Origin of the sequence: Geobacillus sp. Sah69 (assembly GCF_001414205.1) — a bacterium.
Classification (GTDB): domain Bacteria; phylum Bacillota; class Bacilli; order Bacillales; family Anoxybacillaceae; genus Geobacillus; species Geobacillus stearothermophilus.
In genome coordinates, this window is sequence record NZ_LLKS01000032.1 from 398,634 (window position 1) to 439,486 (window position 40,853).

At 48.1% G+C, this 40,853-nt stretch carries 33 protein-coding genes and 5 pseudogenes (1 of these 38 only partly in view); 28 read left to right on the forward strand and 10 right to left on the reverse strand.

Annotated elements, in window-relative coordinates; genetic code table 11:
* The 6 genes and pseudogenes from AP057_RS08510 to AP057_RS08535 form a co-directional block, all read left to right on the forward strand.
* Positions 1-140, forward strand: partial view of a F0F1 ATP synthase subunit delta gene (locus tag AP057_RS08510; protein ID WP_033017479.1) — the 3' end only. It extends 397 nt beyond the left edge of the window; only the last 140 of its 537 coding nucleotides appear in the window; its start codon lies off the left edge, out of view; it ends in the stop codon at positions 138-140.
* Positions 141-164: 24 nt separating this feature from the next.
* Positions 165-1,673 (forward strand): F0F1 ATP synthase subunit alpha, encoded by a 1,509-nt coding sequence (gene atpA, locus AP057_RS08515; RefSeq protein WP_033017480.1) that lies wholly within the window; start codon positions 165-167, stop codon positions 1,671-1,673.
* A 67-nt stretch (positions 1,674-1,740) separates the two neighbouring features.
* Entirely contained in the window at positions 1,741-2,598 is an 858-nt protein-coding gene (locus tag AP057_RS08520; protein ID WP_033017481.1) for a F0F1 ATP synthase subunit gamma, read from the forward strand.
* A gap of 27 nt (positions 2,599-2,625) precedes the next feature.
* The gene (atpD, locus tag AP057_RS08525) at positions 2,626-4,047 is read left to right on the forward strand and encodes a F0F1 ATP synthase subunit beta (protein ID WP_055358520.1); all 1,422 of its coding nucleotides are present in this window, start codon (positions 2,626-2,628) and stop codon (positions 4,045-4,047) included.
* Between the two features lie 22 nt (positions 4,048-4,069).
* Complete coding sequence (locus AP057_RS08530) at positions 4,070-4,471, forward strand: F0F1 ATP synthase subunit epsilon (protein ID WP_033017484.1); 402 nt, start codon at positions 4,070-4,072, stop codon at positions 4,469-4,471.
* A 172-nt stretch (positions 4,472-4,643) separates the two neighbouring features.
* Positions 4,644-5,393, forward strand: a pseudogene (locus AP057_RS08535) (RNA-guided endonuclease InsQ/TnpB family protein); the annotation flags it as partial.
* Positions 5,394-5,465: 72 nt separating this feature from the next.
* On the opposite strand, the gene AP057_RS08540 reads toward AP057_RS08535, so the two are convergent.
* The gene (locus AP057_RS08540; RefSeq protein WP_055358521.1) at positions 5,466-6,914 is read right to left on the reverse strand and encodes an IS66-like element ISBst12 family transposase; all 1,449 of its coding nucleotides are present in this window, start codon (positions 6,912-6,914) and stop codon (positions 5,466-5,468) included.
* Between the two features lie 206 nt (positions 6,915-7,120).
* On the opposite strand from AP057_RS08540, the gene AP057_RS08545 reads away from it, so the two are divergent.
* The 14 genes and pseudogenes from AP057_RS08545 to AP057_RS08610 all read left to right on the forward strand — a co-directional run bounded on the left by AP057_RS08545 (position 7,121) and on the right by AP057_RS08610 (position 19,092).
* A complete protein-coding gene (locus AP057_RS08545; protein ID WP_055358522.1) occupies positions 7,121-7,630 on the forward strand; it encodes a RadC family protein in 510 nt (169 codons plus the stop codon).
* A gap of 14 nt (positions 7,631-7,644) precedes the next feature.
* Positions 7,645-7,944, forward strand: coding sequence for a hypothetical protein (locus AP057_RS08550; protein ID WP_049625129.1), 300 nt, complete (start codon positions 7,645-7,647; stop codon positions 7,942-7,944).
* A 132-nt stretch (positions 7,945-8,076) separates the two neighbouring features.
* Positions 8,077-8,639: pseudogene (locus tag AP057_RS16275) on the forward strand (transposase).
* Positions 8,626-8,796 carry a transposase gene (locus AP057_RS08560; protein WP_183084373.1) on the forward strand — a complete coding sequence of 57 codons (171 nt, stop codon included), beginning with the start codon at positions 8,626-8,628 and terminating at the stop codon, positions 8,794-8,796. Before AP057_RS16275 ends, AP057_RS08560 begins: the two are co-directional and overlap by 14 nt.
* Positions 8,797-9,220: 424 nt before the next feature.
* Entirely contained in the window at positions 9,221-9,613 is a 393-nt protein-coding gene (locus AP057_RS08565; protein WP_055358525.1) for a hypothetical protein, read from the forward strand.
* A 4-nt stretch (positions 9,614-9,617) separates the two neighbouring features.
* Positions 9,618-10,412, forward strand: a complete 795-nt coding sequence (locus tag AP057_RS08570) for an ImmA/IrrE family metallo-endopeptidase (protein WP_055358526.1) — start codon at positions 9,618-9,620, stop codon at positions 10,410-10,412.
* Entirely contained in the window at positions 10,409-11,305 is an 897-nt protein-coding gene (locus AP057_RS08575) for a hypothetical protein (protein ID WP_055358527.1), read from the forward strand. The genes AP057_RS08570 and AP057_RS08575 overlap by 4 nt, the downstream gene beginning before the upstream one ends.
* 266 nt (positions 11,306-11,571) lie before the next feature.
* Positions 11,572-13,899, forward strand: coding sequence for a bifunctional 2',3'-cyclic-nucleotide 2'-phosphodiesterase/3'-nucleotidase (locus tag AP057_RS08580; protein WP_055358528.1), 2,328 nt, complete (start codon positions 11,572-11,574; stop codon positions 13,897-13,899).
* Positions 13,900-14,267: 368 nt separating this feature from the next.
* Positions 14,268-14,510, forward strand: a complete 243-nt coding sequence (locus AP057_RS08585; RefSeq protein WP_025949136.1) for a hypothetical protein — start codon at positions 14,268-14,270, stop codon at positions 14,508-14,510.
* Positions 14,497-14,865, forward strand: a complete 369-nt coding sequence (locus tag AP057_RS08590) for a PIN domain-containing protein (protein ID WP_025949135.1) — start codon at positions 14,497-14,499, stop codon at positions 14,863-14,865. The genes AP057_RS08585 and AP057_RS08590 overlap by 14 nt, the downstream gene beginning before the upstream one ends.
* A 138-nt stretch (positions 14,866-15,003) precedes the next feature.
* The gene (locus tag AP057_RS08595) at positions 15,004-16,059 is read left to right on the forward strand and encodes an RNA-guided endonuclease TnpB family protein (RefSeq protein ID WP_049626219.1); all 1,056 of its coding nucleotides are present in this window, start codon (positions 15,004-15,006) and stop codon (positions 16,057-16,059) included.
* Between the two features lie 160 nt (positions 16,060-16,219).
* Positions 16,220-17,359: pseudogene (locus tag AP057_RS17000) on the forward strand (amylopullulanase); the annotation flags it as partial.
* 213 nt (positions 17,360-17,572) lie between these two features.
* The gene (locus tag AP057_RS08605) at positions 17,573-18,181 is read left to right on the forward strand and encodes a type IV toxin-antitoxin system AbiEi family antitoxin domain-containing protein (RefSeq protein ID WP_025951212.1); all 609 of its coding nucleotides are present in this window, start codon (positions 17,573-17,575) and stop codon (positions 18,179-18,181) included.
* Positions 18,181-19,092 carry a nucleotidyl transferase AbiEii/AbiGii toxin family protein gene (locus AP057_RS08610; protein WP_049626221.1) on the forward strand — a complete coding sequence of 304 codons (912 nt, stop codon included), beginning with the start codon at positions 18,181-18,183 and terminating at the stop codon, positions 19,090-19,092. Before AP057_RS08605 ends, AP057_RS08610 begins: the two co-directional genes overlap by 1 nt.
* A gap of 352 nt (positions 19,093-19,444) precedes the next feature.
* Here AP057_RS08610 and AP057_RS08615 read toward each other — a convergent pair whose 3' ends face one another.
* A complete protein-coding gene (locus AP057_RS08615) occupies positions 19,445-20,188 on the reverse strand; it encodes a hypothetical protein (protein ID WP_053915075.1) in 744 nt (247 codons plus the stop codon).
* 222 nt (positions 20,189-20,410) lie between these two features.
* Between AP057_RS08615 and AP057_RS08620 the strand changes: the two genes are divergently transcribed.
* From AP057_RS08620 to AP057_RS08640, 5 genes are all read left to right on the forward strand, one after another.
* Complete coding sequence (locus AP057_RS08620) at positions 20,411-21,643, forward strand: CAP-associated domain-containing protein (protein ID WP_055358529.1); 1,233 nt, start codon at positions 20,411-20,413, stop codon at positions 21,641-21,643.
* 155 nt (positions 21,644-21,798) lie between these two features.
* Positions 21,799-23,757 (forward strand): phosphodiester glycosidase family protein, encoded by a 1,959-nt coding sequence (locus tag AP057_RS08625; RefSeq protein ID WP_055358530.1) that lies wholly within the window; start codon positions 21,799-21,801, stop codon positions 23,755-23,757.
* Positions 23,758-23,930: 173 nt separating this feature from the next.
* Complete coding sequence (locus AP057_RS08630) at positions 23,931-24,332, forward strand: hypothetical protein (RefSeq protein WP_049624559.1); 402 nt, start codon at positions 23,931-23,933, stop codon at positions 24,330-24,332.
* 163 nt (positions 24,333-24,495) lie between these two features.
* On the forward strand, positions 24,496-25,236 hold the full coding sequence (locus AP057_RS08635; RefSeq protein WP_055358531.1) for a hypothetical protein: 741 nt from the start codon (positions 24,496-24,498) through the stop codon (positions 25,234-25,236).
* Positions 25,237-25,267: 31 nt separating this feature from the next.
* Positions 25,268-26,680 (forward strand): S41 family peptidase, encoded by a 1,413-nt coding sequence (locus tag AP057_RS08640; protein ID WP_033014874.1) that lies wholly within the window; start codon positions 25,268-25,270, stop codon positions 26,678-26,680.
* Positions 26,681-26,852: 172 nt separating this feature from the next.
* On the opposite strand, the gene AP057_RS08645 is transcribed toward AP057_RS08640, so the two are convergent.
* The 3 genes from AP057_RS08645 to AP057_RS08655 all read right to left on the reverse strand — a co-directional run bounded on the left by AP057_RS08645 (position 26,853) and on the right by AP057_RS08655 (position 30,768).
* Positions 26,853-27,746 carry an accessory Sec system S-layer assembly protein gene (locus AP057_RS08645; protein ID WP_049626153.1) on the reverse strand — a complete coding sequence of 298 codons (894 nt, stop codon included), beginning with the start codon at positions 27,744-27,746 and terminating at the stop codon, positions 26,853-26,855.
* 393 nt (positions 27,747-28,139) lie between these two features.
* On the reverse strand, positions 28,140-29,420 hold the full coding sequence (locus AP057_RS08650; RefSeq protein WP_055358532.1) for an IS110 family transposase: 1,281 nt from the start codon (positions 29,418-29,420) through the stop codon (positions 28,140-28,142).
* A gap of 109 nt (positions 29,421-29,529) precedes the next feature.
* Positions 29,530-30,768: an allantoate amidohydrolase gene (locus AP057_RS08655; protein WP_055358533.1), complete on the reverse strand. Its 1,239-nt coding sequence runs from the start codon at positions 30,766-30,768 to the stop codon at positions 29,530-29,532.
* Between the two features lie 162 nt (positions 30,769-30,930).
* On the opposite strand from AP057_RS08655, the gene AP057_RS08660 reads away from it, so the two are divergent.
* Complete coding sequence (locus tag AP057_RS08660) at positions 30,931-32,550, forward strand: PucR family transcriptional regulator (protein ID WP_055358534.1); 1,620 nt, start codon at positions 30,931-30,933, stop codon at positions 32,548-32,550.
* A gap of 138 nt (positions 32,551-32,688) precedes the next feature.
* Here AP057_RS08660 and AP057_RS08665 read toward each other — a convergent pair.
* Positions 32,689-33,559 (reverse strand): annotated as a pseudogene (locus AP057_RS08665) (IS982 family transposase).
* Between the two features lie 318 nt (positions 33,560-33,877).
* Here AP057_RS08665 and AP057_RS08670 point away from each other — a divergent pair.
* Together AP057_RS08670 and AP057_RS08675 are read left to right on the forward strand one after the other, a co-directional pair.
* Complete coding sequence (locus tag AP057_RS08670; RefSeq protein ID WP_055358535.1) at positions 33,878-34,768, forward strand: C39 family peptidase; 891 nt, start codon at positions 33,878-33,880, stop codon at positions 34,766-34,768.
* A 129-nt stretch (positions 34,769-34,897) separates the two neighbouring features.
* The gene (locus AP057_RS08675) at positions 34,898-36,475 is read left to right on the forward strand and encodes a multicopper oxidase family protein (protein ID WP_055358536.1); all 1,578 of its coding nucleotides are present in this window, start codon (positions 34,898-34,900) and stop codon (positions 36,473-36,475) included.
* A gap of 195 nt (positions 36,476-36,670) precedes the next feature.
* Here AP057_RS08675 and copZ read toward each other — a convergent pair whose 3' ends face one another.
* The 4 genes and pseudogenes from copZ to AP057_RS08695 all read right to left on the reverse strand — a co-directional run.
* The gene (copZ, locus tag AP057_RS08680) at positions 36,671-36,874 is read right to left on the reverse strand and encodes a copper chaperone CopZ (protein ID WP_011230404.1); all 204 of its coding nucleotides are present in this window, start codon (positions 36,872-36,874) and stop codon (positions 36,671-36,673) included.
* 21 nt (positions 36,875-36,895) lie between these two features.
* Positions 36,896-39,292: a heavy metal translocating P-type ATPase gene (locus AP057_RS08685; protein WP_055358537.1), complete on the reverse strand. Its 2,397-nt coding sequence runs from the start codon at positions 39,290-39,292 to the stop codon at positions 36,896-36,898.
* A 15-nt stretch (positions 39,293-39,307) separates the two neighbouring features.
* Positions 39,308-39,619 carry a metal-sensing transcriptional repressor gene (locus tag AP057_RS08690; RefSeq protein WP_013523213.1) on the reverse strand — a complete coding sequence of 104 codons (312 nt, stop codon included), beginning with the start codon at positions 39,617-39,619 and terminating at the stop codon, positions 39,308-39,310.
* Positions 39,620-40,175: 556 nt separating this feature from the next.
* Positions 40,176-40,802: pseudogene (locus tag AP057_RS08695) on the reverse strand (RNA-guided endonuclease TnpB family protein); the annotation flags it as partial.
* Positions 40,803-40,853 lie beyond the last annotated feature (51 nt).

Below are 40,853 nucleotides of genomic sequence, written 5' to 3' on the forward strand. Positions count from 1 at the left end.
TTGGCAAAGCAACGCTCCACATTGAAAATATCGTCGAGCCGGAACTGATTGGCGGCGTGAAGCTGCGCATCGGCAACCGCATTTATGACGGCAGCGTCAGCGGGCAGCTTGAACGGATTCAGCGGCAGCTCATTGGTTAACATTTGGAGACAGGGGTGAAAGGCATGAGCATTAGAGCGGAAGAAATCAGCGCGCTCATTAAGCAGCAGATTGAAAACTACGAATCGCAAATCCAAGTGAGCGATGTCGGCACCGTCATCCAAATCGGCGACGGGATCGCGCGCGCTCATGGGCTTGATAACGTCATGTCCGGCGAGCTTGTTGAATTTGCCAACGGCGTGATGGGCATGGCGCTCAACTTGGAAGAAAACAACGTCGGGATTGTTATTTTAGGGCCGTATACCGGCATCAAAGAAGGAGACGAAGTGCGCCGCACAGGCCGGATCATGGAAGTGCCGGTCGGGGAGGCGCTCATCGGCCGCGTTGTCAACCCGCTCGGCCAGCCTGTCGATGGCTTAGGCCCGGTGGAAACGACCGAAACGCGCCCGATCGAGAGCCCGGCGCCGGGCGTTATGGACCGGAGATCGGTGCATGAGCCGCTGCAAACCGGGATTAAAGCGATCGACGCGCTCGTGCCGATCGGCCGCGGCCAGCGCGAGCTCATCATCGGCGACCGGCAAACGGGGAAAACGTCCGTCGCCATTGACACGATCATCAACCAAAAAGACCAAAACATGATTTGTATTTATGTCGCCATCGGGCAAAAAGAATCGACGGTCCGCACCGTTGTCGAAACGCTCCGCAAACACGGCGCGCTCGACTATACGATCGTCGTCACCGCTTCGGCGTCGCAGCCGGCTCCGCTTTTGTTCTTGGCGCCGTATGCCGGTGTGGCGATGGGCGAGTATTTCATGTATAAAGGCCAACACGTGTTAGTGGTCTATGACGATTTATCGAAACAAGCCGCGGCATACCGTGAATTGTCGCTCTTGCTTCGCCGTCCGCCGGGTCGTGAAGCGTATCCGGGGGATATTTTCTACTTGCACTCCCGCCTGCTTGAGCGCGCAGCGAAATTGAGCGATGCCAAAGGCGGCGGTTCGTTGACTGCGCTTCCGTTCGTCGAAACGCAAGCGGGCGACATTTCCGCCTACATTCCGACGAACGTCATCTCGATTACGGACGGGCAAATTTTCTTGCAATCGGACTTGTTCTTCTCCGGCGTCCGCCCAGCGATCAACGCAGGGTTGTCCGTTTCGCGCGTCGGTGGGGCAGCACAAATCAAAGCGATGAAAAAAGTAGCCGGGACGCTTCGTTTGGACTTGGCCGCTTACCGTGAGCTCGAAGCGTTCGCCCAATTCGGCTCCGACCTCGATAAAGCGACGCAGGCGAAGCTCGCCCGCGGGGCGCGCACGGTCGAAGTGCTGAAGCAAGATTTGCATCAGCCGATTCCGGTCGAAAAACAAGTGTTGATCATCTATGCATTGACGCGCGGCTTTTTGGACGACATTCCGGTTAAAGATGTGCGCCGTTTCGAGAAAGAGTTTTACTTGTGGCTCGACCAAAACGGCCAACACTTGCTTGAGCACATCCGCACGACGAAAGATCTTCCGAACGAAGACGATCTCAATCAAGCGATCGAAGCGTTCAAGAAAACGTTTGTCGTTTCACAATAAGGCCGGCGGGGGCATATCGCCCCCTCATGCCTGTTAGAACCCGTGCAGCAAAAAGGTGGTGAAACCTTTGGCATCGTTACGCGATATTAAAACGCGCATCAATGCGACGAAGAAGACAAGCCAAATTACAAAAGCGATGGAAATGGTCTCGACGTCGAAGCTGAACCGCGCGGAGCAAAACGCGAAATCGTTCGTTCCATATATGGAGAAAATTCAAGAAGTCGTGGCCAATGTGGCGCTTGGCGCCGGAGGGGCTTCGCATCCGATGCTCGTTTCGCGCCCGGTGAAAAAAACCGGTTATCTCGTGATCACGTCGGATCGCGGTCTGGCTGGCGCGTACAATAGCAACGTGTTGCGCCTCGTGTACCAAACGATCCAAAAACGCCATGCTTCTCCGGACGAATATGCGATCATTGTCATCGGCCGCGTCGGGTTGAGCTTTTTCCGCAAGCGGAACATGCCGGTCATTCTCGACATCACCCGCTTGCCGGACCAGCCGTCGTTTGACGATATTAAAGAAATCGCCCGCAAAACGGTTGGGTTATTCGCCGACGGTACGTTTGACGAGCTGTATATGTATTACAACCATTACGTGAGCGCGATCCAGCAAGAGGTGACGGAACGGAAGCTTCTTCCGCTCACTGACTTGGCGGAGAATAAGCAGCGCACGGTGTACGAATTTGAACCGTCGCAAGAAGAAATTTTGGACGTCTTATTGCCGCAGTATGCGGAAAGCCTCATTTACGGCGCATTGCTCGATGCAAAAGCAAGCGAACACGCCGCCCGCATGACGGCGATGAAGAACGCAACGGACAATGCGAACGAGCTCATTCGCACATTGACGCTTTCCTACAACCGCGCTCGCCAAGCGGCGATTACGCAAGAAATTACGGAAATTGTCGCCGGAGCAAACGCCTTGCAATAGCGGACTAGCAAGTTAGGAGGGAAAACGATGACAAGAGGACGCGTTATCCAAGTCATGGGTCCGGTTGTAGACGTCAAGTTTGAGAACGGCCACTTGCCGGCGATCTACAACGCCCTGAAAATTCAACATCAAGCGCGCAACGAAAACGAAGTCGACATCGACTTGACATTGGAAGTCGCCTTGCACCTTGGCGATGATACAGTACGGACGATCGCGATGGCGTCCACAGACGGCCTCATCCGCGGCATGGAAGTCATCGATACCGGTGCACCGATTTCGGTGCCGGTCGGCGAAGTCACGCTTGGCCGCGTGTTCAACGTCTTGGGAGAGCCGATCGACCTCGAAGGCGACATTCCGGCTGACGCCCGCCGCGACCCGATTCACCGTCCGGCGCCAAAATTCGAGGAATTGGCGACCGAAGTCGAAATTTTGGAAACGGGGATTAAAGTCATTGACTTGCTTGCCCCGTATATTAAAGGCGGAAAAATCGGTTTGTTCGGCGGCGCTGGCGTAGGAAAAACGGTCTTGATTCAAGAGCTGATCCACAACATCGCCCAAGAGCACGGCGGGATTTCCGTCTTTGCTGGCGTCGGCGAACGGACGCGCGAAGGGAACGACTTGTACCATGAAATGAAAGACTCCGGCGTTATCAGCAAAACCGCCATGGTGTTCGGGCAAATGAACGAGCCGCCGGGGGCGCGGATGCGCGTCGCCTTGACCGGTTTGACGATGGCGGAGTACTTCCGCGATGAGCAAGGGCAAGACGTGCTGCTGTTTATCGACAACATTTTCCGCTTCACGCAGGCTGGTTCGGAAGTATCGGCATTGTTAGGACGCATGCCGTCGGCTGTTGGTTACCAACCGACATTGGCGACGGAGATGGGCCAATTGCAAGAGCGGATCACGTCGACGGCGAAAGGCTCGATCACCTCGATTCAAGCGATTTACGTCCCGGCCGACGACTATACGGACCCGGCTCCGGCCACGACGTTCTCGCACTTGGATGCGACGACGAACCTGGAGCGGAAGCTCGCGGAGATGGGGATTTATCCGGCCGTTGACCCGCTCGCCTCGACGTCGCGCGCGCTGGCGCCGGAAATCGTCGGCGAGGAGCACTATCAAGTCGCCCGCAAAGTGCAGCAAACACTGCAACGTTATAAAGAATTGCAAGACATCATCGCCATCTTAGGGATGGACGAACTGTCGGACGAAGACAAACTCGTCGTTCACCGCGCCCGCCGCATCCAGTTCTTCTTGTCGCAAAACTTCCACGTGGCGGAGCAGTTCACGGGCCAACCGGGCTCCTACGTGCCGGTCAAAGAAACGGTGCGCGGCTTTAAAGAAATTTTGGAAGGCAAATACGACCATCTTCCGGAAGATGCGTTCCGCTTAGTCGGCCGCATTGAAGAAGTCGTTGAAAAAGCGAAAGCGATGGGTGTCGAAGTGTGACCCGGGATAGGGGGATTGGACAATGAAAACGATCCACGTGAGCGTCGTTACTCCTGATGGCCCGGTGTACGAAGACGATGTTGAAATGGTCAGCATCAAAGCGAAAAGCGGCGAGCTCGGCATTTTGCCGGGGCACATCCCGCTTGTCGCCCCGCTCGAGATCAGCGCGGCCCGGCTGAAAAAAGGCGGCAAAACGCAATACATTGCTGTCAGCGGCGGCTTTTTGGAAGTCCGCCCGGACAACGTGACGATTTTGGCTCAAGCTGCTGAACGGGCGGAGGACATTGACGTCCTCCGCGCCAAAGCGGCGAAAGAGCGGGCGGAGCGCCGCCTGCAAAGCCAGCAGGATGACATCGACTTCAACCGGGCCGAACTGGCGTTGAAACGCGCCTTGAACCGCTTGAATGTAGCGGAAATGAAGTAAGCAGAGGAGCGGATGTTCCTCTGCTTTTTTTATCTTAATTAGGCGAGAAGACTCCCACTTCAACGAAGCGAAGCGGAGTAAGTGGGAGATGAATCGCCTTAACTATATTTTGCTGAAAATAGGATAGATTCAGTAAAATATAGTATAATATAGTTAGATGGGAGGTGAAAACATGTATTTTTGTATCAAACAACAGCTAAATGGTTTGACCAAAGAAGAATACTTGACTCTTCGAGAACTGTGCCATATTGCCAAGAACATGTACAACGTCGGATTGTACAATGTCAGACAATACTATTTTGAACACAAGGAATTTCTTAATTATGAGAAAAATTATCATCTTGCMAAAACTAACGAAAACTATAAGCTGTTAAACAGCAACATGGCACAGCAAATTTTAAAAAAGGTCAATGAAGCCTTTAAATCTTTCTTTGGTTTGATCAGTCTTGCCAAACAAGGAAAATATGACYACAAGGCTATCAGTATTCCAAAATATCTTAAAAAAGATGGCTTTCATTCACTGATCATTGGCCAGATTCGTATAGACGGCAACAAATTCACGATACCGTATTCTCGCCTATTTAAAAAGACTCACAAGCCTATCACGATAACGATTCCGCCTGTGTTACTGGACAAAAAGATTAAGCAGATTGAAATCATTCCTAAGCATCATGCCAGGTTCTTTGAGATTCAGTACAAATATGAAATGCCTGAAGATCAAAGAGAATTAAATGACCAAAAAGCACTGGCCATTGATTTAGGATTAAACAATTTTGCCACTTGTGTCACATCAGACGGCAGATCATTCATCATTGATGGGCGGAGATTAAAAAGTATCAATCAATGGTTTAACAAAGAAAATGCCAGACTTCAAAGCATAAAAGATAAGCAAAAAATCAAAGGCACCACTCGTAAACAGGCGTAACTATTCACCCCAGTGCTAGTGTATAAAAAAGCCCAGCACAAATAGGGCATTTCGGTCATAGAAAATGCCCTAGGTAGCGGAAAGAACTCGATCGATCGTTTCGCCTGCCAACAGAAGACATAACGAATCCCACACGTTTTTTTCGTGTTTCGTCAGTGTGGAAACGATGCTTCTTGCGATGCAAAACGACTGCGCGAATGTTTCTTCGCGAAACGTACCCGAAATGTTCTCTTTGACTTTGACCATGCGAAGATCGCGTTCGGCTTGGTTGTTATCAAAGGGAACATGTACTTCACGTAAGAAACGCAGCGCTTCTTCCTTTCGTTTTTGAAGGCGTCGAACAAAAGCGAGTGCTTTTTTCGGAAGAGGCGTCATCGTTTCTAATCGGTGTTGTGCTCTTTCTAGGATGCGATCATACACTCGTTCCCACCGTCTCGCTTCTTCTTCGGAAAGTGCACCGTGATGGGCTTCGACGGCTTGCTTGGCGGCTAACAGAAACGTGGTCATGCGCATCGCCCACGTATGCCCCTGTTCGATGAATCCTTTTAACTCACGCAAATGGTGGGCATGACAAAGGGCATGGGTGGCATGTGTGTATTTCGGATAYGTACCGAACGCATCGTGCATCATCGTCCCTTCATATCGGGGAAGAATCCCGATATCATCGGTCGCTTTTTTTCCACGAGAAGCGTGAGGAGCCAAGTATGTATATCTCGATGTACACGCGACATGCACCCATGCGAGTTTCCCATTGATGCGCAAACTCGTTTCATCGACATGCAGGATGTTGGATTCAAGTAAGGCGTCTTCGATGATGTCCATATTTGATTCCAGCGCTTCGCGTCCTCGTTTCACCATATTGGCAAGRGTTCCYGTACTAATCGAGTGTTGATATAACGCTTCGATTGTATCACTTAAACGCTTGTACGGGATCAATTGGATATGATGTAAATAAACAACGAGCGCCGTGAGCCGTGGACCGTATTGCACATGATTCGTGACATGGGATGGGAATTCGGCTTGTTGCACGCATCGACAATGTGGACACGATTTCACTTCACGTTCATGTTGTGTCACCTCGATCGCCACAGGAGGGACATCAAACACTTGACGGATATCGACTTTGAACGGTTTGACKTCACGCAAAGAAGCTCCACATCCTTGACACGTATGCACACGGTGGACGACACGATGATGTGGATGTTCCACTTGACGGAGCGTCTTCCCCTCATGTCCCTCTTGCCCACCAGGCTTTTTGCCAGACGGCTCGCGGGAGGAACGCTTTTTCTCAAAACGGTCAGAAGATGGGGGCAAATGGCTATTGGAGCTGTTTTTTTTCGTGCGTGCTTCCAGCTCTTGAACACGGTACTTCAGTTGTTCATTTTCTTTGCGTAGTTGTTTGTTTTCGTGACGCAAATGTTCATTTTCTTGAATGAGTTGATGAATGAGCTGTTTTTGTTGTTGAACTTTGCCGATTAAGCCCTCAACTGTAAATACAGCTTGTTGTACCGTCAACATGCGATTCACCTCCTTGTCTATCAATATTCACATCATAGACAAGGAAAGAAGAAAATATTCAGCTCACTTTATGATGTGGCTGAATAGTTACCCCAAATCTGTATCAAGCTTGATTTCAAATATATATTATGATTTTGAACCTACAGTCATAGTGCCTCAATTCCTTTCGGGGAATTGGGGCTATTTCTATTTTAGGAGGGAAAAGGATGAGCAAGTATCAAACCATCAACCACCAACAGCTAGAGTTGCTAGAAAGAGAGGTGCCTGCCAAGCAGCCGGCGAAGCGCGTCAACATTGTCAGCCTGAAGCTCGTTCGAGAGTCTAGCGTGCTGTACAAGGAGCGTCAAATCAAGTCTCCTGAGGATGCGTACAAGCTGCTGAAGCCATTCCTTGCTGAAGCTGACCGTGAGAAGTTTGTCGTTGTCTGCCTTGACACGAAAAACCAGCCGACTGCCATCAACGTTTGCCATGTCGGAAGCCTGAACGCTAGCATCGTGCATCCGAGGGAGGTGATGAAGGATGCCATTCTCTCCAATTCGGCTTCTATCATCGTTGCCCATAATCATCCGAGCGGTCATTGCGAGCCGTCGAGGGAAGACATCGAGGTAACGAAACGGTTAGTAGAGGCTGGGAGAATCGTTGGCATTGATGTGCTGGACCATTTGATTGTTTGTCCTGAAAGATATTTGTCACTGAAAGAAAAAGGATATATTTGAGAGGAGACGAGAAGATGTTACACATGGATTGGTTTGTAAGGACAATGAAGAGAACGTTCAACGTAGCAGCGAACATTGACGAGGTGGGTTATGAAGCGTACGAATTCTATCACGAAGAGCTGGACAACTATCTTGTGCCTGAAGAACATCTGGAAAAACTACCGAATCCGCTGCTTTTTGAGACTCTAAGGTATGTTGATGAGAAACGAAATGATTGGATAGCGGGATTTGTAAGAGATGAGGAAACGGGGGAGAAATTGTACGAGGTGTGGATAAAGAACGGTGAGCCAATCGCTTACGAAATATATGTCTGAGATTGACGGATTTTCGTACGAGAATATCACGACTATATACATGCTCATTGAAAAGTTAACCTTCGCATAAGCGGTGCCCACTCTGGTTATACTGCTCCTAAGGAAAAGCATGGGAAAGGAGCGGAATTCTGCATGAAACGTCTCAACATCACCGACAACCATGGATGGACGCCCCGGAAACTCCGCAAGCAGGAACGGAAGATCAAAAACGCTCATCTCCGCCAACGTGTGATGCCGTCCGCCTGGTCATAGAAGGCTATTTGGGCAAAGACGTGGCCTCCATGGTCAACGTGTGCCGCCAAACCGTTTCCCATTATGTGTCGCTGTTTAACGAAGGGGGCCTGGAACTCCTGCTTCATCGGGATTTTGCCCCTGGGCGAGAGCCGTTTCTCACCGAAGAACAGCAGGAAGAGATCAAACACCTTGTGTTGACCACGACACCCGCGGAGCTGGGCTGGGACATCGCTTCGGCGTGGAATACGAAGATCCTTCAATCCTATGTACACCACCATTATGGCATCTCCATGTCCCGCGAAGCCTTGCGAAAACTCTTGCATCGAAAAGGGCTTTCGTGGACCCGGCCGACTTACACGTTGGCGAAAGGAGATCCGGATCGGCAAAAACACTTCGAAAAACAAATGGATCTAATAAAAAAACTTAATCGATCCAGATTCCGTCCTGTTGTACATCGATGAAACGCATATCCGATCGTATCATGTGTTGCGTACGACATGGTCAGAGGTTGGCCGTCAAAAGCAAGTGCCGACGTTCGGCCATCATGCTCACGTATCGCTGTTTGACGCCGTTATCTTGCTCGGCATGAAAGTATACAAACAACCGCTATTTATGTAGACACATCACGAGAAGACCATATGCAGGCGTTAAGGAGAATGTAATTCGATGAGTAAAAAACGTGTTGTACTTGATTATTTTTATGAAAAAGTTGCTGATGAAGTTTGTGATACAAAAATTTGAAAAAACGAATATAAAGAAGAAGTTATTTTAGTTTTAGAATACTCGAAAAGCTAATGAAGATAACGATTTTTTATTTTTGTGCAATTAGGAAGAATCCCCTGACCTCTTAGCTAAAAAGTTATAAGGGAAGGAGGCAACATATAGCAATACATTCCTCTTTTTAAGGAAAAAATGAGTTTTATCGAGAACTTTTTAATAATTTTTTGCATAAAATAATCATATATTCCGTTTTTTGAGGAAAATATATAGAAAATCAATACATTCTTATTTATAATTTATTGTAGATACGGAGGTGAAATGTATGGTAAATACAAACAAAATTGTAGGTCAGAATGTCAAAAAATATATAGAAAGTAAAGGTATTAAACATTCATGGGTGATGGAACGCACTGGTATTAAGAAGACAGCTTATTATAATTTCTTAAAAGGCGAAGGAAATGTGGAGGAGTATGTTGCAAAGATCAATAAGCTATTCCGCATTAAAGATCCGTTCTTTTTTTACAAGGCAGATATGGAATTCAAAGAAAAAACGTTTGACCGTAGCCGATCTGATTCATTTATGAATTATGTGGCCCTTTCGTTTCACGGTGCAGAGGACGAAGAATTCAAAAAGGGCATGCATCTTTTCAGCGAATTTGTTGAACTGATCGATGTGTTAAAATCAGTGACAAATTCCGAACATCCAAGGGGGTAGTCCATTGATTGCAAAAGACAATCTTGAAATGATTCTAGAGCATAACAAAACACATTTGCCGAAAATTAAAAAGGCGATGGATCGTATTTACTTCCTCGGAGATCCTCTTGCTCATGTAAAGCCGCTTGATTTTATAAAAACTTATCTTTACGAGCATGCAAATGTATTGCAGTTTCCGATTCAACATGCTGACTATGGTGGGCTTGTGTATTACTATAACGGTGATTATTATGTCCATATTAATACCGCACAGCCGAGAATATATGAAAATTTCATGTGGGCGCACGAGTTTTATCATTTCTTTTTTGACAAGGAGAAAATTAAGAACCCTGACCAAAATTTTATCATGATTGATCATATTTATGATGAAAAAGAGCGGCTTCCTAATCTCTTTGCTTCCGAATTTTTAATTAATGACTTTGTGTTAGAAAGAAGCTTTCAATTTTTAGAAACTGCTCATACGAAACAATCTCTCCCGGAAAAAATTATGCGATTAATCAGTATCTTCCAGATCCCGTATAAAGCGTTAGTTGTGAAACTTGCTCAAAACGAATTGATCACGATTAACGAAGCAAAAGATGCATTGGACTATGATTATAGAAATCGTATTCCCCATGATATAGACAAATCATTGTTCGAGCCTAGTTATACGATAAACATCAGCGGGTTTGATGAATTATATGAAAAGGCAAAAGGATTGATGTATGAGGAGGATCTTCAATCGATTAAAAAATTTTATGATAAGCTATATGAACAAGTGTTGGCGTCAGTGCATGATCAAAGGGGGACGAAAGGATGAAGGTCCTCGATTCCCCTGTTTTAGAATCCGTTCGCCCGTTTATTTCAGATAATACGGTCCAACTGTACCAGTCACTAAATGAACATCAAGCATTTTATATGTTAGATAATATGATCTTAACGAAATTCAGAAAACAAATATCAAATTTGCCGCTTTTGCTGCAGGCGTTTCATCAGTCCCCGGTTTTTCTTATTCCTGATGCAGTGTTAGAAGAGTCTTGTAGGAATATACCCACAAAGGAACGGTATAATGATTATTACTTTGAGCTTTTCAAACAATTATCGGAGAAGAAACAGCTGTATATTCTATCGATGCAAACCATTTATCACTTATTAGAGAAAGGAATGACGAAAAAGCAACGCATATTGGATGTGATGAAACAACTAGCTTTGCAAGCTTTCAGAGTCAATAGAGATATTATTCATAACCTGGAACGATGTGAATTATCCTCTTTTTCGGATCTTCCGAAATTGAGACAAATCATTTTACATAACGGAAATAATGCAGGAGAGCGCTTTATTTGTTTTTTCTCATTATTGCTTGTTCATCAGTACTACGGTCCTGCCTATATATGTAGTGATGACGGCAAAGGTGTATATACGATGTATAATACTTTTGTAAATAACGAAAGTTTATTTGGAATATTAGGTATCGATGATTTTTTAGGATTTAAACAGCAATACATCCTGCTGTCTTATGACCGTATTCTACAATTATCCATTCAAAATACGAAATTAAGCTCCGAAGAAATCTATGCTTTTGTGCACAGCAGCGGTCGAAACGAGTCGAGGAAGGTCATTTATTCGTTAGATGGACAGTCATTCCATACAGAAATTAAAAATGCCAATTTGGCAAAATGGATTGAAGAAGGAAAAATAGAGATTTCCTTTTAACGGAGGGGCATCCGTTGCTTCTCAAAAGTTGCGAAAGCTCGATAGAGGCAGAGAGCCGCAAGGAAGATCCGTTATGAATGTAAAAAAGAAGATTGAAAAGATCAACCATCCCCAAGAATAGGACATTGTGCTTTCCTCTATCTCTTTCGATATTGTCTGTTTATTTCCTTTATTTTTTTGTTTGTTTTTTCTATCAAAATTTTGTTGCTTTTATGGTAATATGTATAGAGATGACAATGATTTGATCTGAGTGAGGGGGATGGACATTGAAAAAACGGAAGAAATACGCGGCGGCGAGCGTGGTGTTGGCGTTGGGGCTGCTTGCTCCGGCTGTGTTGCCGACCGCAGCGGGCGCGGAAGATCGAGATGTCGTCAAGCTGCGCATTTTAGAGACGACGGACGTACATATGAATCTCGTCAACTACGATTATTTCAAAGATAGTCCGACGAATGAGTTTGGGTTGTCGAAGACGGCGCGTTTGATCGAGCAGGCGCGCGCTGAGCAGCCGAATACGCTTCTGTTTGACAACGGAGATTTGATTCAAGGAACGCCGCTTGGCGACTATGTGGCGAAAGTGAAGCCGCTGCAAGATGGCGAAGTGCATCCAGCAGTGAAACTGTTGCATTTGTTGAAGTATGATGCGGCGACAGTGGGAAACCATGAGTTCAACTATGGCTTGGATTTCCTCAATGAAGTGTATGACGATGCCAAGCTGCCGATCGTGAATGCGAACGTGTACCGTGACGATCATGACCAAAATCCGGATAACGATGTCAACTATTTCACGCCGTATCAAATTTTAGCGAAAGAAGTCGTTGATGAAGACGGGGAGAAGCATACGCTGAAGATCGGCGTCATCGGCTTTGTGCCGCCGCAAATTATGGATTGGGACAAAGCGAATTTGCAAGGGAAAGTGATTGCGAAAGACATTGTGCAGTCGGCGCAAAAGTATATTCCAAAAATGAAAGCGGAAGGGGCCGATTTGATCGTTGTGCTGTCGCACTCGGGCATTGAGACCGGCGGAAACAGCCCGAATATGGAAAACGCATCGTATTATTTGACGCAAATTCCGGGGGTCGACGCCGTGTTGACCGGCCACCAGCATAAAAAATTCCCGGCGCTTCCGGGAACGACGCCCGATTTTCCGGATGGGAACGGTATCAACAATGAAACAGGCACGATCAACGGTGTTCCGGTGACGATGCCGGGGGCGTGGGGCGATACGCTTGGGGTTATTGATTTGACGGTTGAGCAAATCGATGGAAAATGGAAAGTGACGCAAGCGAAAGCCCAGCTTCGCCCGGTGTACGACAAGGCGACGAAAACGCCGTTGGTTGACAGCGACCCGGCCGTGGAGCAGGCGATCCAAGCGGAACATGAAGCGACGATTCAGTACGTCCGCAGCCCGGTTGGAAAAACAACGAGCCCGATCAACAGCTATTTTGCGCTTATCAAAGACGATCCGTCCGTGCAAATCGTCACGAATGCGCAAAAATGGTATGTCGAAAAGATGTTGAAAGGGACGAAATATGAAGGCCTTCCGGTGCTGTCGGCCGGCGCTCCGTTCAAAGCCGGCGGACGCGGCGGGGCGAGCTATTATACCGACATCCCGGCAGGGGAAATCGCCATTAAAAACGTCGCCGATTTGTACTTGTATCCGAACACGGTGTATGCGTTGAAAATTACGGGAGCCGAGTTGAAAGAATGGCTTGAGTGGTCGGCGGGGCAATTCAACCAAATCGACCCGAACAAGACAGACGTTCAGCCGCTTGTGAACAACGACTTCCCGACGTACAACTTCGACATTATTGATGGAGTGACGTACGAGATCGATGTGACCGAGCCGGCGAAATACGACAAAAACCAAAATGTGATCAATCCGAATGCGAACCGGATTAAAAACTTGAAATTCGAAGGCAAGCCAGTGACGCCGAACATGGAATTTATCGTCGCAACGAACAACTATCGGGCGACGACAAACCGGATCATCAATCCGGGCGGGAAAAACACGATTTTGGCTGCGCCGGATGAAAACCGGCAAGTGATCATCGATTACATTCGGGAAAACGGAACGATCAACCCGTCAGCGGATGGCAACTGGCGGTTTGCGCCAGTGAAAGGGAAAGCGCCGGTGACCGTCACGTTTGAATCGTCGCCGGAAGCGCAAAAATACTTGCCGCACGACGGCAGCATCCGCTATGTCACCGCCTTGCCGAGCGGATTTGCCCAATATGAATTTGCCTTGCCGCTTTGGAAGGAAGAAAAGCCCAACCCGCCAAAGCAGCCTCAGAAGCCAACCACTCCTCCAGGCCAAGTGAAAAAAGTGTACTGGGATGGCGTGGAGCTGAAAAAAGGGCAAATCGGCCGCTTGACGGTGCAAAAGCCGATCAATCTATGGAAACGGACGAAGGATGGGCGCCTTGTGTTCGTCCGCATCTTACAGCCTGGGGAAGTGTACCGCGTCTACGGGTATGATGCGCGCTTCGGCGGGCAGTACGCGGTCGGCGGCGGGTATTACGTAACAGACATTGACACGCACATCCGCTACGAAACGCCGTCAAAGGAGAAGTTGAAGTTGGTGAATGGGCAATAAAGTGAAATAGCTGTCTTAGCCGTCAGGGATGTATGCCTGTTTCGGCTAAAGGCAGCTTTTTTCCTTCAAGTGGAGTGGATGACGTTTTCATGAGTGAAAGCGTTCGATATGAAGTGTGAACATAACGGTAGGAATTTCACTTATTATCAGAATATAGTAATAAATGCATGCATTCAGATAAACAGAGGAATATTCTGTGGATTTTCCCGATAAATTCTTGACTGACTCATCAATTGAATTTTTGTGTGATAATGTACAATGAAAATGGTATAATATGTTTAAAGAGTTCCGCTTTATCATCTCCCGCCTCGAACGCCTCGAAGCGTAAGCGTAGGTGGGAGAGCGTTCAATGAAAGGAGCGAAGAAGCATGGATTTTGTGAGAGTAATAAAAAACAGCAATGATCTAGAAAAGTTCATAGATATACCTGAATCATTAAAAAATAGGAAAGTGGAAGTCATTATCCTTCCCTATGTAGACGAAGAAAATTCAGAACAATCAGAAAGAAAGAGCTTAAGAGGGGCTCTGTCAAAATACAAAAATGAGGATTTGCAGGCTCAAGAAAGCGATGCCTGGTCTCAAGCTGTGGTGGATCAATATGAAAATCATTGATGCAAACATTATTCTAAGATACCTGCTTAATGATCATGATGATTTGTCGGCTAAAGCGGCAACGATTATTGAAAATAACAAGGTGTTATTGCTAAAGGAAGTAGTCGTTGAAGTTATCTATGTTCTTGAAAAAGTGTACAATGTCGCAAATGCTGAGATCAGCGATACTCTTTTAGAACTGTTCAAATACGATAATATCGACGTGGATGATATCGAGATAGTAGAGGAAGCGCTCATTCTGTTTGGCAGAAGACGACTGGACTTTGTGGATGCCCTTTTGTACGCCTATCATAAAGTAAAGGGATACGAGGTATATACTTTTGATAAGAAGCTGAACAAGGTACTTGAGGAATAGACATCATGATATACTTGTTACAGACCCGCGAGTGGGAAAGCTTACTCCTTTAGGGGTGGGATGAAAGTGAGTCGTTTTACTAATATTGAATAATTATAAAAACATGGTATCATGTCATCGCTAGAAGGAGGTGAATCCATGCCGACGATCACGCTAAGGCTGGAACTGCACAAGCCGACGAAAGCCAAACAAGACATGTACGAACGGATGACAGAAGTGAATACCGCGTTTGCGAATTGGCTGTTGAATCATCCCAAGCTGAATCAAGCGACGAGCAAATTATTTAAAGCGTTTTCGTCGCAGCGGTTTCCTTGCGCCGTCGTGAATCAGACGATTCGAGAAGTGAAGTCCCAAAAGAAAAACCAGAAAACAAAGAAGTTCCGGACATTCTGGTGTTGCTTTAACAATCAAAACGTGAAGGTGGAAAAGAAAGGAGCGTTCTACACGGTTTCTTTCCCCACGCTGGAGAAGCGAATCGGCGTGCCGGTCGTCACGCGCCCCTATCAAGAAGCGTGGATGAATCGGCTGCTCGATGGAACCGCCAAACAAGGGGCCGCCAAGCTCTACAAAAAGAGAAAAAAATGGTGCTTGGCGATCGCGATCACCTTTGACGTGAAGCCGCGGCACGAAACAAAGGTGATGGGGGTTGACCTAGGGCTTCGCTATATCGCCGTGGCCAGCGTAGGAACGAAATCATGGTTTTTCAAAGGGAACCAATGCGCCTTTGTACGTCGACGATATGCGGCTTTGCGGCGAAGGCTGGGCCAAGCCAAGAAGCTTCATATGATTCGCAAAATCGGCCGCAAAGAGTCCCGCTGGATGAAGGATCAAAATCACAAAATCAGCCGTCAAATCGTGAATGCTGCGCTCGCCAACGGTGTTGGCGTGATTCGGATGGAAGCGTTGACGGGAATTCGGAAACGGGCAAAATCGGCCAAAGAAGCGGGGCGAAGCCTTCATGCTTGGGCGTTCCATCAATTGCAAACGATGATCGCCTATAAAGCGGAAATGGCAGGCATTCGCGTGGAGTGGGTGAATCCAACCTACACGAGCCAAACGTGTCAATGTGGTCATCAAGAGAAAGCGAACCGAAATGGCATCCGCTTCCGATGCCAAAGGTGCGGATACACTCTCCACGCCGACTTGAATGGCGCCATCAACATCGCCAAAGCGATTTCGGGCTTTGCCGTCTAACCTAGCGCACTGGTCACAGGTGCGCCGCCCATCGGGGTACATCCTAACCCGATGGGACGGGGTGATGGCACACCCTTGAAGCTTTTGCGTTGTCCGAACCAGAAATGGATGAGGACGCAAACGACCCAAGAATCCCACGCCTTTAGGCGTGTGGAGTGTCAAGATTCCGAACAGCTTGAACGGCTGGAACACAGGGGCCTGGGAGATGTCGCGCAACGGTGCGGTGACGCCCGATTGGCAATTTACCGTCGAGGTGCAGGAAGGGGAAACGATCACCTATAAGTATGTGAAAGGCGGATCGTGGGATCAAGAGGGGTTGGCCGACCATACGCGTGAGGACGACAACGATGATGACGTGAGCTACTACGGCTATGGGGCGATTGGCACCGACTTGAAAGTGACGGTCCACAATGAAGGAAACAATACGATGATTGTGCAAGATCGAATTTTGCGCTGGATCGATATGCCGGTCGTCATCGAAGAGGTGCAAAAACAAGGGAGTCAAGTGACGATCAAGGGCAATGCCATTAAAAACGGTGTTTTGACGATCAATGGCGAGCGGGTGCCGATTGATGGCCGGATGGCATTCTCGTACACGTTTACGCCGGCCAGCCATCAAAAAGAAGTGTCGATTCATATTGAACCATCGGCTGAAAGCAAAACAGCCATTTTCAACAACGACGGCGGAGCGATTGCGAAAAACACGAAAGATTATGTGCTGAATTTAGAAACGAAGCAATTGCGCGAAGGGAAGTTGACAACGCCGCCAAGCAACGGCGATTCTCCGGAAAGCGATTGGCCGGGCAGCGAAACGCCGTCCCATGACGGAGGGGCAACGCCAGGCAACGGCACCTCTCCGGGCAGCGGTGGTCCATCGGATGGCACATCCCCTGGGGGGAGCGTTCCGCCGGGCGGCACAGCTCCTCCGGGAAACGGAGCGCCTCCATCAGCACCGCCGCAAAAACCGTCTCCATCGAAACCAAAAGAGAAACCGAGAAAGCCAACCACTCCTCCAAGCCAAGTGAAAAAAGTCTACTGGGATGGCGTGGAGTTGAAAAAAGGGCAAATCGGCCGCTTGACAGTGCAAAAGCCGATCAATCTATGGAAACGGGCGAAGGATGGGCGCCTTGTGTTCGTCCGCATCTTACAGCCTGGGGAAGTGTACCGCGTCTATGGGTATGACGCGCGCTTCGGCGGGCAGTACGCGGTCGGCGGCGGGTATTACGTGACCGACATCGACACGCACATCCGCTACGAAACGCCGTCGAAGGAGAAGTTGAAGTTGGTGAATGGGGAGTAAGCAAGAAAGCGAGACTGTCCGAATCAATAGGGCAGACTCGCTTTTATATGTGAAAATAACGGCAGGAATTTTACTTATGGTCGGCATATAATAATAAGTGAATGCATTAAGGTGAAAAAAGAGGGATATGGTGAGTAATCGAGAATAAGTATATTAAACGTTTGCAATGAGTGATAAATGCCGACGTTTAGATGAAAAGAGTGGTGATCATGAATGAATAAAGAAGTAAGCAAAATCATAAAAGATATTTTTATGCGTCAAAAAGGATTTGCGAAGACAGAAGACTTAACCAGAGAAGGAGTGAGCAAATATTATATTCGAAAGTTCGAGCAAAATGGAGAAATCATTAGGATCAAACGTGGGCTGTACCGTTATGCTGCATTTGAAAGTGATCAAAATGAAGAAGTGATTGAAGTATCAAAAGTGATCCCGAATGGCGTTCTTTGTCTTTTGTCGGCATTGTCTTTTTATGAGTTAACCACTTATAACCCGTGGGAGTACCAAATTGCTATTGAAAGAAAATCAAGGAAACCCCGTTTGCCCGATTATCCGCCAATTAAAATTTTCTATTTTTCAAAAAAACAGTTTGAATATGGAATTGAAGAAGTGGAAATAGGCGGCCATAAAATAAGCATTTATAATCGTGAAAAAACGATTTGCGACATTATTCGATACAGAGAAAAAATAGGAATCGATTTAATGAAAGAAGGTTTGCGAAATTATTTACAAAGTTCTGAAAAAAATATAAGCAAACTGGTGGAATGTGCTGAGAAAATGCGCATCAAGACGGTTTTATTAAAATACTTAGAGGTGCTTTTATAATGGGAAATGTTAAAAATATACCTGCTTCAGTTGGAGAAAGACTAAAGAATATTGCCAAACAAAGTGGAAAAACCTTTGATTTCATTTTACTGTTGTATTTTCAAGAAAGGTTGCTATACCGACTTTCCATTTCTAATTATCGGGATAAATTTGTTCTAAAAGGCGGTCTCTTTTTATTTTCCTTAACACAATTTCAATCTAGGCCAACCAAAGATATTGACTTTTTAGCTAGACAAATTTCAAATGATATTCAATATATCAAAACTGCGTTTGAGTCCATTTGTACGTTAACTGCTGAAGAAGATGGAGTCGAATTTGATGTAAAGGGCATTACGGCTGAACGAATTAAGGAGGGTGCTGATTATGAAGGAATTCGTATTAAAATTCCGGCAGCACTTGGCAAAATAAAAAAGCAATTGCAACTGGATATTGGATTTGGTGATGTCGTGATCCCAAAACCACAAGAGATGCAGTATCCTACTTTATTAAATATGAAGCCCCCGGAAATTCGAGTCTACTCCACTTATTCAGTAATAGCTGAAAAGTTTGAGGCGATGATCTCACTATCTGTTGTCAACAGTAGGATGAAGGATTTTTATGATGTTTTCATGCTTTTATCAACCGAGAATTTTGATGGACGCGTCTTATGGGAAGCCATATTTGAAACCTTTCAAAGACGTCGAACGAATTTAGAAAAAGAACATCCTGTGTTTTCACCTTCTTTCGCAGAAGATGAGAGCCGAAACAAACAGTGGAAGGCATTTTTGCAAAGAACGGGTATAAAAGAAGATCTACAGTTTCCCTTCGTCATGGAGAAAATTCGAGATTTTCTTTTTCCTGTATATGAATCAATTTTAAAAGAAAATGAATATTGGAAAATGTGGAATAGCCGGGCTCTTAAATGGGAGTAACGAAGAAGACAACAGCTCAAAAATTAGAAAAGCATAGGGTAGACTACATGAATTGAGCAGTAATATTTGAGAGCCTGACAAAAACGAGACAAGAAAAACTGGCTGACGGTGATCAACGTGTACCGCTTTTTCAGCGGTACGACGAATTCATTCGCGACGAGGTCATGGGGATTGGCTGGCCGCTGATTGGCAATTTGGACGGCATAAGCAAAGATGAACGGACAACGTGTAAGACATCGACACGCACATCCGCTACGAAACGCCGTCGAAGGAGAAGTTGAAGTTGGTGAATGGGGAGTAAGCAAGAAAGCGAGGCTGTCCGAATCAATAGGGCAGCCTCGCTTTTTGCACGTTATTGTGCACTCGTGATCGTAACCGCCAACCCGTCTGCATCATAGGAAAGGGCAATCACAAGGCCGTCTTTGTGGAAGGCGAGTGCAGGCGGGTAGCCTTGGGTAGAATCGGACTGTTCATACTTGTTTCCAAATAGCGTGATGAGCTGTTGTTTCAGATTGTTGTAAATCGCTGTGAGCTGATCGTTTGTATACTCCTTTCCGGCATCGAACGAGTAGCCGTAGAAGGCCAGCTTTCCGTTCTCAAATCCATAGACGAGCAGCGTATCGTATCCAAAAAGAGAAGTCGAATAGACCCAGGCTTGGCCGCCGTCTATATTTTCTTGTAGGATCAATTTTGCGGTTTCCAACTTCTTGACTTGAGAAGCGGACATGCCGAGCTTGACTCCGCGGAACAGTTGCTCCATTTTGACTTGATTGAGTTTGGCTTTGGACGGCGTTTCGTATTTTACCCGAGCATCGCGATCGACATAATATCCACCGCCCAGCCCTAACATGCCCGGTTTAAACGTGTAAATGCGGTACGTTCCGCCGGCTTTTAACGTTTTTATGTAAACTTTCTTCTCTCCTTGCAACTTATAAAGCTCGGTATCTTTTAAAACGGTCAACTTGCCGATCTGTCCCTGCACCAATTCCATGCCGTTCCACCAAACTTTTGCTTGCGCATCGTGGGCGTGAAACGGCGACAGAAGGATTCCGGCGCTTAGTGCTGAGACGGCTAGAAATTTTTTCATGATCTTCATCAAGTATGCTCCTCTCTTAACAAAGATAGAAGAATAATATGATCCATTTTATCCTATCTTTCACTCTTTAGCCAAGTCTGTTGGAAATCTTGTTTGACGAAATATTGACCTTTGCACCGCCAAAGCACCCTCTTTTTCTTCGAAATCATTCTTTTTTCTCTTTTCTTTTGACGGAAAGACATCTATGATGAAAGAAAAAGAGAAAGGAAGGAGCGGGCGGAAGTGAGGAAATGGGTGCAGGCCGTGGCAATTGGAATGCTGTTGGCGGCGGCCGGATGGCTTTGGATGCCGAGTTCATCCATGGTCAAGGCGGGGGGATGCGGAGAACGTGTCGGCACGGAAAAAGTGTGGTGGGACGGCGTTGAACTGAAGCCCGGGCAAATCGGCCGGTTGACGGTCACAGCGCCGACAGAGCTATGGTTGTCGAACAAAGCTGTCAAGACGCTGCCAAGCGGCGCGGTGTACCGCGTGTACGCGCTGGGCGGCGGTTATTTTGATGTCGGCCGAGGATATGCGATCAAGAACGATGCCCGCGTCCGCTATGAAACGCCGTCAAAAGAGAAATTGGCCGCTGTTTTATGCGTGCAGCGAGTGAAGGCGAACATGGTCGATGTCACGATGAACGGGGTGGCGATCGGCGATCCGCGCGCGAAGGTCGAAGCGATGTACGGCAAGGCGAAGCGGAAGACGAAAAACGCCTACGGCCTATATTGGGAGGCGTATGATCAGGGCGGCTACCAAAACTTTTTGCTGGTGAGCTATGACCGTGATCGGGTGGCGGCGATGTACACGAATCAGCCGATTGTCCAAACGAAAAAAGGAACGGGCATCGGAACGGCGAAAACGGCGGTGGAAGCGCGCTACGGCCGGCCGCTCGCCTTCATCCAAAAAAAGGATGCCGTCTACAACATTCAAAATGACGAATACGGGATCTATCTTGTCAACGGCCGCTACGTCACCTTCTTTTATGACCGGTACAACAACAACCGGGTGGATGGCGTGCTTGTCGTCAATCGGGCGCTCGAGGATGAAAAGCCCGGGTTTTACGGAACGCCGACGGAGGAGCTGCGCACGGCCTATGAATATCAAATTTTTGATTTAGCAAACGCGGCGCGCCGCTTGCACGGGCTTCCGGCGCTCGCGTGGGATGCGAAGGCGGCGGCGGCCGCCCGTGAACATAGCGAAGATATGGCGGTCCATCACTACTTCTCTCATACGAACTTGCAAGGCCTGTCGCCGTTTGACCGCCTGAAGCGCCGTGGCATCGCGTATCGCGTGGCGGGAGAGAACATCGCCTACGGACAATACGATGCGATTTTTGTCCATGAAGCGTGGATGCACTCGCTCGGTCATCGGCAAAACCTTTTATATCCGGACTTTACCCGCCTCGGCGTTGGGGTGGCGTTCAATTCATTTCATCAACCCTACTACTCTCAAGAGTTTTATGCTCCGTGACCGCGGATGATCCTTTCGCTTCTCAAGAGCGTCCCAGCAGTGCTGGGACATTTTTTTGACCAGATAAATGGAAAAAGATCCCCCTTTTTGTAGAAGTTTGTCGTATAATAGAATCAGTGGCAACAAAATGATAGAAAGAGAGGAAAATAGGACTAGTGGGAAAAGCGAAGAACATCATCCGCATTGGGGTCGGGGCGGTGTTGGCCGCATGGACGGCGCTGCAGGCGGCAGAAGCGGATGCCGGAGCGAATGTCGTCTACTGGGAAGGCATGCGCCTTGTGCAGGGGCAGATTGGAAAATTGGAGATCGTGAAACCGATTAACCTATGGAAACGGGAAAACGGGGCGCTGACGTTTGTCCGCGTGTTGCAGCCTGGAGAACAGTACCGGGTGTATTCGTATGACGAGGCGTTTGGCGGCCAATACGGGGTTGGCGGTGGATATTACGTCACCAATATCAAAGGGCATGTTGTGTATAAAACGCCGTCAAAGGAGAAGCTGAAGCTTGTCAATCCTGGGCGGTACGGAGCGAAACAACTGGCGGTCGGCACGGTGGTAAAGGAGGTGTCGACGCGCATCGCCTCCGGGGTGGAAAAAGAGGAAATGGAAATCGTCGGAACGCGCGGCAAGCAGCATGTGTACAAGCTTGACATCGATACGTCGAATGAGAGGCTGGCCATTGAGACGGCGCTGTCCAATGATCAAGTGCTTGGCATTGAACCGGTGCTTGAGCAGGCAAAACGGTACGATGGCCGCGACGGAATCGTACTGGCGGCGGTGAACGGCGATTATTTCAAAGAGGATGGTTCGCCGACCGATTTGATGGTGCACCGGGGAGAGATCGTGATGACGAATACAACGCCGGCGGCGGAACGGACGATTTTTGGCATCAGCGCTGATGGGAAGCCGATGATTGGAAACCCAGATGTTCAAATTGGCGTTCGAATTGGAGAAGGAGGCTCATATCCCGTCGATGGCATCAACAAGCCGCGGCGCGCTCATCAGTTGATTTTGTACACCCCGTATTTCGCTGCTTCCACGAAAACGAACGCTCTTGGGACGGAAGTCGTGCTGACGAATGTACAAGGGGTGTTGAACGGGAATGGAACGGTCACCGGAACGGTGAAGAAAGTGGTAGTCGGTCAAGGCGATGAACCGCTCCAGCCTGGAGAGCTCGTGCTATCGGGCCATGGCCGGGCGAGCGACTATTTGCGGCAGGCGAAAGAAGGGGATGCGGTGGAAATTTCCCTTCAGTATGACCAGCCCGAATGGAGTGGGGTGAAAGAAGCGCTCGGCGGCCGATACCGGTTGGTGGCGGATGGAAAAGTGCAGCCGTTTTCGATTGAAGGAGTCCATCCGCGTACAGCCGTCGGCATTGACAAGAACGGAAATGTCATGCTCGTCGTTGTCGATGGCCGCCAGCCTGCCCATAGCCAAGGAATGACATTGAATGAGCTGGCCAAGCTGATGTATGAGCTTGGCGCCGTCGATGCGATGACGCTCGATGGCGGCGGTTCTTCGACCTTTGTCGTCCGCCAGCCAAACGGGCAGCTCAAAGTCGAAAACAAACCGTCTGATGGATTTGCGCGTCCGGTGGCGAATGCGCTTCTTGTTGTGTACAAAGAGACGCAAGAGAACGGGGAAAGCGAAGAAGTGCTTGATGACTTTGAAACGGAGTCGAAGTGGAATGCATCGGGCGTCAACTATGTGGGGGCTGCGGTCGAGCGGACGACAGAAAAGGTGAGAGAAGGAAAGCAGGCGCTGAAAATTTCATATGATTTTCGCGGGATGCCAGGGACATCCGGCGTCTATGCTAGTCGGGAGGAAGCGATTTGGATTTCGAAACGGCCGCAAGCGATTGGCATGTGGGTGTATGGAGACGGAAGCGGCCATTGGCTGCGCGCCCAGCTGCGGGATGGAAGCGGGCGCCGCATCTGGATCGATTTTGCCCGCCATGTCAATTGGACCGGTTGGAAATATGTGCAAGCCGCTGTGCCTAGCGATGTCGCGCTTCCGCTCATGCTGGAGATGCCGGTGCGTTATATGGAAACGGATATCGGACGGAAAAACGCCGGAGCGATTTACATCGACGGCCTTCGCGCCATCTTCCGCTGATGGGCGCGCCTCCCCTGCTTGCCTAGAAGGATGGTGAATGAACAAGGGATGTTGCTCATCGATAGGGGTTCCGAAATCGAGAAAGTCCTTGCATGCTGTTCTTCTGGGCATTTGCATTTCTCTGAAAAGTATTGTATATATGTGGATAGGCAAACCGCAAGGGAGGCAAAAGCTTGACGATGGACGAACAAACGTTGTTGGAGCAGTTGCGGAAAAACCCGCCGAAGCTGGTCGGAGGATATAAAAAACAAGGATGGGCGATCAAAGTGTTGGAGCGAATCGCCAATCCGGATGTGGAAGAGGAAGGAGGCGGCCGGGTGACGGCCAAAGCAGTGCTGTGGGCGCAAGACGGCACGTATTATCCGGCTTTTTTAACGATTGACCTCCATCAACAAGGGAGAGTTGTTGGCGTCTATTTCATCGCCGAAAACAAGGAACAGTTCGATTTGATTCCGTTCGAATGGGCGAAAGAGTTTCTTGGAAAGCCAGAACAGGCCATCATTCCGTTTCGCTACCGGACGCTAAGCAAAATCGACGGGGATCAGCAGCAAACGAACTGGCCGCACTTTCGTTGATCAAGGCTGGCTCTGACAGTCAAAAAGGTGGCTGAAGAGTCAGCCTTATTTATGCTTGGAAGGGCTTACGTTGGATTTTTTTTCAGGGCATATTGTCATTTTGCCTCTTTTCCAGTAAAATTGAAATACATGTTTACTATTTTTGTAGATAGCAGGTGAAAGCGTGAGGAGAAAACGGAGAAAAGCATTTTCCATCATCGGATGGCTGGCGGTGTTTTGGCTATCTTTTTCACTGTTGGCCGTTCAGACGGAAGCGGCCTCGTTCCCGAATGTGGAGCGGCTTGAACAGCATGCCGCCCAGCTTGAGCGGGCGATGAAAGCCAATCAATGGTCCAAGCCGTACCGTCTCTTCAACCAAGTCAAACGCGATTATGAGGCGGCAAAAAAAGAAGTGGCGCGCGTGCGTCCACAAACGGCAAGGGCGCAGTTGGAAAAACGGATCGCGGCCGGAGAACAGACGATGAAAAAGGCTTCCGCCTATATCAGCGCCGTCGAAAGCGGGGAGCGATTGCGCGCCTTGACGGCCAACGTCGACCGGGCGCTGCGGACGGGGGATGTGGATGTTGTGTACGATTCCTACGGTCCGCTGGAATATCAAATTCGCAAAACAGCGATTCTCATCGGCCGCGTTCCGGGAGCGTCGCTGCGCGAAAAGATGGAAGGATGGTTTCAACGCCCGGCTTTGGCTGTCAAGCAGCGCGCGTATGATCCCATCAATATTATGAAAGCCATGGACAAGTTGCTTGATGCGTATGATGAAGGGGATATCGCGCGGGCGGAGCGGTTGCTGTCGCTTTGCGACCGGTGGCTGCCAAACGTGGTGGATGCGGCGACGCGCAAGCAGCTGGCGGTGTATATCGATGATTTTAAAGCGCCGGTTGTCTTAGATGTCGATATCGAATAAACTGGCGCATGTCGGGAGAGGAGAGACGGATATGAAGGTGATTCAGCGATGGGCGGCGGCTCTTCTATTGCTTGCGGCCTCATTTTCGGTTTGGAGTCCGCCGGCGGAGGCGGCGACGGCTCCGGCGTCAACGAAGGTGCTCGAAGAAGTGCGGAAAATTGTCCGCCAGTATTATGTGGAACCAGTGAGCGATCAAGTGCTGAAGGCGAGCACCCCGCAAGATATTGTCAAACAGCTTGACCCGTATTCTGCCTATATGACAAAGGAAGAATACGAGGAATTTTTGAAGTGGATTGATATGGAGTCTGTCGGCATCGGCGTGATGATTGAGGAAGATGAGAACGGCGTCCACATCATGTCTGTCTTGGACAATGGGCCAGCCGCCCGCGCCGGACTGCAGCCGGGCGATGTGATTCAGGCTGTTGACGGGCAGCCGGTAACGAATGAGACAATGGAAAAAGTATTGAGCTTGATCGCAGGGGAAGAAGGAACGACGGTGGCCGTAACCGTTTGGCGGCCGTCGACCGAGGAAACCGTCAGCGTCACCATCAAGCAGGAAAAAATCGACTGGCCGAACGTGGAGTTCAAACGGCTGGCAGGGAATATCGGCTATATTCAGCTATATAGTTTTGATGAGACAGCGCCTGCTGAGATCGAACGCGCCATTCGCTCGTTAAGCGGGGTGAAAGGGTGGATTTTTGACCTCCGCGACAATCCGGGGGGATATGTGGAAACGGCGCAGCAAATCGCCGGCTTTTTCCCGAATGTGAAACAGGCGTTTCAGTTGCGCGACCGTTCGAATCACCCAGAAGTGTATGCCGCTGTCAAACAGCCGGTGCAAATGGCGGGTCCGATCCGGCTGCTTGTCAACGCGTCGAGCGCGAGCGCGTCGGAAATGTTGGCGGCGGCGGTGAAGGAGCAAAAGGCGGCCGTTTTGTATGGGCAACGGACGTTTGGCAAAGGATCGATGCAGGAAATGTTTGAGCTGTCGGACGGCAGCATGTTGAAGTTGACCGTCGCCCACTTTTTCTCGCCAAAAGGGACGCCGATTCATCATGTTGGGGTGAAGCCGGATGTGCCGACGGTTGTTGGGAAAGAGCTGTATGCCGCTCACCGCGATTTGCTGATTGGCCAGCTGAAAGGGTATCAGTCGCTCGGCAAGCTGCGCAATGCGCCGGTCGATAAGACGTTTGTCGTCCGCTTCTCTCGTCCGCTCGCCAATACCGCGGTAAGCGGAGTAAAATTGTATCAATTAGGCGGACGGGAAGCGGCGGTGACGGCGCAAATCCGCCGGGGGACGGAGCTTTTGATCAAACCGGCAGCGAAGCTGGCCAAAGGGCAGAGCTATTTATTGGTCATTCCGCCGGTGTTGAAAAGCAAAGACGGCGTGGCGATGAAAAAAGGTGCTTACATGGAGATTCAAACCGCTGCTTCTACGAAATAAGGCCCTCCCGTCGAGATGGGTTGGATAGCCGTCGTTCTTGATGATGCAATGTTCGGCTGTTGCGTCTAAGGCTCAACGGACAACGGGAGCGCGGTCGTTTTGAACGGAACGATGCAAAGAAAGCTGGCCTCCATCGGTCGTTTGGCGACCATGGGGGCCAGCTTTTTGCCGGTTACTCCTCGCTTGATTGCGTTTCTTGCTTTTCGCTCTGTGCCGGGGAGGATGGGATCGTCACCTTCCAGGACGTCCAATCCGGTTCTGCTTTGCGCAGCAATTCCGGTGGGAAGAGGAACGTCCATGGTTTGCTGGTGTGGGCTTTCACTTCCAGATGGCACGGAAATAATCCGCGGGCGACGATATCGCCAGCATAATCCCGCACTTCAAGCGGGATTTGTTCAAAATGGATATGTTTGTCGCTGCCGTTGCGAATGAGCAACGTGACGCCTAGTTCACCGGAAGGCAGCTGTTTCGCTTCAATGCCCATGAAGTTCACCTCTCCGGGAGCGGGAGGCGGAACCGAGTCAACGAGGGCTTGCAGCTGTTGGCGCTGCTTGGCCGACAGCGTCTGCTCCCAGCTTTCCTCTAGATCGAGCCGATGCCGCGGTGTCAGTTCAAAGGCGATCTTCCATCCATCTTGAGGCAACTGATCGACGAGCTTGTCCTCGGCGGCGAACAAAAACCGCCACGGGCGGGCCGTCATTGGCGGCAGTTCGCCGAAAGCGCTCATATCAAACTCTTTGCGGGCAATCGCCGTGCCATCCTCGTCAAGCAGCAACAGGCGGATTCGTTCAAAGCGAACCGGCTTCGGCAGCGTGTTGCGCAAAATGGCGACAGCGACAAACCCATCGTTGTATTCGACCAGCTTGACGCCGGAAATGGAAATTTGGTTTGGCTGAAGCGGCGGCAGCTGTTCGTGGTAAAAGCGATAGACGTACGTTTCTTCCGGAGACAGCTGCCAGTCCGGATGAAACGACAGCGTCGTTTTCGTTCCGACCTCCGGCTGTTTGACATGTTGCGCCGGCAGCTCGGCTTCCGGTTGCGTGCGTTGTTTTCGTCGGAAAATCATAGGGAACCTCCCTCTAGAAATGTTGATTTATCAAGGCTTTTCGGCCCCTCAGGGGTGTCCAAAAAATATTTTTCGACAAAATCTCTTACATCCTTTTTCAGTTTTGTGGATATCTTACAGACCTAGGGTGCGCTTCGCGGCCACGGCTGGTTATATTTTCCTGCCGTGGGGGAAGCGTATTCGATGCACCCTTTGGATCTCCGCGTCGCTGATGAGGACGAACCCTCCCATGTCTCCGGGCGTCTTCGCGCCAACATTCCCTCGTTCGGTCTCGTCATCAGGCGGAGGCCGGCCAAGCTCCTTTGGGGACTCAAGGTCGAATGGATAAAATCACGCCAGCTTCTCCGGTGTCATCTCGTTGTCCAACGATTCTTCCGTTCGCAGGGGGAGGCCTTAGGCCGCCCGTTGCACCTGGGACAAGACGTCCTGTTTCATTCGCTCCGCGTCAAAGGCTTGTTTCTTCGTACAAATCGCAAACAGCACATTCAACAGCTTCCGGCATAATGCGACGATGGACTGCTTTCCGGTCAGCGGGTTGACGGGGCGGGTCGTGTAATATTCATGCAGCTCGCGAAACGCCTCGTTGTGCCGGATCAGCGGAATCACCGCCCGAAACAGCACCGAGCGCAACCGTTTCCGTCCCCGTTTGGAGATGTGCTTTTGCCCTTTGCGCTGGCCGGAGGAGTTCTCCTTGAGCGTCAGGCCCGCCAACTTCACCAATTGACGCGGGTCCCGATAGTGGGCGAAGCTGCCGATCTCCGCCAGAAGATCGATAATCGTGGCGTCTCCCAACCCGTCGACCGTTTTCAGCCATTGATACTCCATCGTCGTTTGAACCAATGCCTTCAACTCGGCGTCCAACGCGGCGATCTCAGCCTCCAATTGGCGGTATCGGCGGACGAGCGCGGCGATCTCAAACCGGGCCATCGTCGTCCCTTCCGTCACCCCAATCGAGTCCTTCGCGGTGTTGATCAACGCCTGAATTTTGGCCTTCTGCGGGCATTTCATCCCTTCGCTTTGCCGGTACACCTCGATGAGCTCCTCGGCGGTCCGGCCGGCCATATCAGCCGGAAGCGGCGTCCACTCCAGCACCGAAAGCGCCGTTTTCCCCAGGTCGCGAAACACCGTCCAAAACTCCGGAAAATATCGGTCGGTCCAGCGGACGATCGCGTTTTTCACCGCCGTCTGTTCCTTGCGGAGCTTCTCTTTGAGCGTGCTTCCCACGCGCAAATCGGCTTCGATCTCGTGCAGCAGCCGGGGGACGAGGAATCGTCCGTCTTTTGCCAGTCTGGCAATGACCAGGGCGTCTTTGGCGTCGTGTTTCGTCGGCAGGTTGTCATCRAGTTCTTTCGACCGGCACACATGCGCCGGGTTGACCATGACCAACGGGATCCCGTGCTCCTCGAGGAAGTAGGCCAGGTTCAACCAGTAGTGCCCGGTCGGCTCCACSGCGACGATCACCTCTGACTTCCCRAACGCTTGCATCGCCYCCTGAATCGCTTTATACAGCTGCTGAAACCCCTCTTTCGACTGGAAGATCGGGAACGACTTGCGAAGCACGCGCCCCCGGTCATCCACGAAGCAGGCGTAGTGGGTTCGTTTCGCGATATCGATGCCCACGACAAGCGTTTGTTCCGTAACTTGATCAATTTTATAGTTTTGTGTACAATTCATCTGAAGTCCTCCTTGGCATGATGGTAGGTATTGTTTGACACCCCTGCATCATACCAAGAGGGCTTTTTTTGATCAAGTCCCCGGAAAAGCTCCTAACGGGAATGCTCCTTTATGCTGTTAGTTTCCGAATGACATCTAATAAAACATTCGTGCCTGTTTCAATATCTTCCACAGACACAAACTCGTCCGGATGATGGCTCAGTCCATCTTTACATCGTACAAAAATCATGCCCACATCGGTAATGGAAGCTAACGCCATCGCATCATGCCCAGCCCCGCTGACAAGCTTAACCGGAGCCATTCCGTGCTCTTTTAAGACATCGGTAATCACATTTGTGAGATGACCCGAACATAATACAGCCGGAGAATCCATCACTTCCGTAAATCGGCAAACGAGTCCCCGTCGTTGGGCAATATTTTCACATTTCCTTACGAATTCATTGATCGCACTCTTCCGCAATTCATCATCAATGGAACGAATATCAACCGTCCCTTCCACCGCTCCAGGAATGACATTGCTTACGCCCGGAAACACAGATAATTTCCCTACTGTCATCATCAGCTGATCACATTGGCTCGCCATTTGTTCGGCTGCCAGTATGACTTCCGCCGCTCCGGCAAGCGCATCTTTCCGCCATTGAATAGGAACCGTACCCGCATGTCCTGATTTTCCTTCGATCCGAAACGTATACCTCGACTGTCCAGCGATGCCAGACACCGCTCCGCACGCTTGGCCGATTTGCTCGAGCACCGGCCCTTGTTCAATGTGTAGTTCAATATAGCCACGAATGGTGCGAGGATCCCGGACAGCGGCGCGATAGTGATGCGGATTCATCCCGAGCTGTTCCATCGCTTCCGCTAGCGTCGTTCCCTGGTCATCTTTGGCCAACAGTTCTTCCGGACGAAGATGGCCTGTCATCGCCCGGCTTCCAAGCAGTGTCGTATGAAATCTTGCTCCTTCCTCATCCGAAAAACCGACGACTTCAATAGAGCAGTTGGGCCGTATGCCATGCCAATGCAGTGTATGAACAGCCTCAATCGCCGCTACGACCCCAAGAATGCCGTCATATTTTCCGCCTTCAACAACTGAATCGAGATGCGATCCGACAAGCAAAATCGGCGCATCGCGATCTTTCCCTTCGTATCGGCCGATCAGATTGTTCATTCCATCTTTTCTAACATCCATTCCTGCCTCTTTCATCCATTGAGCGACCAATTGATTAGCCCGTTCGCTTTCTTCGGAAAATGAAAGGCGTGTCACTCCTACTTTTGTTGCACTGCACCGGGCCAACTCCTCAATTCTCTGTACAATTCGGCTAGGATCGACTTGCAGATTAGGCATCGTCATTTGCTGTACACCTCTGCTTAAAAACATGAATTGTCATAAAAGATCGCAAGACTTGTAATATAGATTTTATTTTATCTTGCCATTGAAAGATATTCATTGGTAAAATCGCTATAAATTCAACACTTTTTTATACAACTTGACTAAAAAGGAGCGCGAACGCTAATGAAAATTTCTGATTTATTCCGCTCAGTCCCTGCCTTCCAGTCAGCTCGATTAGTAGCCGGACAAAAAGGAAAAGACCGCGAAGTATATAGCATGAACATGATGGACGCCCCCGATATTGCTGATTACTTAAAACCAAACGAGCTGCTTGTCACAACCGCCTACCACTTAAAGGATAAACCGAACGATTTGCTCGAATTAGTCCAAAGCATGGTCAATCGACAATGCGCAGGACTTGCTATCAAAACAAAACGCTTTTTACATGAAATTCCGCATGAGGTGCTTGCTTTTGCGAATAAAATGGAATTCCCTCTTATCGAACTGCCTATTCATATCGCCTTAGGCGACGTCGTTACGCAAACATTAAGCCGTATTCTTGATAAACGAACAAACGAGCTGTTGCAAGCGATTGAAACCCATCAAAAGTTTACCGAGCATATTATGAGCGGAAAAGGCATTTCTTCTTTATTAAAAAACTTATCGTCTATTATTCGCCATCCTGTTCTATTGTTAGATAAATACCTTCGCGTCATCAGTTCATCGCATCCTGATTTCCATCTTCTTGTGGATTTAACAGATCTGCATAAAAACGGATATCGCCTGTTTTTGCAAAAAACACCCTATTCTTGTTTTTCGCTATTAGGCAATAAAAAAACTTTTTCTGCTTTCCCAATTTATACTCACGAAGAGAAAAGCGGTTGCTTAATCATCGTAGGAACAATTCCTTTTTCAAAACCATCGCTTGTTTTAACGGTTGAACAAGCAACCAACGTTATCGCTTTTGAGTTCATGAAAGAAAAAGCATTGAAGCAGTACGGAAAAAGAGTGCGCAATGAATTTTTTAACAACATCATAGAGGGGGCTTTCCACTCGCAAGAAGAAATCGTGATAAAAGCCAAAGAATTCCAAATTGAAAATGAACAGCCATATGTTTGTGTCGTTGGCAAGCTCGATGAGAACCTAGCATCGTTGAGTTTCATCCAATCACAGAAGGAAATAGATATGATTTTTGAATGGATCGAAGACGAAACGAAGGTTTGTTTTCCATCTGTTCATCATTTTGTGAAAGGAACGACATGCGTTTCCTTATTTCCGATCTCCCAATCGTGGAACGAGTTCCACACAACCGTTTTTCCATTTTTGAAAGAATTGCAGTACAAAATTAAGAACACATACAATCGAACCATTTCGTTTGGTGTTAGCAACTTATGCACACAATTTTTAGACGTGCAAAAAGGGTTTAAAGAAGCATTAGAAGCGTTGCAAATCGGCCAATTAGCAAACCATCACCAGTTCATCCAAATTTATCGCCGAAAAGACATTTCCGAACTATTGCAAATGATTCCTCCGGATTATTTAAAAACCTTCTATTATGAAACATTTCAAAAGTTGGCTCTTTCTTCAACAAATGAACGGGATATGTTGTTACAAACGTTATTCGTGTTTTTAGAAAACCATGGACAAATTTCAGAAACTGCGAAAAAACTATATGTTCACCGGAATACAGTCATTTATCGACTGGAAAAATGCGAAGAACTGATCCAGAAAGATTTGAAAGATCCTGAGACGACATTCCGCCTCCGCCTAGCTTTTCGGATCAAACACCTGCTTCACCTGTAAATGAATCTCTCCCGCCTGCACTCTATTCGAAGGCGGGAGCTCTCTCGGGGATAGTGTTAAATTATCATTGTTATATTTTTTGACAAATACCGATATTGGTTTAATAACAACAGATAAACCCGTGGTGCTAGTTGAGCGTCAGCGCTCAACCAGCCCTAGTGTGACCAAGGAATAAGCCAACAAGATGCCATCGAGTGCCACTTCAAACCCGGCCATGGAATTCGCTCGAATGTCGGTGATCCGGTATTGGTCTACGAGAATCGAAAACACCGTCTCGATGACTTTGCGTTTTTTCCTGATCCATTCTTCCCATGCCTTGGATGGGCCGTGCTTTTGATTGTGTCGAGACGGTGTCCAGAACGCGGCTTGGTGTTCTTCGTACAGCTTTTCTCGAAGAGCGTGGCTGATGTACCCTTTGTCCCCAAAGTTGTAGGGATGAGGGATTTGAGTCATCACCGTTTCAGCGGCTTTGACGTCGTGGCAGGACGCTTCCGTCACGACAGGCCAGCCCTTGATTGGTCACTTGAAGATGCAGCTTGAAACCGTAGTACCATTGCTTTTTGGAAGCACAATACCCCATATCTGCGATCCCTCGAAATCGCTTGACGCGCTGCATTCTTRCGGGATGGCACAACGGAAGAGGCAAGCTGTCGACGACCGCATAAGCATGGTGTTGGCCACGTTTCGCCAGCTCATGACGGATCCATTTGATGGCGAAACCAAGCGCCCGGCAGCGGCGGTTGTATCGGGAGCGTTCAAGAAACGAGCCGTTTGTGAACAAATTTCCCGTGACAAAACGATGCCASGCYCGTTCRGAAGTAAAACCGAGCAACTTTCCTAAAAGATGAATCGCGATGACCACGGCGTCTTCCTGTTTGACCAAATGGCGGTTGCGACGCTGTAGGTACATCTGAATCGATGACAGTTGAGCAGAAACAAAAACGAAAATGGCGGCATATTGCTTTTGAATCTTTGCTTGATCTGTAGTAAAATGAAAGTGCTCTTGCATGGGGATTCTCCTTTCGAATGGCAGGTCGCACTTTCATTCTACAGGAGATCCGCCAGCAAGGGCTATTTTTATGCTTGCCCAAGTTTATCTAGCACCACGGGTTAAAATGATTTATACAAAGACACTTTCATTCTATCGTACACAACATCAAGTTTCAAAAACAATCTGTTTCCATTTTTTCAGGAAAACTGCTTGCAAGATTTTCAGTTTCTCATAATATTAACGATAAAATATGGAGAAAGTGTGAATTTCACCATTTTTGCACATCGATCTGTTACTATAAAAACACACACGTGTTATAAAGGAGTTGAGAATGGCTTGTTAGCGTTTATCCTTTTTTTGACTTTTCTCATCGTTTCCCTTTGTTTTGTTCTCTTGAGAAGACCTCTGAACGGGAGGATGAATCAACGGTCGCTCGGATTGTATATTTCGTGTTTCTTGCTATTGGCCGCCTCATTATCCTATTATGCAAGTTCGGCCCAGATAGGCGATGCCATCAAAGCCTTCATACAGAACAGAAACAGCAGAGAAACCGACCCGTCCCCGAGCAATCAAGCAAAGGAGGCGAATCGATCAGCTGCCGCTTCAAAGAAACAATCGCTAAAGACATCCGTCCTGATTGACGCTCCCCTTTTGTCTCAGCTTCCGGAACTGCCAAGAGGATGCGAAGTAACCAGCTTGGCCATGCTCTTGAATCATGCGGGCATTCGCGTCGATAAGATGACGTTGGCGAAACAAATCAAGAAAAACCCTACTCCCTATCAAGTGCGGAATGGCCAAGTGTTTTACGGACACCCAAATGAAGGGTTTGTCGGCGATATGTATACGTTATCGAAGCCTGGATACGGCGTGTACCATAAGCCGATCAAGCAGTTGGCTGAGCGGTACTTGCCTAACCAAATCATCGACTTAACAGGGCAATCGTTTGAGAACATCTATACATACTTGGCCAAAGGCACACCGGTTTGGGTGATCACCAACACCACCTTTCGTCCTCTTCCTCCCTCTGCCTTTCGGGAATGGCAAACCCCGCAAGGCCCGATCAAAATCACGTACCGGGAACACGCGGTGCTCATTACGGGATACGATGAGCAGTACATTTATTTCAATGATCCATTGACCGCTGTCAAAAACCAAAAAGCGCCGAAACAAGACTTTATCGACGCTTGGGTTCAAATGGGACGGCAGGCGATTACCTACCACCGTTAGACATCGGTGAATCCGAATCGCTTGCCTTTTTTTACATTTCAGTTGAACGATTTTCTCCATACATTTTGCACATCTATTTTTTATCATATCATTGCATCTCCCACTACAAGCTTAAGGAGGGAAAACGACATGAAAAAATGGCTGCTTGGCGCCATTTTCGCAGGAGTAGCAGCGATTGGCGCAGCTTGCTCAAATCCATCTTCCATGCAGGGACACGACATGTCCGGCATGAATATGGAAAAAGAAAATACTTCCGCTGAAACGAGCAAGCAGCAATTGCCTTTAGCAACCAATACAGAAGTATTATCCGGGAAAGAAATTCACCTTACTGCGAAGGAAGCGTTATTACCCATTAATGGTCAAATCAAACTCCCGGTCTACACGTACAATGGATCGGTACCCGGTGCGCAAATCCGCGTAAAGCAAGGGGATAATGTGAAAATTGTTTTAAAAAATGAATTGCCAGAACCGATCACGATTCACTGGCACGGCTACCCTGTTCCAAATAACCAAGATGGAGTACCGGGTGTCACGATGGACGCCATTAAACCGGGTGAAACGTTTACGTATGAATTTACAGCAACCGTGCCGGGAACGTATTTTTATCATTCCCATCAAAAAAGCGCCGAGCAAGTGGACAAGGGATTATACGGTACATTAATCGTAGAACCGAAAAATGAAGAAAAAGTAGATCGAGATTATACACTTGTGTTAGATGAATGGATGAGCAATCCGGATGAAGGAAATATGGATATGAGTGGAATGGATCATAGTAATATGAATAATGGAAATAGCTCTGATAATCAACAAATGGATATGAGCAGCATGGGCCATGATATGAATATGTATGATATTTTCACGATTAACGGAAAAAGCGGGGCTGCTGTCCAACCGTTAAAAGTGAAAAAAGGCGAAAAAGTGCGGCTTCGTCTGATCAATGCAGGGTACATGTCCCACAAGCTTCATTTGCATGGACATGAGTTTAAAATTGTCGCAACGGACGGCCAACCGTTAAAGAACCCGCAACCAATCAAAGATGAACTGTTGAATATCGCTCCGGGTGAGCGCTACGACATTGAGTTTATCGCCAATAACCCGGGTGAATGGCTGCTGGAATGCCACGGCAATATGAAAGGCACCGATGGCATGAAAGTGAAAATTCAATACGAAGGACAAGCAAACAATACGGACAAAGCAAATGCAAAAGAAAACCTCCCTGTCGCGGATATGACAACATATGGAAAATATGAAACAGGTCCATTTACGTTAGACCAAAAATATGATGTAGAGTATACAATGGATTTAGGAACGGCCATGGGCAAAAATGGCATGATTTTCACGATTAATGGGAAAACGTATCCTGACACAGCGCCTATTCATGTGAAGACAGGAGATTTCGTAAAAGTAAAAATCGTGAACAACTCGCCGATGGATGTACATCCGATGCATTTACACGGCCATTTCTTCCAAGTGTTAAGCAAAAACGGCAAGCCGGTCACAGGCTCTCCATTGATAAAGGATTCCTTAAATGTAAACCCTGGTGAAGAATATGTCGTCGCGTTTAAAGCGGATAATCCGGGAAATTGGATGTTCCATTGCCATGACTTGCACCATGCTTCAGCGGGAATGGTGACAGAAGTCAAATATACCGACTACAAATCGGACTATACTCCAGATCCGAATGACACAACCAATAAAGGTGAATAAAAAAGCTGAAGGGGCTGACCCAAAACACAAATGCGTTTTGGGTCAGTCCCTCTTTTTTTCCGCGCCTGTTATTTTCATTACAACATCCCGCTTTCCCGATATTCTTCAAGAAGAGAAAAAACTTTCCCCAGCCGAGACCCGCTACGTTCTAGATAAAAAAGTGCCCCGTCATCACTTCGGGGCACCTTCCGTATGTTATTTCACATCATATCCTTGCTCTTCAATCGCTTCTTTCAGTTTTTCTACGCTGACCTTTGTTTCATCATACTCCACATCAACCGTACCTTCTTGCAAATGCACCTCTACACGGCTGACGCCATCCAACGCTTGAAGGGCATTGGTCACTGCCGCTTTGCAATGTCCGCATGTCATTCCTTGTACTTGTAATGTAATCGTCATCATCCATTCCTCCTTAAATGTTTATAGTTTCACGCGTTTCAAACGAAGCGCGTTGGTAACAACCGACACCGAGCTGAACGCCATCGCTGCCCCCGCGATCCATGGTTCTAATAATCCGAAAGCGGCGACCGGAATGCCAATCGTATTATAAAACAACGCCCAGAACAGATTTTGCCGAATGTTTTTCATCGTTTGGCGGCTCAACTCAATGGCTTTCGGGATATGGCGTAAATCGCCGCCGACCAAGGTCACGTCCGCGGTCTCGATGGCGACATCAGCTCCCGTGCCAATCGCCATCCCAATATCCGCTTTCGCAAGAGCTGGAGCGTCATTAATGCCATCACCGACCATCGCCACACGTTTTCCTTGCTTTTGCAATTCCTCGACGATGTTCGCTTTGTCTTCCGGGAGCACCTCGGCGTACACATGCTCAATGCCGACTTCATTGGCGATCGCTTCCGCTGTCCGTTGATTGTCCCCTGTTGCCATATAGACATCGATGCCCATTTGTTTTAATGTTTGAATGGCTTCTTTGGAGCTTTCTTTTACCGTATCCGCGACCGCAATGATGCCGGCAAGCTGTCCATCGATGGCAACGAGCATCACTGTTTTCCCTTGTTTTTCAAGCTCTACCATTTTATCTTCATGCACAGCAATCGCTACAGAGCGTTCCTTCATCAATTTTCGCGTCCCAATAAGGATGCTTTTTCCGTCAATGACCGCTTCAATTCCGTGGCCGGTAATGGCGGAGAAGTGCTCCAATGGCTTCAGCGAAATCGCTTGTTTCTTCCCGTATTCCACAATCGCATGAGCCAGCGGATGCTCCGAAGCGCTCTCGGCGGAAACCGCATAATCGAGCATGTCCTCGCGGAAGGCCAGCACATCGGTGACTTCCGGTTTTCCTTTTGTCACGGTTCCTGTTTTATCGAGTAATACGGCATTGATTTTATGCGTTCCCTCTAGGTACTCACCTCCTTTAAAGAGAATTCCTTGTTCTGCCCCTTTTCCTGTACCGACCATAATCGATGTCGGTGTGGCCAAACCGAGCGCACAAGGGCACGCGATGACAAGAACGGCGATGGCCGCCTCAAGCGCTTTGGCCAAATCACCCGGCGCAACGAAGAAGTACCAGATTAGAAAGGAAACAACCGCAATTCCGACAACAATCGGTACGAAAATACCGGAAATGACATCGGCCATCCGCTGAATCGGGGCTTTCGAACCTTGTGCCTCTTCGACGATTTTAATGATATTGGCAAGTGCTGTATCTTTTCCTACTTTTTCTGCGCGAATGGTCAGTACGCCATTCGTATTCATCGTCGCCCCGATCACATAGTCGCCTTCCTTCTTATCAACCGGAATCGATTCACCGGTAATCATCGATTCGTCTACGGAGGATGCTCCGGCGATGACCGTACCGTCCACCGGGATTTTTTCTCCTGGCTTGACAAGGATCGTATCGCCAATCACCACTTCCTCGAGCGGAACTTTTCTTTCTTCCCCATGACGGATGACAGTCGCTTCCTTTGCCTGCAAGCTAAGGAGCTTTGAAATCGCTTCCGTTGTCCGCCCTTTCGCAAGAGCCTCAACGTATTTTCCGACAAGCACAAGCGTAATCAAGACGGCGCTTGTTTCAAAATACAGTCTCGGCATATAGTCAGGATTCCCAAGCGTCCGAAAAGCTTCGTACAAGCTGTAAACGTACGCAGCCGATGTTCCAAGCGCCACGAGGACGTCCATGTTCGCGCTCTTGTTTCGCAACGCCCGGTACGCCCCGACATAGAAAGGACCGCCGATGTAGAACTGAACCGGTGTAGCGAAAAGAAGCTGGAACCACGGATTCATCAAGAGCTTCGGCATCGGCAAGCCCATATCAAACGGCATATGAGCCAGCATCGTATAAAGCAGCGGCAACGATAAGATGATGGAAATGGCAAGTTGCCGTTGTTTTTGTTTCAACCGCTCTTCTTTCCGGCCAGCATCGTCTTGTTCTTCGTTTCGAATTTGCCCCTTATACCCAAGCTTTTTGATTTTCTCTAAAATGTCTTCGACAGATGCAACACCCTCCTTGTATTCGACCACCGCGCTGTTTGTCGCCAAGTTGACAGCAGCGCTTGTCACACCTTCCATCCGATTTAACCCTTTTTCAATCCGCGTCGCACAGGCCGCACATGTCATTCCTTCAATATCAAGCGTCACTTTTTCTGTCGCAACGCCATACCCCAAATTCTCAATTTTCGTTTCGATATCGGCGATCGTTTGCTTCGATGGATCGTATTGAATCGTGGCTTTTTCCATGGCCAAATTGACATGGGCTTTGACGCCTTCCATCTTATTCAATACTTTCTCAATCCGATTGGCGCACGCGGCGCATGTCATGCCGGTCACCTTCAGCGTCACGGTTTTCGGCTCTCCCATTTCCCTTTCCCTCCCTTACTTCGAAAATTGTTTCATCACATCCATCAATTCGCGAATCGATTCGTCTCCGCTCCCTTCACGGATCGCTTTCGCCACGCAATGGCTCACGTGGCGTTCAAGCAGCTGCAGCCCGACTTGGTTCAACGCCGCTCTGATCGCGGAAATTTGCACTAAAATATCGATGCAATAACGATTGTCCTCCACCATTTTTTGTACACCGCGCACTTGTCCTTCGATGCGCTTCAAGCGCTTGATAATGCGTTCGATTTCCTGTTCTGTTCGTGGAACCATTTTTTTATCCACATGATGATCTTCATAATGGTTCATCAAACATCACCTCTTTTCATTACATTATACCGGTAATGGGTATAAAATGCAACAGAGATCCCCTCTACAAATCATGTTCACCACAAAACCGTAATCAATACCTGCGCAGGAAAAAGCCCGCTTTCCACAAAAAATTCACAATTTTAATTGGCATAGGATTCGCTGCGGGCTGGACTCCCTGCACAGGTCCAATTCATGATAAGAGACAGCTTTAGGCTGTGCCTAACCGAAATTCATCTCCCGCTTTCACTTCGTTTCGAAGTGGGAGACTTAGAGAAACTTTGACAAACGGGCTTGCGATTCTGATCCAACGCCGTTGATTTGCCCGCAACGCCCCGTTTTTCACCGGGCTTTTAGGTTGAGTCTACCGACATGATAGTGGCAAATGGGGGAGGTTGCTGTGATTAATTTCACAATAGCAATAAAATATCTTCAAATCGTTACAGTTTATTGAAATCCATACATTCTGCAAATTTATCCGATAAAGTGTGAACTACCCCCACTTAATTTTCTAGCGAAAATTTGAAGTGGGGGCTTCCAAAGAAGTTTGACTGCTTCAAGCAATCCTTATTCTTTGAGGCGTGTCCACTTCGCCGCTAGAGCATAAGACACTCAGGTCTACAGCTTTACTTTTCTTTAAGATGTTTAATGCGCCATTGACATCAGCATTCATTAGTTTGCCAGACTTTGTTCGATACAAACCTCGCTTAATACGTTTGCCGCTGAACTTATATTCTTTTGGATTGTCGGCATTATATTCAGGAATCTCATCGCCGTCAAAAAAGCTGGCTTGAGACGTATAGGATTCTTCCTGTTTCAAGAATTCAATGCCGTAAAATTCACAAAGATATTCTAGTTTTTCTTTTATGTTACCGAGAGGAATATTGACAAAGTTTTGATTTGTCTTTTTTCCTAGATTAATATTGCGTTGCCATGTTTCCGCATAGCCAATGACAAGTTTGCCAATTTGATTTTCAATACAGTAGTTAATGATGTAACGGCAAGTCTTGTTGATATAATCATTCACTTTATTATTGCGATTCATAGCAAGCAAAGCCTGTTTACGAGTGGTGCCTTTGATTTTTTGCTTATCTTTTATGCTTTGAAGTCTGGCATTTTCTTTGTTAAACCATTGATTKATACTTTTTAATCTCCGCCCATCAATGATGAATGATCTGCCGTCTATATTTTACTGAATCTATCCTATTTTCAGCAAAATATAGTTAAGGCGATT

What these genes read in the sequence shown, in the direction of transcription:
- atpA (WP_033017480.1), top strand. Translation starts at nt 165, where the DNA reads ATGAGCATTAGAGCGGAAGAAATCAGCGCGCTCATTAAGCAGCAGATT.
- atpD (WP_055358520.1), top strand. Translation starts at nt 2,626, where the DNA reads ATGACAAGAGGACGCGTTATCCAAGTCATGGGTCCGGTTGTAGACGTC.
- AP057_RS08530 (WP_033017484.1), top strand. Translation starts at nt 4,070, where the DNA reads ATGAAAACGATCCACGTGAGCGTCGTTACTCCTGATGGCCCGGTGTAC.
- AP057_RS08545 (WP_055358522.1), top strand. Translation starts at nt 7,121, where the DNA reads ATGAGCAAGTATCAAACCATCAACCACCAACAGCTAGAGTTGCTAGAA.
- AP057_RS08550 (WP_049625129.1), top strand. Translation starts at nt 7,645, where the DNA reads ATGTTACACATGGATTGGTTTGTAAGGACAATGAAGAGAACGTTCAAC.
- AP057_RS08565 (WP_055358525.1), top strand. Translation starts at nt 9,221, where the DNA reads ATGGTAAATACAAACAAAATTGTAGGTCAGAATGTCAAAAAATATATA.
- AP057_RS08575 (WP_055358527.1), top strand. Translation starts at nt 10,409, where the DNA reads ATGAAGGTCCTCGATTCCCCTGTTTTAGAATCCGTTCGCCCGTTTATT.
- AP057_RS08585 (WP_025949136.1), top strand. Translation starts at nt 14,268, where the DNA reads ATGGATTTTGTGAGAGTAATAAAAAACAGCAATGATCTAGAAAAGTTC.
- AP057_RS08590 (WP_025949135.1), top strand. Translation starts at nt 14,497, where the DNA reads ATGAAAATCATTGATGCAAACATTATTCTAAGATACCTGCTTAATGAT.
- AP057_RS08595 (WP_049626219.1), top strand. Translation starts at nt 15,004, where the DNA reads ATGCCGACGATCACGCTAAGGCTGGAACTGCACAAGCCGACGAAAGCC.
- AP057_RS08605 (WP_025951212.1), top strand. Translation starts at nt 17,573, where the DNA reads ATGAATAAAGAAGTAAGCAAAATCATAAAAGATATTTTTATGCGTCAA.
- AP057_RS08610 (WP_049626221.1), top strand. Translation starts at nt 18,181, where the DNA reads ATGGGAAATGTTAAAAATATACCTGCTTCAGTTGGAGAAAGACTAAAG.
- AP057_RS08615 (WP_053915075.1), bottom strand. Translation starts at nt 20,188, where the DNA reads ATGAAGATCATGAAAAAATTTCTAGCCGTCTCAGCACTAAGCGCCGGA.
- AP057_RS08640 (WP_033014874.1), top strand. Translation starts at nt 25,268, where the DNA reads ATGAAGGTGATTCAGCGATGGGCGGCGGCTCTTCTATTGCTTGCGGCC.
- AP057_RS08645 (WP_049626153.1), bottom strand. Translation starts at nt 27,746, where the DNA reads ATGATTTTCCGACGAAAACAACGCACGCAACCGGAAGCCGAGCTGCCG.
- AP057_RS08655 (WP_055358533.1), bottom strand. Translation starts at nt 30,768, where the DNA reads ATGACGATGCCTAATCTGCAAGTCGATCCTAGCCGAATTGTACAGAGA.
- AP057_RS08660 (WP_055358534.1), top strand. Translation starts at nt 30,931, where the DNA reads ATGAAAATTTCTGATTTATTCCGCTCAGTCCCTGCCTTCCAGTCAGCT.
- AP057_RS08675 (WP_055358536.1), top strand. Translation starts at nt 34,898, where the DNA reads ATGAAAAAATGGCTGCTTGGCGCCATTTTCGCAGGAGTAGCAGCGATT.
- copZ (WP_011230404.1), bottom strand. Translation starts at nt 36,874, where the DNA reads ATGACGATTACATTACAAGTACAAGGAATGACATGCGGACATTGCAAA.
- AP057_RS08685 (WP_055358537.1), bottom strand. Translation starts at nt 39,292, where the DNA reads ATGGGAGAGCCGAAAACCGTGACGCTGAAGGTGACCGGCATGACATGC.
- AP057_RS08690 (WP_013523213.1), bottom strand. Translation starts at nt 39,619, where the DNA reads ATGAACCATTATGAAGATCATCATGTGGATAAAAAAATGGTTCCACGA.